This is a genomic window from Micromonospora sp. NPDC048947, assembly GCF_040649495.1.
Lineage (GTDB): Bacteria > Actinomycetota > Actinomycetes > Mycobacteriales > Micromonosporaceae > Micromonospora > Micromonospora alfalfae.
This window is the reverse complement of sequence record NZ_JBEZFO010000014.1, coordinates 112821-168484: the sequence shown is the minus strand read 5'-3', so window position 1 is coordinate 168484 and position 55664 is coordinate 112821. Positions and strand designations below refer to the sequence as shown.

The 55664-nt window shown below is 71.2% G+C and carries 58 protein-coding genes, 2 tRNA genes and 1 pseudogene (2 of these 61 cut by a window edge); 23 read left to right on the top strand and 38 right to left on the bottom strand.

All coding sequences use genetic code 11. From position 1 onward, the window contains the following. The 4 genes from AB0B98_RS21145 to AB0B98_RS21130 form a co-directional block, all read right to left on the bottom strand. Positions 1-489 carry the 5' portion of a 50S ribosomal protein L25/general stress protein Ctc gene (locus tag AB0B98_RS21145; protein WP_357364667.1) on the bottom strand. 207 nt of this gene lie to the left of the window's left edge, so only the first 489 of its 696 coding nucleotides appear in the window; the start codon lies at positions 487-489; its stop codon lies beyond the left edge, outside the window. A 333-nt stretch (positions 490-822) separates the two neighbouring features. Further along, positions 823-1803 carry a ribose-phosphate diphosphokinase gene (locus tag AB0B98_RS21140; RefSeq protein WP_030329105.1) on the bottom strand — a complete coding sequence of 327 codons (981 nt, stop codon included), beginning with the start codon at positions 1801-1803 and terminating at the stop codon, positions 823-825. Between the two features lie 58 nt (positions 1804-1861). Next, the gene (gene glmU / locus AB0B98_RS21135) at positions 1862-3394 is read right to left on the bottom strand and encodes a bifunctional UDP-N-acetylglucosamine diphosphorylase/glucosamine-1-phosphate N-acetyltransferase GlmU (RefSeq protein ID WP_357364665.1); all 1533 of its coding nucleotides are present in this window, start codon (positions 3392-3394) and stop codon (positions 1862-1864) included. 110 nt (positions 3395-3504) lie between these two features. Beyond that, positions 3505-3576: transfer RNA gene (locus AB0B98_RS21130), tRNA-Gln, on the bottom strand. Between the two features lie 312 nt (positions 3577-3888). Between AB0B98_RS21130 and AB0B98_RS21125 the strand changes: the two genes are divergently transcribed. Together AB0B98_RS21125 and AB0B98_RS21120 are read left to right on the top strand one after the other, a co-directional pair. Beyond that, positions 3889-4854, top strand: coding sequence for an acyl-CoA desaturase (locus AB0B98_RS21125; RefSeq protein ID WP_357364664.1), 966 nt, complete (start codon positions 3889-3891; stop codon positions 4852-4854). 225 nt (positions 4855-5079) lie between these two features. Then, positions 5080-5778 (top strand): TetR/AcrR family transcriptional regulator, encoded by a 699-nt coding sequence (locus AB0B98_RS21120; RefSeq protein ID WP_357364662.1) that lies wholly within the window; start codon positions 5080-5082, stop codon positions 5776-5778. A gap of 6 nt (positions 5779-5784) precedes the next feature. Here AB0B98_RS21120 and AB0B98_RS21115 read toward each other — a convergent pair whose 3' ends face one another. From AB0B98_RS21115 to AB0B98_RS21090, 6 genes are all read right to left on the bottom strand, one after another. Continuing rightward, a complete protein-coding gene (locus AB0B98_RS21115) occupies positions 5785-6261 on the bottom strand; it encodes a DUF4383 domain-containing protein (protein ID WP_238671165.1) in 477 nt (158 codons plus the stop codon). Between the two features lie 209 nt (positions 6262-6470). Then, the gene (locus AB0B98_RS21110) at positions 6471-6926 is read right to left on the bottom strand and encodes a DUF4383 domain-containing protein (RefSeq protein ID WP_238671166.1); all 456 of its coding nucleotides are present in this window, start codon (positions 6924-6926) and stop codon (positions 6471-6473) included. A gap of 100 nt (positions 6927-7026) precedes the next feature. Continuing rightward, positions 7027-8832, bottom strand: coding sequence for an ABC-F family ATP-binding cassette domain-containing protein (locus AB0B98_RS21105; RefSeq protein WP_357364660.1), 1806 nt, complete (start codon positions 8830-8832; stop codon positions 7027-7029). A 120-nt stretch (positions 8833-8952) separates the two neighbouring features. After that, positions 8953-9900 carry a 4-(cytidine 5'-diphospho)-2-C-methyl-D-erythritol kinase gene (locus tag AB0B98_RS21100; protein WP_357364658.1) on the bottom strand — a complete coding sequence of 316 codons (948 nt, stop codon included), beginning with the start codon at positions 9898-9900 and terminating at the stop codon, positions 8953-8955. A gap of 86 nt (positions 9901-9986) precedes the next feature. Further along, positions 9987-10856, bottom strand: a complete 870-nt coding sequence (rsmA, locus tag AB0B98_RS21095; RefSeq protein ID WP_357364656.1) for a 16S rRNA (adenine(1518)-N(6)/adenine(1519)-N(6))-dimethyltransferase RsmA — start codon at positions 10854-10856, stop codon at positions 9987-9989. Between the two features lie 45 nt (positions 10857-10901). Beyond that, positions 10902-11801, bottom strand: a complete 900-nt coding sequence (locus AB0B98_RS21090; protein WP_357364654.1) for a TatD family hydrolase — start codon at positions 11799-11801, stop codon at positions 10902-10904. A 128-nt stretch (positions 11802-11929) separates the two neighbouring features. Here AB0B98_RS21090 and AB0B98_RS21085 point away from each other — a divergent pair, with 128 nt between their 5' ends. After that, complete coding sequence (locus tag AB0B98_RS21085; protein ID WP_357364652.1) at positions 11930-13177, top strand: hypothetical protein; 1248 nt, start codon at positions 11930-11932, stop codon at positions 13175-13177. A 43-nt stretch (positions 13178-13220) separates the two neighbouring features. Here the strand turns inward: AB0B98_RS21085 and metG are convergent, their stop codons facing one another. Continuing rightward, a complete protein-coding gene (metG, locus tag AB0B98_RS21080; protein WP_357364650.1) occupies positions 13221-15023 on the bottom strand; it encodes a methionine--tRNA ligase in 1803 nt (600 codons plus the stop codon). Positions 15024-15172: 149 nt separating this feature from the next. On the opposite strand from metG, the gene AB0B98_RS21075 reads away from it, so the two are divergent. Continuing rightward, entirely contained in the window at positions 15173-16231 is a 1059-nt protein-coding gene (locus tag AB0B98_RS21075) for a hypothetical protein (protein WP_238671174.1), read from the top strand. A gap of 24 nt (positions 16232-16255) precedes the next feature. Here the strand turns inward: AB0B98_RS21075 and rsmI are convergent, their stop codons facing one another. After that, entirely contained in the window at positions 16256-17104 is an 849-nt protein-coding gene (rsmI, locus tag AB0B98_RS21070) for a 16S rRNA (cytidine(1402)-2'-O)-methyltransferase (protein ID WP_112581647.1), read from the bottom strand. Between the two features lie 83 nt (positions 17105-17187). On the opposite strand from rsmI, the gene AB0B98_RS21065 reads away from it, so the two are divergent. From AB0B98_RS21065 to AB0B98_RS21055, 3 genes are all read left to right on the top strand, one after another. Next, entirely contained in the window at positions 17188-18897 is a 1710-nt protein-coding gene (locus AB0B98_RS21065; protein ID WP_357364648.1) for a phospholipid carrier-dependent glycosyltransferase, read from the top strand. A gap of 365 nt (positions 18898-19262) precedes the next feature. Further along, positions 19263-20540, top strand: coding sequence for a VWA domain-containing protein (locus AB0B98_RS21060; RefSeq protein ID WP_357364646.1), 1278 nt, complete (start codon positions 19263-19265; stop codon positions 20538-20540). Next, positions 20540-21322: a peptidase gene (locus AB0B98_RS21055; protein WP_357364644.1), complete on the top strand. Its 783-nt coding sequence runs from the start codon at positions 20540-20542 to the stop codon at positions 21320-21322. Before AB0B98_RS21060 ends, AB0B98_RS21055 begins: the two co-directional genes overlap by 1 nt. A 46-nt stretch (positions 21323-21368) precedes the next feature. Here AB0B98_RS21055 and AB0B98_RS21050 read toward each other — a convergent pair whose 3' ends face one another. After that, complete coding sequence (locus AB0B98_RS21050; RefSeq protein ID WP_238671179.1) at positions 21369-21638, bottom strand: hypothetical protein; 270 nt, start codon at positions 21636-21638, stop codon at positions 21369-21371. A gap of 198 nt (positions 21639-21836) precedes the next feature. Here AB0B98_RS21050 and AB0B98_RS21045 point away from each other — a divergent pair, with 198 nt between their 5' ends. After that, on the top strand, positions 21837-22493 hold the full coding sequence (locus tag AB0B98_RS21045) for a 4'-phosphopantetheinyl transferase superfamily protein (RefSeq protein WP_357364642.1): 657 nt from the start codon (positions 21837-21839) through the stop codon (positions 22491-22493). Positions 22494-22695: 202 nt separating this feature from the next. Continuing rightward, positions 22696-23466, top strand: coding sequence for a DUF4352 domain-containing protein (locus tag AB0B98_RS21040; protein ID WP_357364640.1), 771 nt, complete (start codon positions 22696-22698; stop codon positions 23464-23466). Between the two features lie 65 nt (positions 23467-23531). Here AB0B98_RS21040 and AB0B98_RS21035 read toward each other — a convergent pair whose 3' ends face one another. Beyond that, positions 23532-24548: a hypothetical protein gene (locus tag AB0B98_RS21035; RefSeq protein ID WP_357364638.1), complete on the bottom strand. Its 1017-nt coding sequence runs from the start codon at positions 24546-24548 to the stop codon at positions 23532-23534. A gap of 120 nt (positions 24549-24668) precedes the next feature. After that, positions 24669-25754: a Gfo/Idh/MocA family oxidoreductase gene (locus AB0B98_RS21030; protein ID WP_357364636.1), complete on the bottom strand. Its 1086-nt coding sequence runs from the start codon at positions 25752-25754 to the stop codon at positions 24669-24671. Between the two features lie 59 nt (positions 25755-25813). Between AB0B98_RS21030 and AB0B98_RS21025 the strand changes: the two genes are divergently transcribed. Beyond that, complete coding sequence (locus AB0B98_RS21025; protein ID WP_357364634.1) at positions 25814-26548, top strand: hypothetical protein; 735 nt, start codon at positions 25814-25816, stop codon at positions 26546-26548. A 148-nt stretch (positions 26549-26696) separates the two neighbouring features. Here the strand turns inward: AB0B98_RS21025 and AB0B98_RS21020 are convergent, their stop codons facing one another. Beyond that, on the bottom strand, positions 26697-28361 hold the full coding sequence (locus AB0B98_RS21020; RefSeq protein ID WP_357364633.1) for a DUF885 domain-containing protein: 1665 nt from the start codon (positions 28359-28361) through the stop codon (positions 26697-26699). A 273-nt stretch (positions 28362-28634) separates the two neighbouring features. On the opposite strand from AB0B98_RS21020, the gene AB0B98_RS21015 reads away from it, so the two are divergent. Together AB0B98_RS21015 and AB0B98_RS21010 are read left to right on the top strand one after the other, a co-directional pair. Further along, a complete protein-coding gene (locus AB0B98_RS21015; RefSeq protein WP_357364631.1) occupies positions 28635-28841 on the top strand; it encodes a hypothetical protein in 207 nt (68 codons plus the stop codon). Between the two features lie 10 nt (positions 28842-28851). Further along, a complete protein-coding gene (locus AB0B98_RS21010) occupies positions 28852-29028 on the top strand; it encodes a hypothetical protein (RefSeq protein WP_357364629.1) in 177 nt (58 codons plus the stop codon). A gap of 43 nt (positions 29029-29071) precedes the next feature. On the opposite strand, the gene AB0B98_RS21005 is transcribed toward AB0B98_RS21010, so the two are convergent. The 7 genes from AB0B98_RS21005 to AB0B98_RS20975 form a co-directional block, all read right to left on the bottom strand. Next, positions 29072-30334, bottom strand: a complete 1263-nt coding sequence (locus tag AB0B98_RS21005) for an ATP-binding protein (RefSeq protein ID WP_357364627.1) — start codon at positions 30332-30334, stop codon at positions 29072-29074. A gap of 325 nt (positions 30335-30659) precedes the next feature. Beyond that, positions 30660-30736: transfer RNA gene (locus AB0B98_RS21000), tRNA-Ala, on the bottom strand. A 225-nt stretch (positions 30737-30961) separates the two neighbouring features. Further along, entirely contained in the window at positions 30962-31744 is a 783-nt protein-coding gene (locus AB0B98_RS20995) for a hypothetical protein (RefSeq protein WP_357266516.1), read from the bottom strand. Positions 31745-31944: 200 nt separating this feature from the next. Beyond that, the gene (locus tag AB0B98_RS20990; protein ID WP_357266519.1) at positions 31945-32595 is read right to left on the bottom strand and encodes a GNAT family protein; all 651 of its coding nucleotides are present in this window, start codon (positions 32593-32595) and stop codon (positions 31945-31947) included. Positions 32596-32706: 111 nt separating this feature from the next. Then, positions 32707-34020: a gephyrin-like molybdotransferase Glp gene (gene glp / locus AB0B98_RS20985; RefSeq protein WP_091394702.1), complete on the bottom strand. Its 1314-nt coding sequence runs from the start codon at positions 34018-34020 to the stop codon at positions 32707-32709. Then, a complete protein-coding gene (locus AB0B98_RS20980) occupies positions 34017-34979 on the bottom strand; it encodes a UTP--glucose-1-phosphate uridylyltransferase (protein ID WP_357364625.1) in 963 nt (320 codons plus the stop codon). Before AB0B98_RS20980 ends, glp begins: the two co-directional genes overlap by 4 nt. A 9-nt stretch (positions 34980-34988) precedes the next feature. Then, a complete protein-coding gene (locus AB0B98_RS20975) occupies positions 34989-37343 on the bottom strand; it encodes a diguanylate cyclase (protein ID WP_357364624.1) in 2355 nt (784 codons plus the stop codon). A gap of 85 nt (positions 37344-37428) precedes the next feature. Between AB0B98_RS20975 and AB0B98_RS20970 the strand changes: the two genes are divergently transcribed. Together AB0B98_RS20970 and AB0B98_RS20965 are read left to right on the top strand one after the other, a co-directional pair. Further along, complete coding sequence (locus AB0B98_RS20970; protein ID WP_357364622.1) at positions 37429-38106, top strand: 5-formyltetrahydrofolate cyclo-ligase; 678 nt, start codon at positions 37429-37431, stop codon at positions 38104-38106. Next, positions 38103-38309 (top strand): annotated as a pseudogene (locus AB0B98_RS20965) (FmdB family zinc ribbon protein); the annotation flags it as partial. The gene AB0B98_RS20970 and the pseudogene AB0B98_RS20965, both read left to right, overlap by 4 nt. Before the next feature lie 14 nt (positions 38310-38323). Here the strand turns inward: AB0B98_RS20965 and AB0B98_RS20960 are convergent. Continuing rightward, on the bottom strand, positions 38324-38611 hold the full coding sequence (locus tag AB0B98_RS20960) for a hypothetical protein (RefSeq protein ID WP_357364691.1): 288 nt from the start codon (positions 38609-38611) through the stop codon (positions 38324-38326). Between the two features lie 338 nt (positions 38612-38949). On the opposite strand from AB0B98_RS20960, the gene AB0B98_RS20955 reads away from it, so the two are divergent. After that, on the top strand, positions 38950-39261 hold the full coding sequence (locus AB0B98_RS20955; RefSeq protein WP_357364620.1) for a hypothetical protein: 312 nt from the start codon (positions 38950-38952) through the stop codon (positions 39259-39261). Between the two features lie 26 nt (positions 39262-39287). Here AB0B98_RS20955 and AB0B98_RS20950 read toward each other — a convergent pair whose 3' ends face one another. Next, on the bottom strand, positions 39288-39470 hold the full coding sequence (locus AB0B98_RS20950; protein ID WP_357364618.1) for a hypothetical protein: 183 nt from the start codon (positions 39468-39470) through the stop codon (positions 39288-39290). 143 nt (positions 39471-39613) lie between these two features. Here AB0B98_RS20950 and AB0B98_RS20945 point away from each other — a divergent pair, with 143 nt between their 5' ends. Further along, on the top strand, positions 39614-40117 hold the full coding sequence (locus AB0B98_RS20945) for a hypothetical protein (RefSeq protein WP_357364617.1): 504 nt from the start codon (positions 39614-39616) through the stop codon (positions 40115-40117). A gap of 33 nt (positions 40118-40150) precedes the next feature. On the opposite strand, the gene AB0B98_RS20940 is transcribed toward AB0B98_RS20945, so the two are convergent. Beyond that, a complete protein-coding gene (locus AB0B98_RS20940) occupies positions 40151-40633 on the bottom strand; it encodes a DUF2231 domain-containing protein (RefSeq protein WP_357364687.1) in 483 nt (160 codons plus the stop codon). A gap of 201 nt (positions 40634-40834) precedes the next feature. Here AB0B98_RS20940 and AB0B98_RS20935 point away from each other — a divergent pair, with 201 nt between their 5' ends. Then, positions 40835-41263 carry a Fur family transcriptional regulator gene (locus AB0B98_RS20935; protein ID WP_238671193.1) on the top strand — a complete coding sequence of 143 codons (429 nt, stop codon included), beginning with the start codon at positions 40835-40837 and terminating at the stop codon, positions 41261-41263. Positions 41264-41322: 59 nt separating this feature from the next. Then, positions 41323-42186 carry an oxygenase MpaB family protein gene (locus AB0B98_RS20930; RefSeq protein WP_238671194.1) on the top strand — a complete coding sequence of 288 codons (864 nt, stop codon included), beginning with the start codon at positions 41323-41325 and terminating at the stop codon, positions 42184-42186. A 20-nt stretch (positions 42187-42206) separates the two neighbouring features. On the opposite strand, the gene AB0B98_RS20925 is transcribed toward AB0B98_RS20930, so the two are convergent. The 11 genes from AB0B98_RS20925 to AB0B98_RS20875 all read right to left on the bottom strand — a co-directional run bounded on the left by AB0B98_RS20925 (position 42207) and on the right by AB0B98_RS20875 (position 50629). Continuing rightward, entirely contained in the window at positions 42207-43127 is a 921-nt protein-coding gene (locus AB0B98_RS20925) for a PD-(D/E)XK nuclease family protein (RefSeq protein WP_357364615.1), read from the bottom strand. Positions 43128-43170: 43 nt separating this feature from the next. Then, on the bottom strand, positions 43171-43785 hold the full coding sequence (locus tag AB0B98_RS20920; protein ID WP_091394729.1) for a MarC family protein: 615 nt from the start codon (positions 43783-43785) through the stop codon (positions 43171-43173). A 41-nt stretch (positions 43786-43826) separates the two neighbouring features. Next, complete coding sequence (locus AB0B98_RS20915) at positions 43827-44699, bottom strand: PHP domain-containing protein (RefSeq protein WP_357364613.1); 873 nt, start codon at positions 44697-44699, stop codon at positions 43827-43829. A gap of 53 nt (positions 44700-44752) precedes the next feature. After that, positions 44753-46015 carry a hypothetical protein gene (locus AB0B98_RS20910; protein ID WP_357364611.1) on the bottom strand — a complete coding sequence of 421 codons (1263 nt, stop codon included), beginning with the start codon at positions 46013-46015 and terminating at the stop codon, positions 44753-44755. Next, positions 46012-46791 carry a SigE family RNA polymerase sigma factor gene (locus AB0B98_RS20905; protein WP_357364609.1) on the bottom strand — a complete coding sequence of 260 codons (780 nt, stop codon included), beginning with the start codon at positions 46789-46791 and terminating at the stop codon, positions 46012-46014. Before AB0B98_RS20905 ends, AB0B98_RS20910 begins: the two co-directional genes overlap by 4 nt. Before the next feature lie 103 nt (positions 46792-46894). Then, the gene (locus AB0B98_RS20900; RefSeq protein ID WP_238646470.1) at positions 46895-47770 is read right to left on the bottom strand and encodes a PH domain-containing protein; all 876 of its coding nucleotides are present in this window, start codon (positions 47768-47770) and stop codon (positions 46895-46897) included. Between the two features lie 6 nt (positions 47771-47776). Further along, positions 47777-47935 carry a hypothetical protein gene (locus tag AB0B98_RS20895; RefSeq protein ID WP_007455302.1) on the bottom strand — a complete coding sequence of 53 codons (159 nt, stop codon included), beginning with the start codon at positions 47933-47935 and terminating at the stop codon, positions 47777-47779. A 116-nt stretch (positions 47936-48051) separates the two neighbouring features. Continuing rightward, complete coding sequence (locus AB0B98_RS20890; protein WP_341866340.1) at positions 48052-48729, bottom strand: DUF6758 family protein; 678 nt, start codon at positions 48727-48729, stop codon at positions 48052-48054. Between the two features lie 79 nt (positions 48730-48808). Further along, entirely contained in the window at positions 48809-49432 is a 624-nt protein-coding gene (locus AB0B98_RS20885) for an RNA methyltransferase (protein WP_238671367.1), read from the bottom strand. A 51-nt stretch (positions 49433-49483) separates the two neighbouring features. Further along, positions 49484-50020, bottom strand: a complete 537-nt coding sequence (locus AB0B98_RS20880; RefSeq protein WP_357364608.1) for a hypothetical protein — start codon at positions 50018-50020, stop codon at positions 49484-49486. Positions 50021-50113: 93 nt separating this feature from the next. Beyond that, positions 50114-50629, bottom strand: a complete 516-nt coding sequence (locus tag AB0B98_RS20875) for a MaoC family dehydratase (protein ID WP_030486570.1) — start codon at positions 50627-50629, stop codon at positions 50114-50116. Positions 50630-51178: 549 nt separating this feature from the next. Here AB0B98_RS20875 and trxA point away from each other — a divergent pair. The 3 genes from trxA (at position 51179) to AB0B98_RS20860 (ending at position 53101) form a co-directional block, all read left to right on the top strand. Next, positions 51179-51541: a thioredoxin gene (gene trxA / locus AB0B98_RS20870; protein WP_007455291.1), complete on the top strand. Its 363-nt coding sequence runs from the start codon at positions 51179-51181 to the stop codon at positions 51539-51541. Positions 51542-51692: 151 nt separating this feature from the next. Beyond that, positions 51693-52133: a hypothetical protein gene (locus AB0B98_RS20865; protein ID WP_238671200.1), complete on the top strand. Its 441-nt coding sequence runs from the start codon at positions 51693-51695 to the stop codon at positions 52131-52133. Beyond that, on the top strand, positions 52130-53101 hold the full coding sequence (locus tag AB0B98_RS20860) for an HTTM domain-containing protein (RefSeq protein ID WP_357364606.1): 972 nt from the start codon (positions 52130-52132) through the stop codon (positions 53099-53101). Before AB0B98_RS20865 ends, AB0B98_RS20860 begins: the two co-directional genes overlap by 4 nt. On the opposite strand, the gene AB0B98_RS20855 is transcribed toward AB0B98_RS20860, so the two are convergent. Further along, positions 53065-53484: a DUF393 domain-containing protein gene (locus AB0B98_RS20855; protein ID WP_109819716.1), complete on the bottom strand. Its 420-nt coding sequence runs from the start codon at positions 53482-53484 to the stop codon at positions 53065-53067. The two genes, AB0B98_RS20860 and AB0B98_RS20855, sit on opposite strands and share 37 nt — an antisense overlap. Positions 53485-53577: 93 nt before the next feature. Here AB0B98_RS20855 and AB0B98_RS20850 point away from each other — a divergent pair, with 93 nt between their 5' ends. Together AB0B98_RS20850 and AB0B98_RS20845 are read left to right on the top strand one after the other, a co-directional pair. Beyond that, positions 53578-55641 (top strand): intein-containing Rv2578c family radical SAM protein, encoded by a 2064-nt coding sequence (locus AB0B98_RS20850; RefSeq protein WP_357364604.1) that lies wholly within the window; start codon positions 53578-53580, stop codon positions 55639-55641. 19 nt (positions 55642-55660) lie between these two features. Continuing rightward, positions 55661-55664 carry the beginning of a CoA-binding protein gene (locus AB0B98_RS20845; protein ID WP_151489547.1) on the top strand. The gene runs 404 nt beyond the window's last position, so the window shows 4 of its 408 coding nt (coding positions 1-4); its start codon is at positions 55661-55663; the stop codon falls past the right edge of the window.

Here is a 55664-nt window from a genome sequence, read left to right as displayed (position 1 = left end):
GCCGGTCGGCAGCGCGACATCGCCGGCGGTCACCAGGGTGCCCGCCTCCAGGCCCTCGATCGAGGCCTCGAGGTGGTCCGGAACCTTGGTGGCGTCAGCGGTCACCGAGAGGGTGTCGTGGTCGTGCACGATCAGGGTGTCCCGGGCGGCCTCGCCGGTCAGCTGGACCGGGACCTCGACGGTGACCTTCTCGCCCCGGCGGACCAGGATCAGGTCGACGTGCTCGAAGGTGTCGCGGATCGGGTCACGCTGGATCGCCTTCGGCAGCGCCAGCACCTGGGTGCCGTCGGCGATGTCGATCGCGAAGAGCTGGTTGGCACCGCCCTTACGGATCGCGGCGGCGAACTCCCGCGACGGCAGCGCGATGTGCTTGGGCTTCTCGCCGTGGCCGTACAGCACGGCGGGCACCTTGCCGGCCCGGCGGGTACGGCGGGCACCACCCTTGCCGAACTCGGTACGGGGCTCGGCGCTGATCTTTACCTCGGACACGGGGAAACTCCTGATGCTTTTCGCTGCGGCGGCTTGTCGTCTAACGGTGCTGGGGCGAGGGGCTCGCTGGGGCTCATGCGTCATGAACGACTGCCCGGAGCACCGCGTCGATGACGGTGCCTCCGTGCGGCGCTTTTCAGCGGCCCGCCGGGCACCCTCGCCGTGGCAACCGCACCAGTCTACCCGAGCTGTTTCCAGGGTTTCCGGCAGTCCCCGATCACGGCTCAGGACCGGCGCGTCGGTGGCGCTCCCACCAGCGTGCCGGCCCTGTTTCCGTCAGTTTGCCAGCCCCGCCCCCACCGGCGTGCCAAGTGGTGGGAACGGGGCTCAGGCTCAGCTCAGGCCACCGAAGAGGGTGGTCACCGAGCCGTCGTCGAACACCTCGCGAATCGCCCGCGCCAGCAGCGGCGCGATCGACAGCACTGTCAGCTTGTCCAGCTGCTTCTCCGGCGGGAGCGGCAGGGTGTTCGTCACCACGATCTCGCTGATCGAGCTGTTCTTCAGCCGCTCGGTGGCCGGGTCGGACAGCAGCGCGTGGGTCGACGCGACAACGATCTCCGCAGCGCCCGACTCCTTGAGGATGTCGGCGGCCTTGGCGATGGTGCCCCCGGTGTCGATCATGTCGTCGACGATCAGGCAGACCCGACCCTCCACCTCGCCGACGACCCTGTTCGCGACTACCTGGTTCGGTTTCATCGGGTCACGGGTCTTGTGGATGAACGCCAGCGGGCACCCGCCCAACCGGTCGGTCCACCGCTCGGCCACCCGCACCCGGCCCGAATCCGGTGCCACCACCGTCATCGGCCGGCCGGCGTACTTGTGCTCCACGTACTCGGCGAGGATGTCCATCGCGAAGAGGTGGTCCACGGGGCCGTCGAAGAAGCCCTGGATCTGCGCGGTGTGCAGGTCGACGGTGAGGATGCGGTTGGCGCCGGCGGTCTTCAGCAGGTCCGCCACCAGGCGGGCCGAGATCGGCTCCCGACCACGGTGCTTCTTGTCCTGGCGGGCGTACGGGTAGAACGGCAGGACCACTGTGATCCGCTTGGCCGACCCCCGCTTCAGCGCGTCCACCATGATCAGGGTCTCCATGACCCAGGTGTTCACCCCGTGCGTGACGGACTGCACCACGAAGGCGTCCGAACCACGTACCGAGTCCTTGAACCGTACGAAGATCTCGCCGTTGGCGAACTCGTACGCGTCGGCCGGCGTCGGCGCGACGCCGAGCACCTCGCCGATCTCCTTGGCCAACTCCGGAAAGCCACGTCCGGAAAAGAGCATCAGGCTTTTGCGGTTTTCGGCGACGATGCTGCCCATGGGCCCGTCTGCTCCCGTTATGTCGGCGGTACCCGACCCGGTGGTGGTGGGTCAGGGACTATTCGGTTGCAGTATCTCCCGCGCCGGATGCGCCGCCCACCGTCTCGGTCGCCCCGTGGATTGCCTCACTGTGGCTTGCGGCACCAGTAGTACCGGACGCACCCTTCGCGTCGTGGGCCCGCTGCGCCGCCTCCGCCGCGGCGGTGCCGGCGCGACGCTTGACCACCCAGCCCTCGATGTTGCGCTGACGCGCCCGGGCGACACCCATCGCCCCCGGCGGCACGTCGTCGATGATCACGGAACCAGCCGCCGTGTACGCTCCGTCGCCCACCTCGACCGGCGCCACGAACATGTTGTCCGCGCCGGTCCGCGCGTGGCTGCCGATCACCGTGCGGTGCTTGTTGACCCCGTCGTAGTTCACGAAGACCGACGCGGCGCCGATGTTGGTCTGCTCGCCGATCGTCGCGTCGCCGACGTACGTCAGGTGCGGCACCTTCGCGCCGGCGCCGATCTGCGAGTTCTTCACCTCGACGAACGTGCCGACCTTCGCCTTCTCGGCCAGTTGGGCGGCCGGCCGCAGGTACGCGTACGGCCCGACTGTTGCGCCCGCGCCCACCTCGGCACCCACGGCGTGGCTGCGGATCACCGACGCGGCGGGGCCGACGATCGTGTCGATCAGGGTGACGTCCGGCCCGATCAGCGCGCCCGCGCCGACCACAGTGCCGCCGCGCAACTGGGTGTTCTGGTCGACCACCGCGTCCCGGTCCAGCGCGACAGTCACGTCGATCCAGGTGGTGGCGGGGTCGAGCAGGCTCACCCCGGTGCGCATCCACGCCTCGTTGATCCGGTCGCGCAGCAACCGGCGCAGCGTGGCCAGCTCCACCCGGTCGTTGCAGCCCAACGTCTCGACGTGGTCCACGGCGACGTGCACCGCCACCGGCTCGCCGGCGGAACGAAGCAGACCGAAGACGTCGGTCAGGTACTCCTCGCCCTGGTCATTGTCGGTGGAGAGCTTGCCCAGCGCCTCGCGCAGCCGCACCGCGTCGAACGCGTAGATACCGGCGTTGATCTCCCGAATCGCGCGCTGCGTCGGGTCGGCGTCGCGCTCCTCGACGATCTGCTCCAGGCGCCCGTCGGCGTCCCGGACGATCCGCCCGAGGCCGGTCGGGTCGGGCACCTCGGCGGCCAGCACGGTGGCCGCCGCGGCGGCCTCCTCGTGCGCGGTCACCAGCGCGCCCACCGTCTCGGGTCGCAGCAGGGGCACGTCACCGTTGATCACCACGACGGTGCCGGCACCGTCCGGTACGGCCTCCAGCGCGATCCGTACCGCATGCCCGGTGCCGAGTTGCTCGGCCTGGAGCACCGGGGTGGCGTCCGGGGCGACCTCGGACAGGTGCGCCCGCACCTGGTCGGCGCCGTGCCCCACCACGACAACGGTGCGGTCCGCGCCCAACGGGGCGGCGGCGCTCAGCACGTGACCGAGGAGCGTCCGACCGAGAAGGGGGTGCAGCACCTTGGGCAGTGTCGACTTCATCCGCTTGCCCTCACCGGCGGCAAGTACGACGACGGTACGGGGGTGGGGCTGGGGCACGACGTGGCTCCCGTCGGGACGGCGGACACTCTCGCGGCCATGCTAACCGCGAGGCCCGGCACGTTTCCCTCTTACCCCCACCCGACCCTAAAACGGACGTAGATGGGCAGCTCGGCCGCCAGGGTTCGAACCTGAAATACGGGTACCAAAGACCCGGGTGTTGCCAATTACACCACGGCCGATCAGCGACGTGAGCACGTCGCACGAGGGATGGACATCCCGCCGCTACACCTTAGCGCCCCGGCCGTCGGATGCCAGCGCTCATCCCTCCGCACGGCGACCGATCGATGTCGTCGGCCTTCCGGGGGTGGTCGGCTCGCGCCTCAGCCGCCCTCTTCCCGGATCGGTCAGGCACCCGCCATCGGGCCGGCTGACCTGCGACTTCGAGCAGTTACGCGAAGTCGATTCGAAACTTCCCCGTGCGATCTACGGTGCCGTAAGTTACGGTGACGTAGGCGTAGCTTCGTGATCGTTACCTTCCCCTGCGAGGTCCCATGTCCACTGCTCTGCTCGATTCCAACACCGCCGGACCCGGCCCCAAACCACTCACCGACGGCAGCCAGTCCCCCGGCATCCTGGCCGCCCTCTGGGCCTTCGTGGTGATCCCCTTCGTCGCCCTGCTGGTCGCCGTGCCGGTGGCCTGGGGCGGCTGGCTGGGCTGGACCGACGTGATCATCGGCCTGGTCTGGTACGTCGTCTCCGGGCTCGGCATCACCGTCGGCTTCCACCGCTACTTCACGCACGGCTCGTTCAAGGCCAAGCGGTGGCTACGTGTGACTCTGGCGGTCGCGGGTTCGCTGGCGGTGCAGGGCGAGATCATCCAGTGGGTCGCCGACCACCGGCGTCACCACGCGTTCTCCGACCTGGAGGGCGACCCGCACTCGCCGTGGCGGTTCGGCACCAGCTTCTGGGCGTTGACCCGGGGCCTGTTCCACGCACACGTGGGCTGGCTGTTCCGCCGGGAGCTGTCCAACCGTGAGCGTTTCGCCCCGGACCTCATCGCCGACCGGGACATCAGCCGGGTCGACCGGCTCTTCCCCGCGCTGGTGGCCATCTCGCTGCTCGGCCCGGCGCTGATCGGCGGCCTGGTGACCTGGTCCTGGCAGGGCGCGCTGACCGCGTTCTTCTGGGCCGGGCTGGTCCGGATCGGCCTCCTGCACCACGTCACCTGGGCGATCAACTCGGTGTGCCACGTCTACGGTGAGCGTCCGTTCGCGATGCGCCAGGGTGACCGCGCGTCGAACTTCTGGCCGCTGGCGATCCTGTCGTTCGGCGAGAGCTGGCACAACCTGCACCACGCCGACCCGACCAGCGCCCGGCACGGCGTGTTGCGCGGTCAGGTGGACATCTCCGCCCGGGTGATCTGGTTGTTCGAGAAGACCGGCGCGGCAACGCAGGTGCGCTGGCCAAAGCCCGAGCGCCTCGCCGCCAAGCTGGTGAAGCCTGTCGCACCCCACTGAAACCGGGCGGTGCTCGACGATGCCGCCTGGCAGGATGGCCGGATGACCCGAGCCATGCGGGGGGACCAGGCGGCTCGGCGGACGGGAGGCCGAGCCCGTTCCGGGTACTGTCGAACGGCGCGTCAGGGCGGTCGGACCGCCCGACAGTGAGGCGACGACGTGAACGGGCACAGCGGAGGAACCATTCCACGGCAGGGCGTCACCGAGCGCCAGCGAGGCGGCGACATGCCTGAGGTCAGCGACGACGCGGCGGCAGCTGTCAGCGGCCGACGGGCGACGCCGACGGCGGCACCGAAAGCCAAAGCTCCCTCCCGGGTCCGCATGTCGGCGGCCCAACGCCGGGAGCAGTTGATAGCGACCGGCCGGCAACTCTTCGCCGAGCGCGGTTTCGACGCCACCTCCATCGAGGAGGTGGCGGCCCGTGCCAAGGTCTCCAAGCCGGTGGTGTACGAGCACTTCGGTGGCAAGGAAGGGCTCTACGCGGTGGTGGTGGACCGGGAGGTCCGGGCCCTGTTGGACCGGATCACCACGGCGTTGACCGCCGGGCATCCGCGGGAGCTTCTGGAACAGGCGGCGCTCGCCCTGCTGACCTACATCGAGGAGGAGACCAGCGGTTTCCGGGTGTTGGTCCGCGAGTCGCCGCTGATGTCCGGCACCGCCAACTTCAGCAGCGTGATGAACGACGTGGCGCACCAGGTCGAGCACATCCTGGGCGCCGAGTACAAGAGCCGAGGGTACGACCCGAAGCTCGCCGAGCTGTACTCGCAGGCACTGGTCGGCATGGTGGCGTTGACCGGTCGCTGGTGGTTGGAGGTGCGTAAGCCGCGCAAGGAGACGGTGGCGGCGCACCTCGTCAACCTGGCCTGGAACGGGTTGTCACACCTGGAGGCCAAGCCGACGCTGATCACCGCACGGCGCAGCTGACCCCGATCAGCGGCGGTGCACGTCGGCCACCGGGTGTTTGCGGTGCTCCAACTCCGCCTCGGCGGACTCCGGTGGGCCGACCTTGTCGTAGAGGCCGGTGCCGAGCAGGATCAGGCCGAACAGCATCGACACGACCACTGTCGACATCGAGAAGTTGAGAAAGTTCGCACCGGTCTGCAGCACCGACATCATCAGGATGCTGGTCACCAGGAACACCACGCCCGCTGTGAGGTTCATGTAGTGGCCGAGGTTGCTGCGCCGTGAGGCCCCGATGATCAGGACGACCCCGAAGACCACCGAGGCGAGCGAGAAGGCCAGGTTGGTCCGGAGCCCGAGGGCCCAGGTGCTGTTGCGGGCGAAGAGCGGATCCCCGATCGTCTCGGCGACGCCCCAGACGCCGAAGACCAGGATGTAGACGCCGATCAGCCCGGAGAGGATCCGGTAGAGCGGCCGTGCCGGATGGTTGACCGGAAAGTGCGGCATGCCCAGACCCCCTGATGTGACCGTTTCAGGGGGAATTGTCGCCCAAGGCAGCGCTAACTGTCCGCAGAACCCCAAAGCCCAAGGGGTCCGCCGAATGGCTGGACCAGGTCAGGTTTTCGCCGGAGCCCGAGCTGCGCAGGGATCAAGCCTGACCGCCCGGAGCAGCTCGGGCTCCGGCGAAAACCCACGGCCGCAACCACGAAGAAAGCTCAGAGAACGAGACGAGCCTTCTGGAACGCCTCCGCCTCATCCTCGGTGCCGACCTTGCCGTACATGCCGACCATCAGCAGCACCAGGGCGGCCGCCATCACCACGACCACTGTGGTGATGCTGAAGTTGAAGAAGTTGGCGTCGGTCCGGATGAACGCGAGACCGGCCAGGCTGACCACCATGAGGCCGTACGCCAGCCACTGGTTGATCGCCACGTCGATGTTACGGCCGAGCGCGGTGCCGACCAGCACGATGATCCCGAGCAGCACGCTGAGCAGCGAGAAGCCGAGGTTGGTGCCCTGACCGAGGACCCGGGTGTCGTCCTGGGCGAGGATCTCGTTGCCGGTGCTCGCGATGATGCCGAGCACACCGAAGACGACCAGGTACAGACCGGTCAGCCCGCCGATCGCCCGGTAGATCGGCCGCGCGGGGTGGTTGACGGGGGTGTGTGCCATGTCTGTGTCTCCAACGCCGTGGGGTAGGTGTCGCCGACGATTGTCTCGCATGTGGTGGTGTGACGCCGCACACGGGGCCCGGGCCGGCGCGCCCGGCCGGTCAGCTCTCGGGCAGGTCCTCGGCGAGGGTCATCCAGCTCTCCTCGATCCGCTCCCGTTCGGCGCGCAGATCCTTGAGCTGGGTGTCCAACTCGGCGACCCGGGCGTAGTCGGTGGCGTCCGCCGCGAGCTGGTCGAGCAGCGTGGTCTCGCGCTGGTCGAGCTTGCTGAGCTGCCGCTCCAGCCGGGTCAGCTCCTTGCGGGCCTGACGGACCTCGGCGGCGGACATACCGCCTCCGGAGGGGGTACCGGGCGCGGAGGTCGAGGTGACGCCCACCCGGGGCGAGCCGGCCCGCTCGGCGGTCCGTGCGAGGTATTCGTCCACGCCGCCGGGCAGGTGCACCAGCCGACCGTCGCCGAACATCCCGTACGCCGTGTCGGTGACCCGTTCGATCAGGTACCGGTCGTGGCTGGCCACGATGATCGTGCCGGGCCACGAGTCGAGCAGGTCCTCCAGCGAGGCGAGGGTGTCGGTGTCAAGGTCGTTGGTGGGCTCGTCGAAGAGCAGCACGTTGGGCTCGCCGGCCAGCAGCCGCAGCATCTGCAACCGGCGGCGTTCCCCACCGGAGAGGTCACTGACCGGGGTCCAGAGGCGGCGGTCGTCGAAGCCGAACACCTCGGCGAGCTGCGCGGCGGAGACCTCCCGGTCGCCGAGCTGAACCCGGCGGGCGACCTCCTCGACCGCCTCCAGGACCCGCAGGTGCCCGGGCAGCTCGGTGAGCTCCTGGGAGAGAAACGCGGGCCGCACTGTGGAGCCGGTGCCGAGGCGGCCACCATCGGGGCGGGTGATGCCGGCGAGCATCCGCAGCAGCGTGGTCTTGCCGGCGCCGTTGGCGCCGAGGATGGCGATCCGGTCGCCGGGGCCGACCAGCCAGGTGACGTCGCGAAGGATCTCCTTCGGGCCGGCGTGCAGCTCGACGTTCTCCAGGTCGTACACCTGCTTGCCGAGCCGCGAGGTGGCCATGCGCTGCAACGACATGGTGTCGCGTGCCGGCGGCACGTCGGCGATCAACGCGTTGGCGGCGTCGATGCGGAACTGCGGCTTGGAGGTCCGGGCGGGCGGGCCACGGCGCAGCCAGGCGATCTCCTTGCGGAGCAGGTTCTGCCGGCGGGCCTCGGTGGCGGCGGCGACCCGCTCGCGCTCGGCGCGGGCGAGGGTCCAGGCGGCGAAGCCACCCTCGTAGGCGCGGACGGTCTGGTCGGCGACCTCCCAGGTGTTGGTGCAGACCGCGTCCAGGAACCACCGGTCGTGGGTGACCACGACCAGGGCGCCCTTGCGGCCGACCAGGTGCCGGGCCAGCCAGTCGACCCCGCCGACGTCCAGGTGGTTGGTGGGCTCGTCGAGGATGAGCAGGTCGGAGTCGCGTACGAGCAGCGCGGCGAGCGCCACCCGGCGGCGTTCGCCACCGGACATCGGGCCGACCGGCTGGTCGAGGCCGAGGTGCGGCATGCCGAGGCCGTCGAGGATGGCCCGCACACCGGAGTCACCGGCCCACTCGTGCTCGGCGCCCATGCCCTCGGCGAGCCAGGCGGTGCCGAGCACCACGTCCCGGACGGTGGCCTCGGGAGCGAGGGCGAGCTGCTGCGGCAGCCAGAGCACACGCAGGTCACGGCGGTGGGTCACCCGACCGTCGTCGGGGTCCTCCTGCTTGGTGAGCAACCGCAGCAGGGTGGACTTGCCGGCGCCGTTGAGGCCGACCACGCCGATCCGGTCGGCGTCGTCCAGGCCGAGCGAGACGTCCGTGAGCAGCCGCCCGGCGGCGCCGTACCCCTTGGACACCCGGTCCAGATTGACGATGTTCGCCACGTTCCACCCTTCATGATCAAAGCGTCCGGGTGCCGGCGGGCACCTGGACGCCTGTCCCAAGGGTACGCGGAAGCCCCGAACGCCCGCGCCGCGCGCCAGCAGCTCCGGTGGAACGCCTCGTCAGCCGACGCGGGCGCCGGCTACCGGACCGTGCGCGACCCGCGCCTCCCGGCAGACGCCGGCGGCGGTCAACTCGGCGGCGATCCGCTCCGCGTCGGCCGCGTTGGCGGCGAGGAACACGCAGGTCGGGCCGGAGCCGGAGACGATGCCGGTGAGCGCGCCGGCCGCCTCGCCAGCCTTCAGGGTGTCGGCCAGCGCCGGGCGCATGGCCAGCGCGGCGTCCTGGAGGTCGTTGCCGAGCGTGCGGGCGAGCACCCGGGGGTCACGCTGGCGCAGCGCGCCCAGCAGGGCGTCGGTGCTGCCCAGCGGGGCGCCGGCGGCACCGGAGTCGCGGAGCCGATCCAGCTCCCGGTACGCGGTCGGGGTGGACAGGCCGCCGTCGGCGATCGCCACCACCCAGTGCCAGGAGGTGGGGCGGGCCAGCACGGGGCTGATCGCCTCACCCCGGCCGGTGCCCAGCGCGGTGCCACCGTAGATCAAGAACGGCACGTCGGAGCCGAGGTCGGCGGCGATGCCGGCCAGCTCGTCGCGGGACAGCCCGGTGCCCCAGAGCGCGTCGCAGGCCACCAGCGCGGCGGCAGCGTCGGCGCTGCCACCGGCCAACCCACCGGCGAGCGGGATCTGCTTGCGCAGGTGCAGTCGGGCGTGCGGCAGCACCCCCGCGTACCCGGCGAGGGCGTGCGCGGCGCGGATCACCAGGTTGGTGTCGTCCAGGGCCAGCTCGCCGGTGCCCTCACCCTCCATGGTCAGGGCGAGGGTGTCGCCCCGGCGGGCCGTCAGCTCGTCGTAGATCGAGATGGCGTGGTAGATCGTGTTCAGCTCGTGGTAGCCGTCCCGGCGCAGCGGGCCCACCCCGAGGTGCAGGTTGACCTTCGCGGGCACCCGCACCCGCACCGGGCCGAGGGCCCCGCGTCGCTCGTCGTCGTCCGGTCGCCAGGCCTCGGTCACGGGGTGCTGTCCCGCAGGCGCAGGCGGATGTCGAACGGCTTGGCCACTTTCAGCTCCTCAGCGTCCTGGGCGGGCACGGCGTCAGCCTACTTCCCGGCCGGCGTACCGACCGGAGCCGACGCGGCGATGGCGGCGAACTGCTCGACTGTCAGTGACTCCCCACGGGCGCCGGGGTCGACGCCGGCGGCGGTGAGCGCCGCGGCGGCCCGGTCCGCGCCACCGGCCCAACCGGCCAACGCGGCGCGCAGTGTCTTGCGCCGCTGCGCGAACGCCGCGTCCACCACGGCGAAGACCCGCTCCCGCGGTACGTCGGTGCGGGGCGGCTCGTGGCAGGTGAAGGAGACCAGGCCGGAGTCGACGTTGGGCACCGGCCAGAACACGTTCGGCGGCACCTTGCCGGCGCCCCGAGCCTGGGCGTACCAGGCGAGCTTCACCGACGGAATGCCGTACACCTTGGAGCCGGGACCGGCGACGAGCCGGTCGGCGACCTCCTTCTGCACCATCACCAGGCCGTGTCGCAGGGTGGGCAGCACGGCGAGCAGGTGCAGCACCACTGGCACGGCGACGTTGTAGGGCAGGTTCGCCACCAGCGCTGTCGGTGCCGGGTCGGCCAGTTCGGCGGCGGCGATGCGCAACGCGTCCGCGCGGTGCACGGTGAGCCGGGCGGCGTCGGCCCCGGCGTGCCGCGCGACCGTCTCCGGGAGCGCCCCGGCGAGCACCGGGTCGATCTCCACGGCGTGCACGTGCCCGGCGACCGGCAGCAGCCCCACTGTCAGCGAGCCGAGCCCGGGCCCCACCTCCAGGGCCACGTCGTCGGGTGTGAGGCCGGCGGCGGTCACGATCCGGCGCACAGTGTTCGGGTCGTGCACGAAGTTCTGGCCCAGCTTCTTGGTGGGCGCGACGCCCAACCGGGCGGCGAGTTCCCGGATCTCCGCCGGGCCGAGGAGACCGGTCATGGCTGGCAGCGTAGCGACGGGTCGGCGCCGACCGTCGGGCCGGGCTCACCACGGGCCGAACGCCCGGTCGCCGGTCGCGGAAATGGCCGCGCACAGCTCGTCCAGGTCGCTGCCGGTGGTCGCGGCGAGCGCGCGGACGGTGAGCGGAATCAGGTACGACGCGTTCGGCCGGCCGCGGTACGGCATCGGGGTGAGGTACGGGGCGTCGGTCTCCACCAGCATCTGATCCAGCGGGGTGAGCGCGGCGGCCTCGCGCAGCGCCGTCGCGCTGCCGAAGGTGACGGTGCCGGCGAAGCTCAGCAGGTAACCGCGGCGGACGCACTCGCTGGCGAACTCGGCGTCGCCGGAGAAGCAGTGCAGCACCACCCGGTCGGGAGCGCCCTCGTCGTCGAGGATCCGCAGCACGTCGGCGTGCGCGTCGCGATCGTGGATGACAAGCGTCTTGCCGTACCGCTTGGCGATGGCGATGTGCGCCCGGAAACTCTGCTCCTGCGCGGCACGCCCCTCGTCGCCGGTCCGGAAGAAGTCCATCCCGGTCTCGCCGATCCCCCGGACCCGGTCGCGGGCCGCGAGTGACTCGATCTCCCGCAACGCCTCGTCGAGGTCGCTGAGCCGAGGCGCCTCGTTCGGGTGCAGCGCCACAGTGGCCAGCACGGCGGGGTACTCATCGGCGGTGTCCGCGCCCCACCGGGAGGAGGCGACGTCCACGCCCACCTGGACCAGCCGGTCCACGCCGACCTTCGCGGCCAACGCGATCGCCACGGCAACCGGGTCGTCGGCCGGGCCGCCGCCGGGCACACCGGCCTCGCTGACCGTGATGTCCAGGTGGGTGTGGCTGTCCAGCACCGCCCGGGGCAACGGCTCGGGGGCGGGCGGAAACTCTCCGGCCCGCCGGGCGGCGCGCTCGCGGCGGGATTCAGTGGGCTCGCTCATCAGCGACAGCATCACACACCGGGCCTGTCCATCTGCCCGCCACCCGACGTTCACCCCGACTACGCCGCGCGACTCTACGGTCGCTCACGAGCGGACGCGACAGCGTGCGGACCCATCCCACCGAGCAGCGAGGCGACGGCATGAGCGTCACCCCCCAGGCCGGTGGCAGCGCCGGCGAACGGACCGGACTGCACGTGGCGTTCGGCGGCGGCGTGTACCCGGCCGAGGAGATCGCCCGGGGCGCCGCGTACGAGTTGTTCAGCGCCGACGAGGTGGCCGGCTTCGAGTGGGCACCCCGCCCGGGTAGCGCCCTGCCGTGGCACCGGTTCGTGCACGTCACCGAGGTGACCGCCGTGCACGGGGCCACCGAGCCGGCCGACGAGCCGGAGACGCCGCTGCTGATGCCCGCTCACCGCGAGCGGGGTTGGGCGTACCTGCACCAGCTCAGCCAGCAGCCGGCGGCAGCGGGCGACCCGATGCTGGCGGCGGCGCGCGCGTCGGCGGTGGTCCGGCGGGGCACCCGGATGGTGAAGGTGCTCTCGGCCCAGCAGCTCGCCGGCTACGTACGGGGTTGGCTGCCGCACGGCTTCTGCTACCGCGAGCACGATGTGGCGCACCTGCGTACGCCGGCGACGACGACGGTGCTGCGTACGGATGGTGACGCTGGCCGGGACGGCCCGGACGTCGCGTACGCGCTGCGCTGGCGCGCGTCCGACCCGGGCGACTACGACGTGCCGGTGGGCTCGGCACACCGCGGTCTGACCGCGCTGGCCTCCCGGGACCGGCTCGGCGCCCCGGTGCTCGGCACCGGCTTCGTGCCCAGCAACGGTCAGCTCATCCCGGAGTTCATCACCCGGGACTTCGCCGACCTGCCGATGCCGGCGAACGCCGCCCTCATCGCCTACCCGGCGGACGGGGTGGAGGTGGTGCTGTACACCTACCAGGCCGAGCAGCGCGGGTGGCTGCGGATGGTGGGCCCCCAGTGGCGGCACCTGCTGGCCGCGGTGCCGGACCTCTCCCCGGACCAGGAGTACGTGCCGAACGCCGACGCTCCCCGCTCCACCCAGTTGGTCGGCATGTACGGCGACAGCGAGTACGAGGCGGTCGCCGACCTGCCCGGTGGGTTCCGGGTGCTGGCGATGACCCGGGCGGCCCGTTACCCGGTGGACGCGGTGGCCCGCCGGCTCCGGTTCGCCCAGTGGCGGGGGGTGCCGTGCCTGGTGCTGCGGGAGGAGGCCGGCTGGCTGCGGGTGCGCCTGCGCTACCCGAACCCGGACACCGTGGTGACGACCGGCGCGCAGTGTCAGGAACGCGGCGTCTACGAGGCCTGGGCACCGGGCGCCGAGGTGACCGACGACCAGGTGATGGACACCCGGTACGTGATGTGACGGCGCGCGGCGGCAGGGCGACCCGCCGCCGCGCGTCGTGCGGTCAGTCGGCCAGCCGGGCCAGTTCCTCGTCGACGATCGACGGGTCGAGCTTGCGGAACACCGGCTTCGGCGCGGCCAGCGGGCGACCCGCCTCGATCGACACCGACTCCCAGCGCGCGCCGACTGTGTAGTCCCCGGTGAGCACCGGGTACGCCGGGCCGCCGTCCAGGTCGTCGACCTGCTCGATCACCGGCATCGGCGCGTGCACGCCGGTGCCCCCGAGCAGCTCGTGCACCTGCTGCGCGGAGTGCGGCAGGAACGGGGTGAGCAGTGTGTTGGCATCGCTGATCACCTGAAGGGCGACGTGCAGGATGGTGCCCATCCGGGGCTTGTCCGCCTCGTCCTTGAGCTTCCAGGGCGCCTGCTCGGAGAGGTACCTGTTGGCCTCGGCGACCACCTTCATGGCCTCACCGATCGCCTGCTTCTGCCGGTGCCGGCCGATCAGGTCGCCGACTGTGGTGAACCCGGTCCGGGCGACGGCGAGCAGCGCCTCGTCGGCCTCGGTGAGCCCGGCCGGGTCGACCGGCGGGATCGCACCGAAGTTCTTCGCGGCCATCGAGACGCACCGGTTGACCAGGTTGCCCCAACCGGCGACCAACTCGTCGTTGTTGCGGCGCAGGAACTCCGCCCAGGTGAAGTCGGTGTCGTTGCTCTCCGGGCCGGCGGCGGCGATGAAGTAGCGCAGCGCGTCGGCGTCGTAGCGCTCCAGGAAGTCGCGAACGTAGATGACCACCTTGCGGGACGAGGAGAACTTGCGCCCCTCCATGGTCAGGTACTCGCTCGAGACCACCTCGGTGGGCAGGTTGAGCCGACCCAGTTCGCCCGGCTCACCGTCGCGGGAGCCCTCGCCGGAGTAGCCGGAGAGCAGCGCCGGCCAGATCACCGAGTGGAAGACGATGTTGTCCTTGCCCATGAAGTAGTAGGACTGGGCGTCCTTCCCCGCGCCGTCGGCGGACCAGTACCTGCGCCACGCGTCCGGGTCGCCGGAGCGACGGGCCCATTCGATCGAGGCGGACAGGTAGCCGATCACGGCGTCGAACCACACGTAGATCCGCTTGTCCGACCGGTCGCGCCAGCCGTCGAGCGGGATCGGTACGCCCCACTCCAGGTCACGGGTGATCGCCCGGGGCTGGAGGTCGTCGAGCAGGTTGCGGGAGAACCGCAGCACGTTGGGCCGCCACCCCTCGCGGGTGTCCAGCCACTGCCGCAGCACCTCGGCCAGGGCCGGCAGGTCCAGGAAGAAGTGCTCGGTCTCGACGAACTTCGGAGTCTCTCCGTTGATCCGCGACTTGGGGTTGATCAGGTCGATCGGGTCGAGTTGGTTGCCGCAGTTGTCGCACTGGTCGCCGCGGGCGCTGTCGTACCCGCAGATCGGGCAGGTGCCCTCGATGTAACGGTCGGGCAGGGTGCGCCCGGTGGACGGGGAGATCGCGCCCATGGTGGTCTTCGGCACGATGTAGCCGTTGCGGTACATCCCCTCGAACAACTCCTGCACCACCGCGTAGTGGTTGCGGGTGGTGGTGCGGGTGAACAGGTCGTAGGAGAGACCGAGGCCGTGCAGGTCCTCGACGATCACCCTGTTGTACCGGTCGGCCAGCTCGCGCGGGGTCACCCCGTCGGCGTCGGCCTGCACCTGGATCGGGGTGCCGTGCTCGTCGGTGCCGGAGACCATGAGCACGTCGTGGCCGGCCATCCGCATGTACCGGGCGAAGACGTCGGAGGGAACGCCAAAACCGGAGACGTGGCCGATGTGGCGGGGGCCGTTGGCGTACGGCCAGGCCACTGCCGCGAGAACGTGACTCATGAGCAGTGAGCCTAGTGACCCGTCCGGGGCCTTCGCGAACCAATGGGGGGTGCCCGACCGTCGGACCGGGCCGACCACCTCGCCCGTTGGTCCGATTTGTCGTCGACACGCGGCTCACCTGCCGGTTTCACCTCCTGGCGCGGTGTGCAATGAACGTCGTGACGGGCAGAGGAGCGGCGCGGGACCACGAGGACCGTCCCACCGGGTCGGCGGTCGGCGACGACCCGGGGCCTGAGCCCGCCGCGTCACGGCTCGCCGGGGTCGCGCCGCAGCCCCGGGTCGTGCCCAGCGCCGACCCGGGTTCGCAGCGGCCCACCCCGGCGGGAAGGTCCGCTGCCCCGGCCCGCCCCGCGCCGGCGGCGCCGTCACCCACACCGACTCGTCCGACCCCGGGGGCACCCGTTCCCAGCCCGGTCCGACCCGGCTCGTCGGGCCCGCCGGCCGGCGCGGCACCGGTCGGCGCGGAGCCCGTCGAGGTGGAGCCGACCACCGGCGCTCCGGTGGACGCGGTGCCACGTCGGGTGCCGGTCCGGCAGCAGGGTCGCCGACAGCGCGACAATGGGCCCGACGGCGACCCGCCGGACGACGGCGGCGCTTTCTGGGCGCCCATCGAGCAGGTGCACTGGGACGGCACCCCGGTCCGCAAGGACCCGGCACCGGCGCGGCTTCGCGGCTTCCGGCTGGCGCTGCGCCGGGCACCCAGCCGCACGCCCCCACCGCCGGATCCGCTGCCCGGGCTCGCCGCGCTGGTGGTGCTGAGCCTGGTCGCGGCCTTTTTCGCCTGGGTCAGCGCCGGCCCGTTCTGGCTCGCGGTCGGGCACGCCCGGACTGGCACCGTGGTGATCGACGACTGCTCCGGCGGCGGGCTCACCCTGCGATGCCGGGGGATCTTCACTGCCGAGGACGGGCGGTTCATCGCCCATGGTGTCCGGGTCAGCGGCGTGCCCGTCGAAGGGAGCACGGCCGGCACCGCGCTGCCGGCGCGGATGACCGGCCCGGACAGCGGCACCGCGTACGCGGACGTCGGTGTGGGCCGGCACCTGCGGTGGCTGCCCGGTCTGTTGGTGGTGCTGGCCTGCGCCGCCGGCATCGTTCGATGGACCGGGTCGGCCCGGCTGCCCGGTCGCCGGCACCGCCGCTGGGCAGTGGCCGCCGCCATCGCCGGCCCCACGCTGATCACAGTCGGCTTCCTGGCCGCCGCGTGGTGAACCCGGCGGACCCTGCCACAGCGGTCAGCTGTGCACGATCGTGTAGACGTCCCGGCGGCGCAGCGCGTACTCGGTGGCGACGTCGGTGATGGCGTCCCGGCGGGACCGGCCGGCGGCCTCCCGCTCGGCGACGGCGGCGCGCAGGGTGTCGTCGTCGGGGCGTTCGGCAGCGGTCACCGGAGCGCCGGCCACCACAAGGGTGATCTCTCCGCGCGGGTCCCCCTCGGTGGCCCACCGGGCCAGCTCGCCGAGGGGGCGACGGAGCACCTCCTCGTAGGTCTTCGTGAGTTCACGGCAGAGCGCGGCCGGCCGGTCGGCCCCGAACGTGTCGGCCAGGTCGGTGAGCGTCGCTCCGATCCGGTGCGGGGCCTCGAAGAAGACCAGGGTGCGCTCCTCGGCGGCGAGGGCGCGCAGCCGGGATCGGCGGCCGCCGGGGGTACGGGGCAGAAAGCCCTCGAAGCAGAACCGGTCGCAGGGCAGCCCGGAGACGGCCAGCGCGGTGGTGACAGCGCTGGGCCCGGGGGCGACGGTGACCGGCGCCCCGACATCCAACGTGGCACGGACCAGTCGGTAGCCGGGGTCGGAGACGCTGGGCATCCCACCGTCGGTGACGAGCGCCACCACGTACCCGCCGAGGATGGCCTCGACCAGCTCGGGGGTGCGCCGCTCCTCGTTGCCCTCGAAGTAGGAGACGATTCGACCGCCGACGGTGAGGTCGAGATCACGGGCCAGCCGGGTGAGCCGGCGGGTGTCCTCGGCGGCGACCACGTCGGCGCTGATCAGCACCTCCCGGAGTCGGGCCGAGGCGTCGGCGGGGTTGCCGAGCGGGGCACCGAGCAGAATCAGGCGCCCAACTTCGGACATTTCACCCACGAATTCGTCTCCTTCATTGCTGGGAATACCGGTATCAGGGACGACGGACGCCACCGGACACCTTGGCAGCCTACGATCGCCGGGTGACGAGTGCGTCGACAGCGCAGAGCCCGAGCGCCGATCCGGACAAGATGATCCAGGCGACGGGCGAGCCCGGTGCCAACCAGGAGCCGACGGCACCGAGCGCCGAGGGCGGCGGGGTGGCCGCGACGGTCCGGCGACGGTTCGCCACCGTCGACACCCAGGTGGATCGGTTCTCCTGGCTGGCCACGGCAGTGGTGGTGTCCATCGCGGCGATAGTGCGCTTCGTCGGGCTGTCCAGCCCGAAGGGCAAGATCTTCGACGAGACGTACTACGCCAAGGACGCCTACGGGCTGATCTCCCGTGGCGTGGAGTGGAACTACAAGGACAACGTCCCGTCGTACGTGGTGCACCCGCCGCTGGGCAAGTGGTTGATCGGCATCGGCGAGTGGGCGTTCGGCTATCAGGACGCCGATTCGAAGGTCTCCGTCCCCGGGCACCTGATGACCACCGCACCGGAGTTCGGCTGGCGATTCTCGGCGGCGGTGATCGGCACGCTGTCGGTGCTGCTGCTGGTCCGCATCGGTCGGCGGATGTTCCGCTCGACGGTGCTCGGCTGCGCTGCCGGCCTGCTGCTCGCCCTGGACGGCTTCCACCTGGTGCTGTCCCGCGCGGCCCTGCTCGACATCTTCCTGCTCTTCTTCGTGCTGGCGGCGTTCGGCGCGCTGGTGCTCGATCGGGACGCCCGCCGTCGACGCTGGGCTCGGGCCCTGGACGACGGGCTCGATCCGAGCCAGCCGGGCCGGGCCGGCCGCCCACCGACCGGTTGGCGCACCTGGCCGTGGTGGCGGCTGGCGGCCGGGGTGCTGATCGGCTGCGCCTGTGCGGTGAAGTGGAGCGCCCTGTACTTCGTGCCTGCCTTCGCGCTGCTGGTGCTCTTCTGGGAGGTCGGCGTCCGCCGCTCGGCCGGCGTCCGCAGGCCCTGGCGGGACACGCTCGTCGACGAGCTGCCCTGGCTGGTGCTCGCCGGCGTGCTCATGGTGGGCACCTACCTCGCCACCTGGTCCGGCTGGCTGTTCACCGACGACGGTTACTACCGACTCGCGTCGGCCTACCCGGGCTCCCGGCTCAGCGACCGCCCGGTGATCGGTCCGCTGATCAACCTCTTCGAATACCACCGCGCGGCATACGGGTTCCACGCCCAGCTTGACGACGCACACAAGTACCAGTCGTGGCCGTGGCAGTGGCTGCTGTTGGGCCGGCCGGTGGCGTTCCACTACGCCGGTGACGGCGTCTGCGGCGCGGCGAGCTGCGCCTCGGAGATTCTGCTGCTCGGCACCCCGCTGCTCTGGTGGTCGTTCCTGCCCGCTCTGGTGGCGCTGGTCTGGCTTGGTGTGGCCCGTCGGGACTGGCGGGCCGGCGCGATCCTGCTCACCGTGGCCGCCGGCCTGCTGCCGTGGTTCTGGTTCGCCCTCGACGGCCGGACGATGTTCTCGTTCTACGCCGCGCCGGCGGTGCCGTTCCTGGTGCTGGCCGTGGTGTACGTGCTGGGCACGATGATCGCCCCCGCCGGGGGTGACGTGGGTGCGGTGGCGCCACTGGTGCCCGGTGACCCGAGTTATGAGCGTCGACTGGTGGGCAGCATCGCGGCGGGGGCGTACGTGCTGCTGGTGGCGCTCTGCTTCGCGTACTTCTATCCGATCTTCGTGGGTCGGGTGATTCCGTACTCGGACTGGCTGTCCCGGATGTGGCTCGACGGTCGGTGGATATAAGCATCGACAGGCGACGCGCCGCACAGCGCGACGGAAGAAGGGCCCGCACGCCGAAGCGTGCGGGCCCTTCTTGACAAAGACGCGCGCCCCGATCGCCTGCCACGGGGGAAGCGGGCGATTGGGGCGCGCAAGAAGAGCTTAACCACCGCGCACCACCGGCACAACGGGTCGACTTGGGTCAGATTTCCGACGGATGCTGGCCGAACCGACACCTTCCCTCGTGCAGTTGACCGAGGGTGACCCGGCGTGGACCCTGAGCGCGGGCGCGGCCGGTCAGAGGCGATCCCCGGCTCGATCAGAGTCGCCGGTTCCGCATGTCTCCACCCAAACGATCATCCAAAGTGGATCTCACTACACTGCGAGTCGTGATCAACTTCAGACGATCGACGGCGGTCCTTCTCGGACTGTTGGCGACCACCGCGCTGACCGGGCCGGCGCAGGCCGACGAGGAGCCGGTGCCCGAGCCGCCCCGGGTCGAGCTGGTGCTCGACGTCAGCGGGTCGATGCGCGCGGCCGACATCGACGGACGCACCCGGATCTCGGTCGCCCAGCAGGCCTTCAACGAGGTGGTCGACGCGCTGCCCGAGGAGACACAGCTCGGCATCCGGGTGCTCGGCGCGACCTACCGCGGCAAGGACAAGAAGGTCGGTTGCCAGGACACCCAGCAGATCGTGCCGGTCGGGCCGGTGGACCGGTCCGCCGCCAAGGCGGCGGTGGCGACACTTCGGCCGACCGGGTTCACTCCGGTCGGGCTGGCGCTGCGCTCCGCCGCGCAGGACCTGGGCACCGGGGCCACCACCCGGCGGATCGTCCTGATCACCGACGGCGAGGACACCTGTGCTCCGCCGGACCCGTGCGAGGTGGCCCGGGAACTGGCCGCCCAGGGCACCAGCCTGGTCGTCGACACCCTCGGCCTGGCCCCCGACGACAAGGTTCGCCGGCAACTGCTCTGCATCGCCAGCGCGACCGGCGGGACCTACACCGCCGCGCAGAGCGCCGAGGAGCTGACCGACCGGATCAAACAGCTCGTCGAGCGGGCCGGAGACACGCACACCCGGGCCCCCACAGTGGTCGGCGGCACCAGCGCGTGCGACTCGGCGCCACTGCTCGCCCCCGGCGTCTACGCCGACCGGGAGGCGTTCTCCGAGCATCGCTACTACCGGGTGCCGGTCCGGCCCGGGCAGGAACTGCGGGCTTCGGTGAGCATGGCGCTGGACCGGGCCGTCAACCGGGACTACGGGGTGCTGCTGCGGGCCACCGCGGCCGACGGCCGGGAACTCGTCCGCGGCGCTGACGCCGGCAGCGGGCGGGCCGACGTGCTCTCCGCCGGGCTGCGCTGGTCGGCCAGCGCCGACGACGAGGATGCCGCCGAGACCGAGCAGAGCTCCGCGCCGGTCATCGAACCCACCACCGTCTGCCTGGTGGTCAGCAACTCGTTCGCCCCGCGTCCCGGCACCGCGGCCACCCCGGGCATGCCGGTGGAGTTGACGATCGACGTGGTCGCCGCCGCACCCGCACCGGACGGACCGGACCTCGGCCGGGGCTGGGTGCTGCTCGCGCTGCTCACCATCGCCGGTCTGCTCACCGGTCTGCTCGCCGGTCTGCTCACCCGCTGGTGGGTAGCCACCTGGAGGGAGAACTGATGCGTACCGCACTGTTCCGGTCGATGGTGGCGCTGCTCGCCGCCGGCGTGGCCGCTCTGCTTCCCACCGCGGCCACCGCCGCACCGACCCCCTCCCCGGGTGCCACGCCGGTGAACCGTGCCGGCACGTCGTTCCTCACCGCCACCCCGATCACCGCCGGCCAACCGGTACGGGTGGACGCCTCGATCGGCGACCACCTCTACTGGTCGTTCCCGGCGACGGCCGGCCAGGTGCACGAGATCACCGCCACCGTCACCTTCCCGAAGGGACGCAGCGGCGCCTCCACCTGGACGGTGGACGTCTTCGACGGGTTGCGCCGACGCCAGGCGTGCACGGCGGGGGCCCAGACCCCGACAGTGGACGCGAAGGCATCGAACGTGGTGTTGGGTTGCACGCTGCGCGAGGTGCGGTCGTGGGCGGAGCCCTGGTCGGCCGACCCACTGCCCGGCACGTACGTCGTCCGGCTCTCGGTGATCGAGCTGCCGGAGCCGGACCTGGGTGCGCCGATCGACGTCGACCTGCTGGTGGGCACCGTCGCCGACCGGGGCGCCTCGGCCGACGACGGCGAGTTGGCCGCCCCGCTGGTGCCGAACACCAAGGCCGGAACGGTGCTCAACGCCGTACCCCCGGTGGACGCGGAGGCCGACGACGAGAGCGGCTCGCTGGCGGACTGGTTGCCGGATCTCGGCTCGCGCTGGGTCTGGACCGGCATCGGCGGCGTGCTCGCCGCAGTGGCCGGCGTGTTCGGCTTCGCGGTGACCCGACGGCCTCGACGTCGCTGAAACGCCACCTCTGGTGGCCCCGCCCGGCGGCGGGGCCACCAGAGGATCAGCTACGCCGGGAGCCGCGCGGCAACCAGCCGATGAACCTGTCCTGGAGCGACATCACCGGGGCGGTGCGCAGATCCTCGGTGGCGGCGGCGAGGCAGGAGCCCAGATAGACGCTGAGCATGGCGCGGTCACCCCCATACTCCGCCAGCAGCCGGGTGCGCTTCGTCGCGCACGGCCACTCGTCACCGCAGGAGCCGCAGCTCCAGCAGGGGGTCTTCGGGGCGTGTTCGTCAGCCCGCACCCCCGGCCGTTCCAGGCCATCGGTCATCGCACGTCCTTCCAGATGTCCACGGGACTGGCGGCTGCCGTGCCGGCCAGCATTGATGGTGGTCCCCCCGGAGCCATCAGGGAGGGCGCTGCGCGTCCCTCCGGTGTTACATCTTTGCGGTACCTTCATCGGTCGTGGGAGTCGGAAATTTGACGGTTAACTTGATGCGTCATTCCTACCGACCAGTAGGCCACCGGAATGCGTGACCTGCTGCCGTCGACGGTCGCCGTCGCCGTCGCCGGGCCGGAGGACTGGACCGGCGAATTGCTCCCCGCTGAGCAGGCATGCCTCGGCGAGCGGGCGGTGCAGACCCGTCGGCGGGACTTTGCCGCGGGAAGGATGTGCGCCCGCAGGGCATTGCGCGACCTCGGCCTGCCGACGACCGCCGTGCCGGCCGCCGCCGACCGCGCGCCGGTCTGGCCGGCCGGGGTGGTCGGCAGCATCACCCACACCGCCGGCTACTGCGCCGCTGCGGCGGCGCACACCACCGACGTCAGGTCCGTCGGAATGGATGCCGAGCAGCACCGCGAGGTCGATCCGGGAGTACGCCGACTCGTGCTGCTGCCCGAGGAGGAGGCCATCTGCGCACGGCTGCCCAACGGCACCTACTGGCCGGTCGTGCTGTTCAGTGCGAAGGAGACCGTCTACAAGGTGTGGCATCCGATCGTCCGCGGCTGGTTGGGCTTCCACGACGCCCAACTCGATATTGACCCGGATGCGGGCACGTTCACTGCCCGGATCGCACCGGCCCGGGTGGACACGGCGGGGGTCGACAACCCGCCGGCATCGATCAGCGGCCGCTTCGTGATCGCCGACGGGCTGGTCCGCACCGCCGCCGCACTTCCGGCACGTTGACCTCGTCTGGTTACTCATAGCGATGAATGGAATACCGATAAATATTGGCGTTCGGTGACCGATCGAACACTGTCCACGCTGGCCAGAGGGGTTCCGGATTGTTGCGGTGGGAAGCCCTCTGGAGTGGCGACTGGACGCTCCACCACCCACGGTAACGTCGAAGAGTTCCCGCACCGCACGTACCGAAGCGTCAAGGAGTACGGTGACCCACCCCCAGCCCCGCGTCAGGCCGCACGACCCCCGACAGCCGAACCCGCAGCCGCCGACCCGCTCGTTCGCGGCGACACCGCAGCCGCCGTTCTCGGGGGCTGCGTACCCGGCGGCCGGCGGGCACACGGGCGATGGCGGCGGATACCGGGCACCAGGTGGCTCCGGCTACCCGATCATCGCACCACCACCGGTGCAGACGGACCGCGCCAAGAAGTCCGTCGTGGTCGTCGCGGTCACCGCGGCCGTACTCACCCTGCTCACCTGCGCCGGCGGCATCGTGGCGGTCGTCATCGGCACCAAGGGCACCTCGACCACTGTGAGCGAGGCACAGGCCACCCCGCCGACCCCGTCGCCGGCGAACGGCGACACCCGCGGGATGTCGCCGGGTGACACCCTGGTCGTCAACCGCGAGGCCGGCACCGTCGAGATCACCGTGACGAAGTTCAGTAGCGCCACCAAACCCTGCAAGTCCCACGGACTGAAGCCCGGCGAGGGCATGTACGTGATCGCCGACGTGACTGTGGCCGTCACCAAGGGCACCGCGTCGACGAACCCGCTCTACTTCCAGTGGGTCGCCGCCGACGGCACCAAGACCACAGCCATCGGTGGAGCCTTCTCCGGCTGTGGCAAACCGATGCCGGCCGTCGACGACCTGACCGCTGGCACCAGAAGCACCGGCAGCGTGGTGTTCGACGTGCACGACACCTCGGGCGCGCTGGAATACCAGGACCAGTTCCAGACCGCCGGTTCCTGGAAACCGTGACGCGCTGACGCGACGTGGGGCCGACCCTGTCCGGGCCGGCCCCACGCGGTGGGAGAGTTGGTGGGTCAGCAGCCCGTCCAGCGCACCGGGGTCACCCGGTCGGCGAGGACGTTGCGGAACCCGACGATGGTGCCCGAGTCGGAGATGGACCGCGCACCGACGACCACCCCTTGGCCGCCGCCCGGCAGGACCCGGGAGGTGGAGCCCCTGGCAACGCGGTCACCGCCCACCACGACACCCTTGGTGTTGATGCCGGTCAGTGCCGGCATCTCCTGGTCGAGCAACGTGTGCGAGCCATTCCGGAGGTCCCACCGCACCCTTGTCGAGGTGGTGCCGCCCAGCCATGCCTGGCCGATCGCCCAGCGACCCGCCGCCGCGCCGGCAGTGCTCCACTCGGCGCCCGGGATCGTGAGCGCGTCGATCCGGCCGTTCGGCCGGCGGACCCAGCTGTTCCAGTCTCCGAAGGGTCCGGCGCTACCGACGATTGTCCCGTTGTCAGTGATCCCACCCGCCTGGGCGTCGACGGGGGCGTCGAGCACCTCCACAGTGCCCGGACGGGCGGCCGGCCAGCGCAGCGCGACCAGTTCCCCGGGGATGATGTCGGAGCCGTAGCCGACGATGTCGCCGGCATCGTTGATGGCGCTGACGAAGATGCCGGTGGACGGCAGCACCGGCAACCGCTCAAGCTTGCCGTCGCGGTACCTCCACGGCTGCGCGTAGCCGGTCTCCGCCGATCCGTTGCCGATCACGACGCCGTCGGCGTTGATGTCGACGGGGGTGGACGTGGCCTCCGACTCCAACTCGGTGACCCGCTGCCCGTCCCAGAACAGCAACAGATACTGGTTGTCGGTCTCACCGACCCGCAGCGCGGTGCCCGCGACGTAACGACCCGTCGGGTCGACAGCGTTCGCGTCGGCGCGATAGGTGCCGGTCGGGTACGGCAGCGTACTGATCTTGCAGTTGCGGGGGGTCGCGCCGGCGGGCGCGGCGGTCGCCGGCGCGGAGACAGCGACACCGAGAGAGGTGGCCAGCAGACCGGTCGCGGTGGCTGCGAGCATCCTGCGTCGAGTGCTTCGATTCATCCTTGCTCCCCGTGTGGGGCCCGGGTGCTCCCGGGCATTGGGTTGATACCCGGCTTCACAGGTGAGCTGGCTGCGCGGTTGCGCACTGTCAGCCAAGAGACAGAAGTGGATCCGCTGGAGCTACCGCCCCCACGCCTCGGTGTCCGTGACGACCGGCCGGCCGGTGCGTACCGATTCGTCGATGGCGAGGCTGATCAGGTGGTCCTGGCATGCCTCGGCGAGGGGATACGGCGCCGGGCCTTCCTCCCGAGCCCACGCCCCGGCACGGGCGACGATGTCGGCGACAGCGATGTCGTCGTCGGACATCCCGCTGCCGACGAACGGATTGCGGTAGACCACGTCGCCGTCGAAGCTGATGTGCTTGAGGTCGAGACCTTCCAGATTGAGATCGAGACCGGTCTGCCGTCGGGTCAGGAACGACTCCACAGGTGTGCTCGGGTCGACCAGGCGGACCACCCTGTCGTCCACCAGCTCACCGCGCGAGCCCCGGACCACCAACCGACGGGTGCGCAGCGGGTTCCACCACTGGTTGTCGGTGAAGTCGTACAACCCCATCCGCCCGCCGAAGTCGATGGTCGCGAGGGTGGTGGAGAGCTGCTGCGGGGTGTCGTCGCCACTCCAGCCGGCCGGCGAGAGCGGGTTGGCAAGCGGCGCGACGAAGGCGCGCGCGCTCACCTCGGCGCTCCCGTGACCGACGCCGAGCAGACCCCGGATCAGTGAGACCGCGTGGTACAGGTGGGTCGAGGAGATCTGGACCGAAGTCGGCTCACCGAGCACTCCGGCGCGGACCAACGCCAGCCGCGCCGCGTGCCCGGGCATCAGCAGGTACTGCTCGGCGACCTGCACCAGGCCGCTGCCTCCGACGTCGGCCCAGAGCGAACGCAGACCCGCCAGGTCGGCGGCGGGCGGCGTCTCGGCGAGCACCGGTACGCCGGCCGCCACCAGCTCCCGGGTCGCCTCTGGAGTCACCGGCCACGGCACCGACACGATGACGAAGTCCGGCCGCTCGTGGGCGAGCATCTCCGCCGCCGTGCGGAAGGTCGGCACGCCCCAGTCGGCCGTCACGGCCGCTCCCCGGGACTCGGTACGCGTCACCACCCCGGTCACCCGGAACCGCTCGGGGAGCAGCCGGGCCAGGCGGAGGAGGAACTCACCTCGCCAGCCGCTGCCGATGATGCCGAACCGGGTCTGGGCCACCGAAGTCATCTGGGCTCCTCACGTAGAGATCCGGATGCTAGCCGCTCTCCTTCGCTACGGTTGCGCTGATGACCACCGAGCCGATGCGGGCCGTACCCGTGCCAGTGCCCGACCCGGGCCCGTCCCTGGACTACTACCTGGTCCTACCTCGACTCGACGCCCGCGGTCCAGCCACCACTGTGGAAGGGATCGTCGTCGAGGACTTCACCCGCCACCACGACCTCACCACGACAGGGCTGGACAGCGCCGGGTGGACGCCGGACGCCGGCTGGTGGAGTTCCCCCGCGCTGAGCCTCGGCATGCGCACCGACCCCGAGGTGCTGGCGCGGATCGTCCCCACCTCCCGCCGGGAGGCCGAGGACGTCTACCGCGCGCTCGGTGGTGGGCAACTGCCGGACGAACCGCTGCTTCGTACGCACTTCCTCGACCATCAACCGATCGCCACCGCCCCGCCACTGCGGCTCGGCCCGGCGCAGCCACCAGCCGGCTTCCACGAACGGCGGGTGTACCGCGTCCTCTTCGCCAAGGATCTCCGCGCCGAGCAGGTGGCGAACCTCCGGACGACCTGGCGGACACCGACGGACGGCACCGTCACGTCCGCCGCGAGCGGTCGCCTCGACGCGCACGGCGACCAGCTCACCTGGGATCTGCGCCGCGTCGGCCACTCCCTCGCCTGGTGCCTCGACGTCACCGCGCTGCTGCGGACCGACGCCACCGCGGCGCTCGGCTCGACACTGTCCGAGCTGACGAACGTCCTGCGCCAACACGGCCTGATACCCGTGACGACCGAACGCTTCTCCTAGGGTCTGGCACCGCCATCGGACGACACTGGGGGCTCGAATCTCAGTCGACCTTGAGCCCATCCCGCTCGCCGAGCTGGTGACCGCCGCGCGGGCCGATGTCTGGGCTCAGGCGTGCGTGGTCCCCCAACCCGCCGCCTACGCCCTAGAGCTACAGGTGCTGTCCCCGGCTTGTTTCTCCGCCGTGCACGAGTGGTGCGCGGTCACCATCGAGGGCAACCGTCAACTGATCCAACCCCAGCGAACCCAACTCCAGGGCCTGACGATGGAATGCACGCCGGTCGCCGGGGAAGGACGAGCGGCCTGCCAGCCAGGCGCGCTCACCCACCTTGTACGCCAGCGCCTGCCCGGGCCGGCCCAGGTAACGCCCGAGTTCGGCGGACGCGTACGGCCCCTGATGACAGCGGTCCCGCAGCAGCTTCAGCGCAGCGTCCGGCGTCCACATTGCTCCGTCGCCAAACGGCATCGGCAGTCGCAGGTGCAGGCCGATGTCGAGCACGACCCGTGCCGCCCGCAGGAGCTGCATGTACAGATACCCCAGTCGAGCACCCGGCTGTCCGTAGAGCCCGAGTTCGTCCATGAACCGCTCGGCGTACAGTGCCCAGCCCTCCTGGCTGCCGGAGAGGCCGCCGAGCAGGTTCAGCCGCTGCCCGAGGCCCGCCCGGCAGACCTCGGAGCCGAGGTGGAGGTGGTGGCCGGGAACGCCCTCGTGATAGGCGGTGCTGTAGGCGTACCAGGTGGGGAAGCTCGCTGCGTCCTCGGGAACTGACCACCAGACCCGGCCCGGCCGCGCCAGATCCCGCGACGGCCCGATGTAGGCAATGCTGGACGACGTGGTCAACCGCGACTCGATGCGCCGCAGCGGGGCGGGGATGTCGAAGTACACGCCATCCAGTTGCTCGGTGGCGCTCTCCAACAGCTCCTGCAGCCACGCGGCGAACGCCTCGCTGCTGTGCAGCGTGCCGGGCGCGTCGGGGCTGGCGAGCCAGGCGAGCACCTCTGGCACGCTTCCGCCCAGGGCCTTCGCTTCCGCGATCAGCTCTGCCTCTGTCGCTCGGAACTCGTCCCAGCCCCAGTCGTACAGCTCGCGCAGGTCAGGCTGGGCAGCGAGGAAGGTGCGCACCCAGAGTGCGTACCGCTGCTGGCCGAACGCTTCATCCTCAACGGCCCGCGGTGCCAGGTCCGCGGTCAGCACCTCGGCCAGTTTCTGGTACGCCTCTCGCGAGCCTGTCGCCGCGGCCTGCAACGACGTCCGCTGACGCCCCGCGCCGTAGCGATCCACCAGGGCGGCATCGTCGTCGATCCAGTTGCGGCAGCGCTGCGTGACAAGCTCCACCTGACGCCGCGCCGGCACATTGCCGCGCTCCGCGGCAAGTAAGAGGCTGCGGGCGTACCCGTCCAGGGCCGCAGGGACCGCGGCCAGACGTGCGCCGACACGAGCCCAGCCCTGCTCGAATTCCGCGCCCTCGGCGCCCCGGGCGGGTACCGCGGCCTCGACGGCCTGGCGGATGAGCTGGAGCGGACCGGTGGCCGCCGCGTGCAGTTCGCGCAGGTCCTCCCCGGCGTCGTGGAAGGCGATGCGCGTATGCAGCCGTTCGGCGAGGTGGGCGTGCAACGGGATCGCGGCCGGCAGTGCGTCACCGGAGATCTCAAGCTCGCGCAGGGAGCGGGCTGCGAGGTCGGCGCGGGCCTGGTGGCCCTCCGGGCTGTAGTCGGTAAGCCCGTCGACATCCTGCTCGCCAGCCTCGACGACCGCTGTGCAGGGGTCGAGGCCGGCCATGTCGTACAGGAGGCGATCCGCGAAGTCCTCAAGCATTGGGGCAATGCTAGGGCCTACGTGCACCGGTGGCCCGAGAAAGACCGCCGCCCCAACATCATCAGCGGCGCGCTACGCGACGAGCACGCCAAACGAAAACAGGGCCCGGAGGCGTCTCCCCAGGTCGTACGTGTTGCTGGTGGAGCTGAGGGGATTTGAGCCCTGACCCCCTCGATGCGAACGAGAGGGCCACTTGTCATCGACGCGAGCAAGATCGCTAGCACGCGTCGCTCCGAGGTAAGAACGGATTGGGACACGCTGCGCCACTACCGCGTGGCCCTCTTCCTACTCACCAAGGACGGCGTCCGCCAGGTCACGGTCACTCTCGACTTCGAGACCACGGAATTCGGCGATCAGCAGCGCCTCACCTACCAGTACAACTCGGTCGTGGCGGCGCACGTCGTTGATGCCCGCAACGGCGAGAAAGCTCTCCCTGACCCTGACGAACAATCCCCGGGACGAGCTGACGATCACTGGTGAGTGGCCAGGCATGCCGGAGCTCGGCGACGACGACCGCATCGCCTCCCAGGTCTCCCTCGACGCCTCGGGCCTCGAGCGCACCCTGCATGTGCTGGAAGGCATCGCCGCCGAAGGCAAGGAGTGGATCACCCACGAAAACCGTCGGGAACGCGCTGGCCTCCGGCTCGTCTCGGCGATGGAGGACTGATTGATTCCAGGCGAGATGCGACCATTCACGGCGAGCGCCCCGGTCAGCCTGTCCGTGGGCCGGCAACCTGCCACAAGGCACTGACCGGCAATGCGCGGAGCCTGTCGCCAAACGGCAGTGTCGAGGTCCCGGTGTAGAGGACGATGCCGGCGATGAAGTCGTCGCCGAGGCGGTCGGCGAGTCGGCGTAATCCGCGGAAGTCGTCGAATCCGACGGTTGTGGCTGCCTTGACCTCGATCCCGACCACGTGCCCGGATCTGTTCTCGAGCACCGCGTCGACCTCGTACCTGCTCTGGTCGCGGTAGTGAGAGAGGTCGGCAGACTGCTCCGACCAGGTGAGCTGGCGGGACAGCTCGGACAAGACAAATGATTCGAGCAGTGCGCCGAACGGTGCGCCGGGCCGGAGCAGTGCGCGGGCGTCGGTCGCGATCTCGTTGGCGGCGATGCCCGAGTCGACAAAGATCAGTTTCGGCGCGGCAGTTGAACGGGTGCCAAGATTTCGGGACCAACCGGGGATCCGCTTGATGAGGAAGATCTCTTCCAGTGCCTGGAAGTATCGTGCGATCGTCGGGCGGCTCAGTCCGAGGGCGGATTCGAGGGCATTGGCGGCGATGATGGTCGCGGATCTGGCGGCGAGTAGGCGCACCAGCTTGCGCAGCTCGCCCTTGTGCTGGATGTCGGACAGTTGTCGCACATCGCGATCGATGAGCGCTTGGACATACGCGTCAAAGAACCGTTGGCGGCGCCGCGGGTCGACGCGGTTCGTGGCCTCGGGCAGGCCTCCTCGCACGATCCTGGCCGCGTAGTCGGCGCGGGTCACGTCCGACTCGTGTCGCAGTTCGGGGCCGAGCGCGAAGACGGCGTCGACGAACCCGTCCGGCTCGCCGTCGAGTTCACCTTGTGAGAACGGCCAGAGCTCGACGGTTTCCATCCGGCCGGGCAGCGCGTCCGGGGCAGCCACCATGCCGAACAGCCGCGATGAGCCGGTGAGCAGATAGCGGCCGGGACGAACGTCCTCGTCGACGGCCGCCTTGATGGCCAGCAGCAGTTCCGGAGCGCGCTGGATCTCGTCGATCACCAGCAGTTCGGCGGAGTCCACGAAACCAACCGGGTCGGCGATCGCCGCGGCCCGGTCCTGCGCCCGGTCGAGATCGCGGCGCTCGGCGAGCCGGTCGCCAGCGACGATGCGAACCAGGGTGCTCTTGCCTGCTTGGCGTGCTCCACTGATCAGCACGACGCGGGTGTCAGCGAGTGCAGCGTCGACCTGCACGGCGGCGTGGCGGGGGATCAAGTGCGGTGTGGGCACGAGTCATGATAACCGGCGGGGTTACGATCTGCGGGCAGGTCCGCTTTCGATCTGCGGCTCGACGATGTTCGGTTTGCGGGCCTGTGGCGTTCAATATGCGGCGGCACACTGATCGGCGAGGAACATCGTCGACCGCCACGTGGCTCGGCCGCACTGACTTGCCGCAGTCTTGGTCAACGGGCGGTGAGCGTCGAACTCGCCGTTCGGCTCGAGTTCTGCCGCCCTGTGCCGCGGTCTGTGGCTCTGTCCGGCGGTCAAACGACGGCCAAACGATCAAGGGCGGGTTCTCCGTCATCCGGAAACCCGCCCTTGACCTGCTATTTCTTGGTGGAGCTGAGGGGATTTGAACCCCTGACCCCCTCGATGCGAACGAGGTGCGCTACCAGTCTGCGCCACAGCCCCCCACCGGCGAACCGGCTTCGGTCCCACCCGGCTTACACCGGGCGGGCCGGCAGCAAGGCTAACAGGTCGCCGGCCTCCACCGCGAATCCGCCCCCTGCCCGGCGCTCCGGCCCACCGGAAGATCGACTCGGGTTCCTGGAAACCGGGGCATCCCGGACGCCACAACCACCCGACTTTCCGGAAGCCGAGTCGATCAAGCCGGCCGGGGCGCGACCGAGACCGGCGTCAGGCGCCTCGGCCGGCCTCGTAGGGGCGACCGCGCAGCCCACCCGACCGCCGGTACGAGACCGATCCACCGTTGACCGCCGCCGGCAGGTCTCCCGGCCGGTCCAGGCCCATGGCAGCTCGGCGTACCCCTTCGCGCTGGGCGGCGAGGCGGCGCTGCGCCTCCCGACGGGCCGTGGCCCGCCGGGCCTGCTCCCGGCGCACCTCGGCCTGCCGGGCGGCCAACCAGGCGGCCTCCCGGGCTCGGGCGCGGCGGCGGCGACGCCCGGCGAGGGCCTGCCCCCGCAGGTGCACGACGTACAGGGCCAGGAGCAGGAAGGTGACCCCGAAGCCGACCCAGAAGCCGGGGCTGACGAACAGCACGCCGATCAACTCGACGACGTTGAGGAGCAGCAGTGCGGCGAGCACCCGGCGACGCCGGTACACGGCGGGGGTGTGCTGTCGGCGCGGCGGCGGGCGGCGACGGGACCGCTTGGGCGCGGCGGGCACTGCGCGCAGTCGACCGGAGCGGCGACCGGCCGGTGGCGCGGAGACCGGCGCACTCAACGCGCCCGTAGTCGCATCTTCACTGAGGGTGACAACCAGTGAGCGCGGAGGATGGACGGGTCGCCGTCCCGGCACAGTGCGGCGCCGTCGGCGGCGCTGGAGCACCCGCGCCGTCGACTGCGCCCGCTCCGCCACCAGCCGCTCGGTGGCGTCGTACCGGCGAACCAACGCCGGGGCCAGGGCGAGCAGGCCGGCGGCGGCGAGGACGGCGAGGAGCACCGAGGTCGGCACCCTCACCCCTCCCGTCACCGAATTCGAAGCAAGCGCCATCCGACCGCAGGATCTTCCATCGATCACGCCTGAGCGCGTGGATCGTCCGGCCGGGGAGCGCTTGCCGCAGCTTGCAGTTACTTGAGGTTACGGCGCACCGACCGGGATGCCACCGCGCCGCGCCGATCCCGTCCGTGGGACGAGTGGGCGGATGTCGGGAAATCCTCCTACCGCGCGTTGGCGCGAACCCGGTGCCAGCGGGCCAGCAGGCCACCCTCGGCGGCGATCTCCTCACTCGTCATCGCGTATCCGATGTGGTCCCGCCACGCGCCGTCGATGTGCATGTAGCGCACGTGGTACGACTCCTCGCGGAAGCCCAGCTTCTCCACCACCCGCCGGGACGGCCGGTTCTCCGGACGGATGTTCACCTCGACCCGGTGCAGCCCGCCCGGCCCGAACGCGTGGTCCACGGCGAGCGCCAGGGCCGTCGGGATCACACCCTGGCCGGCGACCCGCGCGTCCACCCAGTAGCCGACGTAGCCGGAGCAGAGCGCCCGCCGCACGATGCTGCCCACGTTGATGTGCCCGACCAGCCGGTCCCGATCGGCCTCGCGCAGGCAGACCGCGAACGGCATGCCCTCACCCTCGCGGGCCGAGCGCCGCTGGTCACGGTGCACCCAGCGGAACGCCGCCGGCGAGTTCATCTCGTCCCAACCGCCGGGCAGTGACGACTCCCAGGGTGCCAGCCAGGCCCGGTTGGCCCGCCGCACCTCCGACCACGCCGCCGCGTCGGAGCGCCGATAGGGCCGCAGCAGCACCGGGCCGTCGGCCAGCTCCACCGGCCAGCCCGGTGCCCGCGCGGGTCCGAAGAGACTCACCCGCACAGTCTCCCGCGCGGGACCGTGTCGCGCGCAAGTGGCTCCACCGCGTTCACCACACAGATCCGACGATCATCCGACGCGGGCCGCGAGCGGACCGGCCGGGACGCGTCACCGGCGGCGGTCCAGCAACAGGACGTCCACTGTCGAGCCGGCCGCGGCCGTGGTGACCCGCTCGCCGAGCACCAGCAGCCCGTTGGCCTCGGCCAACCCGGAGAGGGTGAACGGTCCGCCGCTGAGCGGCTGGACCGTGTACCCACCGCCGCGTCGCTCGGCGACATGCGCCGGCCGGAACTCGCGCAACCCGGTCGGCGACGACACGGTCTCCAGCAGGTGTGCCCGCACACTGGGTCGGAACACCGGCTCGGCGCCGGCGAGCAGTTGGATGGCGGGGCGGGCCAGCACCTCGAAGCCGATCAACGCAGCACCCGGGTCGCCGGGCAGGCAGACCACCGGCACCTCCTCGGCGCCGACAGTGCCGAACCCGAGCGCGGTGCCGGGATAGAGCGCCACGTCGGTGAAGGTGACCGGCCCGGCGCGACCGCCCTCACGGCGGGAGAGGATCCGACGCACCATGTCTCCGGGGCCGGTGCCGGTGCCCCCGGTCGTGATGATCAGATCGGCACGCAGCGTCTGGTCCTCCAGCAGCCCGCGCAACCCCTCCGGGTCGTCGTCGCAGATTCCCACCCGGTACGCCAGTGCGCCCACCTCGGCCGCCGCTGCGGTCAGCGCGTGCGAGTTCGCGTCCACCACCTGGCCGGGCTGGCTGCCCCGGCCCACGTCGACGAGTTCGTCCCCGGTGGCCACGATGACCACCCGTGGACTGGGCCGGACCACCACGTGCCCGATGCCGGTCGCCGCGAAGACGGCGACCAGGGCCGGGGACACGTAGGTGCCGGCCCGAGCGAGCAGGGTGCCGGCGGGCAGCTCCTCACCCGCTCGGCGTACCCCGTACCCCCGTTTGGGGGTGCGGAAGATCTCCACGGCGGCCATGCCCTGGTCGGTCCACTCCACCGGGACCACGACGTCAGCGGCGACCGGCAGCGGAGCCCCGGCGGCCACCGAGAAGCACGAGCCGGGGGTGAGCCGGACCGGCCGCCAGCTCGCGGCGCCGAGGTCGCCGACCACGTTGAGCCGGATGGTGCGGCCGCCGGGCGTGCCGGAGGGGGCCGGGACGTAGCTCGGCCCCCGACCCCCTCCGGAAATGTCCTCCCAGCGCGCGGCGTAGCCATCCACTGCGGCCTGGTCGAAGGCCGGGAAGGCGTGCGGCGCGACGACGTCCTCGGCGAGGACGTTGCCGTGCGCCTGGGTGAGGTCGAGGTCGAGTGGCGGCAGCGCGCGCAACCTGCGCAGCACGCTGCCCAGGTAGTCGGCGAGCGGCGTCAACTCGTTCGCGGCCGCCTCGGCGTCGGCCGTCGCGGTCATGTACCAGATCCGCCTGCCGCGTCGGCCTTGACGAAGTCGGCGAGCCAGGACCGGAACTCGGTGCCCAGGTCCTCGCGCTCGGCGGCGATCTGCACCACCGTCTGGAGGTACCCCAGCGGCATGCCGGTGTCGTAGCGGGTGCCCCGGTAGACGATCGCGTGCACCGGGACGCCCTCGGTACGCAGCAGCTCCATCGCGTCGGTCAGCTGGATCTCGCCGCCGCTGCCCGGCTTGGTCCGCCGGATCGCGTCGAAGATCCTGCCCGGCAACACGTAGCGGCCGAGCACCGCGAGGTTGCTCGGGGCGTCCTCGGGCTGCGGCTTCTCCACCATCCCGGTCACCTTGACCACCTCGCCGATGTCGGTCAGCTCCGACTCGGCCGGCTCGACGGAGGCGATCCCGTACCGCTTGGTCTCGGACGGGTCGACCTCGAAGAAGGCGAGCACCACACCGCCGGTGCGGGCCTGCAACTCCAGCATCGCCGGCAGCAGCGGCTCCGACGGCTTGACGAACTCGTCGCCGAGCAGCACCGCGAAGGGCTGGTCCCCGACGTGCGACTCGGCGTACCCGATGGCGTGGCCGAGCCCGAGCTGCTCGGGCTGCCGCACTGTGTAGATCTCGGCCAGCTCGCTGGGCCGCCGCACGGCGGCCAACCGCTCGGAGTCGCCCTTCTCCTCCAACCTGGCCTCCAGGTCCGGGCGACGGTCGAAGTGGTCCACCATCGACGTCTTACCCCGCCCGGTGATCAGCAACACGTCACCGATGCCAGCCTGCGTGGCCTCCTCGACGATGTACTGCAACACCGGCCGATCCACCACCGGCAGCAGTTCCTTGGGCACCGCCTTGGTGGCCGGCAGGAACCGGGTGGCCAGTCCGGCGGCCGGGATGACGGCCTTGACCGCCAGGGGACGGCCAGTTGCGGCGACCGTCGATGAGGGGTTCGCTGAGTGCTCCGACATGCCGCGAGACTATCGGCCACGGCTCTGCCGCGGCGGGTGTGGCCCAGAAGACGCGCCGCCACCCGGCCCCGGCCGCGCCGCGTCCGGGCCGGCCCGCGCCGCGCCCGTCGCGCTGTCCGGCGTGTCGTCGGCCGAATCCGGTTGGGCGTGCGCCGGGCCCGCCAGCGATGATTCCGGTACGCCCACCGCCGGGTCGGACCGGGCGGGCCCGCCCGGCTCCCGGTTGGCCTGCACCGGCTGGCCGGCGCGCGGCAGCCCATCGGTTGGGCTCACCGCACACGCGAGCACCGGAATCTCCCGGGTCGGCAGATCCGAGCGAACCTCGGCGACCCGGTACGTGTCGCGGCCCGCCGCCTTGGCCGCGTAGAGCGCGTCGTCGGCGGCCTCCAGCACCTCCCGCCCGGTGCTGCCGTGGTCCGGGAAGACGGCGATGCCCACCGACACGGTCACCAGGACCGGCCCGGCGTACGCCTCGATCGCGATGGGCGTGTCGCGCACCGCCGCGCCGAGCCGCTCGGCCACGATCGCCGCGCCCCGCGCGTCGGTCTCCGGCAGCAGCAGCACGAACTCCTCACCACCCTGGCGGAAGGCCAGATCGACCTCGCGGATCTCCCCGCGCACCCGACGGGCGAACTCGGCCAGGACGGTGTCCCCGGCGGCGTGCCCGTAGGTGTCGTTGACGTCCTTGAACCGGTCCAGGTCCAACGCGAGGACGCTGAGCATCCGCCCGAAGCGGCTGGCCCGTTCCACCTCCCGCCGGATCGACTCGCGCAGGTAGCGGTAGTTCCACAGCCCGGTGAGCGGGTCGGTGAGGGACAGCCGCTGCGCCTCCTCGTGCACCCGGACGTTGTCCACCGCCACTGCCGCGTGACCGGCGAAGGTGCGCAGGGTGGCCAGGTCGTCGTCGTCGAACTCGTCGGCGCCCAGCCGGTCGTAGAGGGCCAGCACGCCGAGCGCGACCGCCGCGCCCGTCTCGTCGACAGGGCCGGAGGGTCCGGTGAGGGTGGCCGTGGCACCGCCGGCGGGCGCGGCGAACGGAACCGCGACGTAGGTGCGACAGCGTGGCTCACCTGTTGTCGCCTCGGTCGGCTCCGCCCTGCCCCGCTGCGGTTCCCCGGTGGCGGCGACCTCACCGATCACGCCGACGCCGACCGGCACCCGCAGCGTCTGCGACCCGTCCGCCTCCTCGGCCGGCCAGCGCCCGTCCAACCCCTCGGTGCACTGCGCGACGAGCACCCCGCCGGTCTCCGCGAGCAGCACCGCGCCGGCCCGCGCGCCGGTGGCCCCGATGGCACTGCGCAGGATCACCCGCAGGATGCGTTGCAGGTCGTGCGTGCTGGCCAGGGTGTCGCCGAGCACCGCGAGGTGCCCACGCAGCTGATCCCGGTTGCTGGTCAACGCCGCCACGTAGGCGCCGGTCTCCCGGGTCATCCGGTTGAACGCGGCGGCCAACCGCCCCAGCTCGTCGCTGCTGCGTACCGGCACCCGGGCGGTCAGGTCGCCCTGGGCCACCCGGTCGACAGCACCGGCCAGCTCCGCCAACGGCCGGGTGGTGACCCGGGCCAGCCGCCAGGCGGTCAGCACCGCGAGCAGCCCGGCCAGCACTACCACCCCGAGCAGCGTGGCGTGCAGTCCCGGTGGCCGTTCACTGGGCACGGAGAGCACCAGTGGCAGCGGCTGCGCGTCAGAGGGCCCGAGCCTGCGCACGTACCGGCCCTCGTTGGTCTCGGTGACCTGCTCGCCCCGTACGCCGACGGCGGCGGCCAGCACCGCGTCGCGGACGTCACGGGACTCGGTCGTGTGGGTGACCCGCGCGGCGCTCGCCCCACTGTCGAGCAGTGTGACCGCCACCCCGGTCACCGCCGCCAGTCGGGCCACGAAGGCCGGGTCGACCAGTTGCGCGGCGGTCACAGTGCCCAGCCGGGCGCCAGCGCGATCGTGCAGGTCGACCTGGGCGGCCAACGCACGGACCGGGCCGGTCGAGCCTGGGTTCGAGCTCCCGTTCGTGCCCTCGGCCGAGCCGGCGCAGTCCTGCCACGGGGTCGACGGAGCACCTGGCGACAGGTAGGTGATCTGGCCGGCCACGTCGGTGACCAGCACCGCGGCGGCCAGACCCCGACCGACCAGTTGCGCGGCGGCGACGGCCGGATCGGCGGTGAGCGCCACCGCGTCGGCGGTGGCGCGTAGCTGCTGGCAGAGCGCGTCGACCGAGGTACGAACGGTGGACGCCGCCACCGCCAGGCGCTCGGTGGAGCGGCTGCGGTCGACCGTTGCGACGGTGGAGGCGACGAAGAGCGCGCCGAGCAGAACCGGCCCGAGCACCACCACGAGGAAGGCTGCCGTCAACCGCCCGCGTAGCGTCACTCGGTCCCCCCGGAAGTTCCGCCTCCGTTGCTTGCGATGCTGACACAGTGCAACCGTGGGAGAGGCGTTGCGTCAGGAGTGTTGCGTGCCGGAATTTTCTGATGAAGCGGAAGTGACCCGGCTGGCGAAGCGGGAGACCCGCGTCGAGCTGCTCGCTCGCCGCCGGTCACTGCCCGCCGGGACCCGGGCAGCCGCCGCCGGGCGCGTGCAGGCCGAGCTGGTCGCCCTGGTACGCCGGCTGCGCCCACACCGGATGACGGCGTACGTGCCGGTCGGCTCCGAACCGGGCGGCGCCGATCTGCCCGAGGTGCTGCGGGCGGCCCTGCCGGCGGACGCCGAGTTGCTGCTGCCGGTGCTCCTCGCCGACCTGGATCTGGACTGGGCGGCGTATACCGGTCCCGAGGACTTGATCGCGGCGGGACGGGGTATCCGAGAACCAGTCAGTGCCCGTCTCGGGGTGGCCGCCGTGGCGCACGCGGAACTGGTGGTCGTACCGGCTCTCGCTGTCGACCACCACGGTCGGCGGCTCGGGCGCGGCGGCGGCTCGTACGACCGCGCACTCGCCCGGGTACCCGCGGCGACAGTGACGGTGGTGCCACTGCACGACGGTGAGCTGGTGGAGGTGCTGCCGGCAGAGCCCCACGACCGTCGGGTGCGCGCGGTGGTCACTCCCGCCGACGGGGTGCGTACGCTTGACGACGGCCCGGGTGCGGCGCACGGTGTCGCGCCCCACACGTCTGCTGGACGAACCCGGGGCGCATGACGCACCATTGGCACTCGAATAGGTCGAGTGCCAACTGGCTGAGCCCAGATCCGGAGGAGAACGTGCCCACGTACCAGTACGCCTGCACCACGTGCGGTCAGCAGCTCGAGGCGGTGCAGTCCTTCTCTGACGAGCCGTTGACCGAGTGCCCGGCGTGTCAGGGGCGGCTGCGCAAGGTCTTCAACTCGGTCGGCATCGTCTTCAAGGGTTCGGGCTTCTACCGCACCGACTCCCGGGCGTCCGGTTCCGAGACGACAGCCGGCGGCACTGCCACCAAGCCGGCGAAGTCCGAGTCGTCCTCCGGTGACAGCTCGTCGTCCTCCTCGGGGTCCTCGTCCTCCTCGGGGTCGTCCTCGTCCGGGTCGTCCTCGGGCTCGTCGTCCTCCTCGGGCTCGTCTTCCGGGTCGTCCTCGGGTGGATCGGGCGGCGGCAAGGCACCGGCGGCAAGCTCCGCGTCCTGATCGTCGAAGGCCCGACACCCACGGGTCGGGCCCCCGGCACCCACGGGGTCGGGCCTCGATCACCACGGGTCGGGCCCCCGGCACCCACGGGGTCGGGCCTCGATCACCACGGGTCGGGCCGCCGACACCACCGGGTCGGGCCTCGATCAACTCGGGTTTCAGGAAGTCGGCCCATCCCGGTCGCCTCGTTAGGCCGATTTCCTTGACCGCGAGTCGATCAGGGTTGGCGCCATAACAAATCGACCCGCCGGATGGGCGTTTTCCACAGGCCGGGCGGTTGTCCACAGGCGTCGGCCGTGGGTCGGCCGAGGCGGCGGGAACTGCCTAGTCTGCCGTCCATGGGTGCCACTGCGGCGCTCGGGGACGGGAGGCGGCAGACGTAATGGTCGATCCGGATTCGTCGCGGGCGTTGCGCCCGCTGCGCAAGTTCACCCTGCCCCGCGGGCGCACCCTGCTCCGGGCCGGCCTGGTCGCCGCGCTGCTCTGCCTGGCCGCCGCAGTCCTGCACACCCCGGCCGGATGCCCGTCGACAGTCGTGCCCGCCGACGCACCGTCGGTGGCAGACGACACGGCCCGACCGGTCGAGTCGGTGGCAGACGACACGGCCTGGCCTTTCGACGAGGGTCGATCGACCGACTCCAACGGGGCAGGCCCTCCCGGCACCGCACGGACGGCTGCCGGACCGACGTCATGAGGGTCTGGTCGAGCCGCCGGGGTCAGTCAGTCCCAGTGCGGGGGGCGTTCGGCGAGCAGCCAGTCGTCGTTGCCGCCCGGCCGCTCTCCCCAACCACTGTCGGTGTCGTCGGAGGTCTGCTCGGGCAGCACCACGAAGTCTTCGCTCAGGTCGACGGCGCGGTCGTCGTCTCCACGTACGCCGTGCGTGCCGGGGTCCTCGGTGCTCACGAGCGGCAAGACTAGCGCAGCCGACGACCCTGGACCGGACCGCAAACCGAGGGCACGCCGACCAGAACCGACCGGGCCGCCGACCGAGGGCACGCCGGGCAGAACCGACCGGGCCGCCGGTGGCGTTGGTAGCGTCGGACGGCGTGACGACCCCCAGCGGTGGCAGCACCCCGGACGACTACTGGCGACGGCCCGACACCGGTGACGATGCGGCGGCGGACCAGCCTCCCGCCGCGCCCCCGACCACACCACCGACCGGGCCCACCAACCCGCAGCGGAGCGAGCAGGCCGGCGCAGCATCGACGGGGCACACTCCCACCGGAGAAGCAGGCCTGCTGCCGCCTGGGCCAACGCCCACGGGGGGCACTGCCAGCGGAGAAGCAGGCCTGCTGCCGCCCGGGCCAACGCCGACGGGGGGCACTGCCAGCGGATACTCCGGCCCGCCGCCGAGCGTGCCGCCGCCGGCGGGTTGGCGTCCACCCGTACACCTGCAGCCGGCGCCGCCGCGACAGCTGCCACCGCAGGACATGGCCGACCTGGACGCGGCCGAACAGCGATCGCAGCGGGTCACCTACGGTTTCGGCGCTGCGGCCGGCGTGGTGTTGCTGGTACTGCTCTGTCTGCTCTGCTCGCGAGTCATCTTCTGATGCCGCCCCCGGGCCTCAGCAGTGAGCAGCAGCTCAGAGGGTGGTGCCCCACACCGTCTCGGCACCGGAGTGGCCGGTCAGGTAGACGTAGATCAGGGCGGCGATGGCAAGCCCCACTGCCGCTACCGCCAGCACCGGGGTGACCAGCGCGGGCAGCTGCGGCACCCGGGGGTGCCCACTTGTCGCCACGAGCAGCAGGATGGCCACGATCCCGAGCGGCACCACGACGCGTAACAGGATGTCACCGTAGCGGGAGTGCTCGAAGATCTGGTCGAGGATCGGCCCCTGGAACCCCCGGGCCACCAGCGCGTCGGTGAGTGCCTCACCCGACTTGACCGCGACGTAGGCGGTCACCGGTGCGGCCACGGCGAGGAGGCCCAGGGCCCAGTCCAGCCGGTGCCGCCAGCGCGGTAGCCCCACGTACGCGATGGCCAGCACCGCCAGCAGCGGCACGAACACGACGACCGCGTGGATTACCAGGACGTGCACCGGTAGACCCAGGATCTCCTCGAACATCGAACCCTCCAGGTGGATCATGGTCAAGGGTGGTCAGCCTATGGTCCGCCGATCGTCCCCAGGCTCTCGACCGGTGACACGCGCGCCGCGTCGATCGGGTTCATCCGCTGGGCCGTAATCCCGATCTTGCCTGGCTGTGTCGGTGGCCACCCGGAGCGGGCGACGGTTGTCGATGCGGTTCGGGCGTGTTGTCATTGGCCAATGTCCGGTGCCGAGGAGCTGCTGCGGTCGAGGGGTCTGCGTGTCACGCGCCCCCGCCTCGCGGTGCTCGACGTGCTGGCCGACGGCGGCCACCTGGAGGTCGACGAGATCACCCGGCGGGTGCGCGAACGCCTCGACTCGGTCTCCACCCAGGCGGTGTACGACGTGCTGGGCGCGCTGTCCCGGGCCGGGCTGTCACGCCGGATCGAGCCAGCGGGCAGCCCCGCCCGCTACGAGGCGCGGGTGGGCGACAACCACCACCACGTGGTCTGCCGGGGCTGCGGCGAGATCGCCGACATCGACTGCGCGGTGGGCAGCGCACCGTGCCTGGAGCCGAACAGCGCGCACGGGTTCGAGGTCGACGAGGCCGAAGTGACCTTCTGGGGCCTCTGCCCGGGCTGCCGGGCCCGCCGCTCCGCCGACGTCTGATCATCGGCACCGGCGGCACGTGACCGGCGAGGTCGGCCCGACCGTGGCACTCTTGTGCGGTGGACTCCGATGACCTCGGCCTTTTCGGTCCGGGTTCGGTCACGTGGAAGGTGCACGAGGAGCCGATCCTGATCGTCGCCGGCCTGCGCTCGCTCTACCTCCAGGCGTTGCACCCCCGGGCCATGGCCGGGGTCGCGCAGAACAGCAACTACCGCACCGACGCCTGGGGTCGACTGGTCCGCACAGCGACCTACGTGGCGACCACCGTCTACGGGACCACCGCCGAGGCTGAGGCCGCCGGGGCCCGGCTGCGCCGCCTGCACGACCGGCTGCGGGCCACCGACACTCTCACCGGTGAACAGTTCCGGATCGACGAACCGGACCTGCTGCGCTGGGTGCACGTGACCGAGGTCGAGTCGTTCCTGAGCACGGCCCGACGCGCCGGACTGCCGCTGAGCGACGACGAGGTGGACGGCTACTACACCGAGCAGCGCCGCGCCGCCGCCCTGGTCGGCCTGGACCCGGCCACCGTCCCTGGGACCGCCGCCGAGGTCGCGGACTATTACGAGACCGTACGGCCACAGTTGCGGATGACCCGGGAGGCCGCCGAGACGGCGGTGTTCCTCACCGCCCCGCCGCTGCCGTGGAAGCTCAGCCTGCCGGTCCGGTTGGGGCTCACGCTGGGCCCGCCACGCTGGGCGTACCTGGGGATCGCCAGCACCGCGTTCGCGCTGCTTCCGGCGTGGGCACACCGGATGTACGGAGGTCTCGGTCTACCGACCACAGCGCTGTCGGCGGATCTGACCGTGCGCGCGCTGCGGCTCGCCTTCGCCGCCGTCCCCCGCCGGTACCTGGAGGGGCCGTTGATCCAGGCGGCCAAGGAGCGGGCCGCGCGGCACGCCGCCGCCTCGTTGGCCGGCTGACCCGACCCTCGGCAGGGGAATCAGCCGTCGGCGGGCCGGTCCATGGCCGCCCACGGTTCCTTGCCCGGGACCTGGGCGCCCGTCGGGCAGTGCCGCCGGAAGTCGCACCAGCCACAGCGCGGGCTGGGTGCCACCGGGAAGGCCTCGTCCGCGTCGGCGCCGTCGGCGACTGCCCGCTCGGCGGCCATGATGTCGCGGGCCGTCTCTTCCGCGCGGGTCAGTTGTCGGGCCAGCGACTCGACCGTGTGGTCGTGGCCGGCGACAGTGCCGGTCGGCAGGTGGTGCAACTCCACCCGACGGCACGGCCGACGGAACACCCGCTCGGCCGCGTACGCGTAGAGCGCCAGCGCCTGTGAGCCCCGGGCATCGTCCGTGTCCAGCCCGGTGCGGCCGGTCTTGTAGTCGACGATGACCAGCTCCGGGCCCTCCGGGCCGGGCCGCGAGTCGATCCGGTCGGTACGACCGTTGAACGCCAGCACGGCGGTCTTGACCGCCACCACCCGCTCCACGCCGAGCGGGTCGGAATCAGGCTCCAACGTCTCGACGTACGCCTCCAGCCATCCCAACGCCCGCCGGTAGGCGGAACGCTCCTGCTCGTCGTCGCGGTAGCCCTCGCGGACCCAGGTGCCCTTGAGCAGGGTGGCCAGCGCTTCGGGACGCCGCCGGTCGGCGGGCAGCGCATACCAGTTTTTCAGTGCGGTGTGGACGCTGGCGCCGAGCGAGTTGTGCGCCCACGGCGGGCCCTTGGGTGGGGCGGGCCTGTCGACGTAGGAGTAGCGGTAGCGACGCGGGCAGTCCGCGTACGCGCCGAGCTTGCTCGGGGTGCAGACGAACAGCCGCTCCGGCATTCCCTCGAAGCCGAGTTGCTCGGCGTCGCCGGCGCGCTGCCGCGGGGCCCGGCCGCCGGCGGCGGGCCGCCCCGCTGATGAGGATCGTCGCACGCCTGAGATCCTGCCATCCACCTCCGACATCGTGCGCGTGCCGTCAGGCCATGTTCACGTACTGCGTGACGAAGGCGGCCACCGCGTCGGCGATGAGCTGCACGGCGATCGCGGCCAGCAGCAGGCCGGCGATCCGGGTCAGCACCTCGATCCCGCCCGGCCGGAGGATCTTCACGATGCCGCCGGAGAAGCGCAGGACGATCCAGACGGCGACCATCACGGCGAGGATCGCCACGGCGATGGCACTGAACTCTCCCAGCCCGTCGGCCTGCTGGACGAAGAGCATGGTGGCCACGATGGCGCCCGGGCCGGCCAGCAACGGCGTGCCCAGCGGCACCAGCGCGATGTTGGAGGTGACCTGCTGGCTCGGGTCGTCGGCCTTGCCGGTCAGCAACTCCAGTGCGACGAGCACGAGCAGCAGGCCACCGGCCGCCTGCAACGCCGGCAGGTCCACGTGCAGGTAGTCGAGCAGGGTCTGCCCCGCCACCGCGAAGATCACGATGACGCCGAGCGCCAACGCGACGGCCTGCCAGGCTGCCCGGTTGCGGTCGCGGGCGGGCAGCGGGCCGGTCAGCGCCAGGAAGATCGGCATCATGCCCGGCGGGTCGGTGATCACCAGCAGGGTCACGAAAACCTCGCCGAACAGCTTCAGATCCACGTGATCAACCTAGCCGCGCCGGGATGGGCGAAATACCCGGATCAGCCCGAAGCGACCTCGGTCACCCCCTCGGCGACGATCCGCTCGTACGCCTCGACGCTGGTGCTGAACGCGCCGAGTTGGACCGTCTTGTGGGTGCCGTGAAAATCCGAGGAGCCGGTGACGAGCAGACCCAGCTCGGCGGCGAGCGCCCACACGTGTTCCCGCTCGGCCGGGCTGTGGTCCTCGTGGTCGGCTTCGAGCCCGGCGAGTCCGACGGCGGCCAGCTCGGCGATCAGCTCGTCGGGCACCACCCGGCCGCGTCGGGTGGCTCGCGGGTGGGCGAAGACCGGCACGCCTCCGGCCGCCCGGACCAGCCGAACGGCCCGGAACACGTCGATGTCCTCCTTGGGCAGCCGGTACCGCTCGCCCAGCCAGTCCGGGCCGAACGCCTCCCGGACGCTGCCGACCAGGCCGGCGCGGATGAGCGCCTGCGCGATGTGCGGGCGTCCCACCGTGCCGCCACCCGCGCCGGCCAGGATGTCCGGCCAGTTCACGTCGATGCCGTCGGCCCGCAGGAGGCCGACCATTCGTTCGCCACGCTCTTCCCGGGCGGCCCGGACCCGCGCCAGCTCGGCCACCAGCTCCGGGTGGTCCGGATCGAACAGGTACGCGAGCAGGTGCAGCGGCACCGCCGGCTGCGAACCGGACCAGCGGCACGACAGCTCCGCACCCCGGATCAGACGCAGACCTGGCGGCAGCGCGCCCAGTGCCGGCGCCCAGCCGGCGGTGGTGTCGTGGTCGGTGATCGCCAGCACGTCCAGCCCGGCGTCGAAGGCCGCGCCGACCAGCTCGGCCGGGGTCAGGGTGCCGTCGCTGGCCGTCGAGTGGGCGTGCAGGTCGATCCGGGGGGCGGGGCCGGTACGCGAGGTCACCGCCCGACGTTACCGAGGAAATGGTGAGTCCGGTTCACATGGGTCACCAGGAGTCAGAAGCCGTCCACCAGGATCGGCCGCTCTCCGGCTGGCACGTCGGGCACCGCAGCGGGGTTGGCGGGCTTTCCCGCCCGCACCTGAGCGACGTCGACCCGGACCAGCTCGCCGGTGCCGTCGAGGTAGGATGCCTTGGTCTCGTCGCTCCACACGATCGCCCCGGTCATCGGCGGCCCGGCCGCAACGGCTGTCGCACCCGGCCCGAGCCGGTGAAGGTCGACCAGCAGGGACCGACCGGCAGCGCCGCTCCCCTCGTTGACCAGCAGCCACCGCCCGTCCGGCGAAACCGCGCCGACGCCGTCGGGGCTCAGGTCCGGGCCGCAGCCGGTGCGTACCGGGTCCAGGTGACGTGTCGGGGTGAGGATGGCGAGGCAGGTCCGGCCCGGATCGGTTGTGGTGACCTGGCCGACGAGCCGCCCGTCGGGCAGCCGCCCGTAGACGTTGAGGCTCTTGTGGTCGAGGGCGTCGGGCAACGGCCCCGCACCGGGCCGCCAGAGCGTGTGCCCGGCGCTGGCCCTGTCGAGCCGGACCAGCACGCTGTCACCGACGAACCGGACGGGTTCCGCCGCCGCCGGCACCGGGGTGCGCACCGACCCGATGAGTTGGGTGCCGACCACGCCCGCCATCAGGAGATCGCCTCCGTCGCGCCAGGCGACCTGGAGGCTGTCCGGGGCCAGGACGATCGCGCCGGCACCGGCGAGCAGCACCTGCACCAGCCCGTCGTCCTGCACCACCCACAGGGAGCGTCCTGCGGTGCTCGGCGCGCCGACCACCAGCCAACCGCCGCCGCTGGGCAGCCGCTGGACGCGTTCGGCCGGCCCTACGTCGGGCAGCGCCAGCCGCCGCCCGTCGGCGCTGACCAGCGTCTCGCCGACGAGAGGAGAGGTCGACGTCGTGGGCGAGGGGGCGGGGCCGGGAATGCTGGCCGTCGGGAGCGGTCGGTTGGTCGGGTCGGGGTCGCCGATCACGACGATGGGTGAGCCGTCCCGCCTGGTCTCGGCACCGAGCTGGGCCATGCCGGCGCTGAGCAGCACAGTGGTGACCGCCGCGAGGGCGAGGCCGGCGGCGGTGCGTCGACGCCGGATCCGGTTCGCCCGACGGATGGCCTGGCCGGCCGGATCGACGCTCAGTGGGCGGGCAAGGGCGACCTGGTGCGAGAGTATCTCCCGCACCGCACCTTCCAACTCGTCAGGCCGCACCTGGTATGAACGCTGCGGGCCGTCCGTCAGGTTGTCGCGCCGGCCTGGGAACTGACTCACTGCTGTTCCCCGGAGCCCGTGCCGACGGGCACGGCCGCCGGGGCGGTGGGCAGGACGACCTGCGGGTTGATGGCCCGCGGCACGGCGGGGCGCGGAGCGGTCGGTCGGGGCACGGGTGAGGCGGCCGCCCGTCCGGGACGGGGTGTGGCAGCGGCACCGGTGGCCGGGACTCGCCCGGTCCGGGAACCCGAGCCCGTCGTCCGGCCGGTGGCACCGGTCGTGGCCCCTGCACCGGCTGCGGCAGGCCGGCCGGCGATGCCGGCGGCGGCTGCCAGCTCCGGTGCGTCCGCGCCCAGTCGCCGACGCAGCGTGGCGAGCGCCCGGGATGCCTGGCTCTTCACGGTGCCCGGTGAAATGTCCAGCATCGCGGCGGTCTGCGCCTCCGACATGTCCTCGTAGTAGCGCAGCACCAGCACTGCCCGCTGCCGGTTGGGCAACTCCCGGAGATGCCGCCAGAGCAGGTCACGGTCAAGTTGCTGCTCGATCTCGTCGACGCCGGCCCGCTCGGGCAGGACCTCGGTCGGGCGTTCGCCGTGCCAGCGCCGCCGCCACCAACTTGTCGACGTGTTGACCATCACACGCCGGGCGTACGGCTCGACCGCCTCGATTCCGCCGAGCCGCTTCCACGCGAGGTAGGTCTTGGTCAGCGCCGTCTGGAGCAGGTCCTCGGCCGTGGCCCAGTCGCCGGTGAGCAGATAAGCGGTGCGTAGGAGCGCGGCGGAGCGGGCCGCGACGAACTCGCGGAACTGCTCCTCCAACGAGTCCTTGCTCGTCACCGCCCACCTCCACACCCCTGCCGTCCTGGCAGAGTGCCACGTCAGGGGCGCTCTGGTCCATGACGAAAGGTGCGCACTTGCTCCGATGTTCGGTCGAAAACCTTCACGCCCCGTCGTCGGCCTTGGCCTCGTCGGCCTCCTTGCCGAGCCGCGCCTCGACGGCCTGCGGCTCGTACATCTCCTCGACGACGCGCAGGTAGAGCTCGTTCGGGTTGGGCAGGTTCTTGATCTCGCGAAGCGCCTGCTCCTGGCCGGCGGACTCCAGCACGAAGGTGCCGTAGTTGAGCGCTCGACCGGTCGGGGTCTGCTCGTACTTCATGTCGGTGACCCGGACCAGCGGCATCATCGCCACCTTGCGGGTGACGATGCCGTTGACCACCATGACCCGCTTGTTGGTCAGGATGAACCGGTCATACCACCAGTCGGCGACCTTCCACGCCACCCAGCCCATCACCGCGAACCACAGCAGTACGGCGATGGTGGTCAACGCGCCGACGTCCTGGCCGGCGAGGAAGCCGGAGAGGTAGCCGAGCACGAAGGTCGCCGCGACGCCGATCAACAGTGGGTTGGTGAGGTGGATCCAGTGTCGCTTCCACTCGCCCCGGTAGCGCTCGGTGGGGAAGAGGTAGCGAGCCACCAGCGAACTGGGCTCGTCTTCCAGTGGCAGCACCCGCCGAGGGGTCGCGCCGGTCGCGTCGGCGCGCAACCCGGCCAGCTCGTCCTCGGAGATCTGCGGCGGCTGGTAGCTGGCCTCCGGATCACGGATCCACCCCCGACCGGAACGACCCTGGCCGGCATAGCCGGGCCCGTCGCCATAGCCGACGTCGTCCGAAAGGGACGGACCGTCGGACAGGCCGGGACCGGCCCCGTAGCCCGGGCCGTCATCAGGCCCGATCCGCGGGATCGGCTCGGTGTCGCGCTCGCGGCGCTCCCGGTCGGGGTCGTCCGGGTCGAAGGGTGGACCGGAGGGGCTGCCCATCGGCGGCTAGGCGACGAGGCTTGTGAAGAAGTCGCCAAACCCCTGGGCGATATCCATGATCCCGCCGCCGAGCGACTTGAACACGTCCGCCGCAGAGTTTGGCCGATAGGCGACGAAGAAGATCAAGAATGCGATTCCGGCCCAGGTGAGGACCTTCTTGACCATGGCGGGCCATCCTCTCGCGCGGCGCCGGGTCCCATTACCGCAGCGGCACCCAGAGTATCAGTGTGGTGTCGTACAGTGAATATCTGCGTCCGTTCTCCGTCAATCCGGAAGAGTTGTCAAGCTCTACCGGGTAGATACGGGGACGGTGCGCCGTACACGAGCTCGGGCGGAGTCCACTCGGTCAGGTCGTGTAGCACGACATCTTCCGCGAGCAGGTGACCCGCACTCGCCGGCCAGGCTATCGCATGGAGCCACATTCCCCGAGCTTCGCCGGCGTACGCGCTTCGATCCGTTGGTGAATTCACCAACCACAGTGGAGTGGGGTGCCCGCCGACCTTGATTTTCGCCTGTCCGACGTGGTCAGGGTGACCCGATCCCGGGTCGGTCAACGCGTCCACCAACTCCGGTCCCGGATCCGGGCCGGTCAGACCGGCGAGCCGGGTGCCCAGGCCGACACCGGGTTCCTCGGCCACGAAGACCAGATCGGCTGGACCGCCACCGAGGGGCGCGGGACCCGCGCAGGCCACCACAGTCGCCCGCACGCCCGTGCGGTCGTCCCCGGCGTACGCCACGCCGGTGAGTGTCCAACCGGGTGGCAGCGGCCACGGGCACCACAACGGTGTCACCGGTGGATCGCCGGTCGCGGTGATCCGTTCCACCACGCTCGCCACGATGTCCGCTCCGATGTGCTCGGGCACGTGCAACGGCGGCACCGGGCCACAGCGCACACACCTCGAGTCGGTGTTCATCAGATCCGGCGCCCGTACCGGGCCCCCGCATCTCGGACAACTCACCGCGACACTCACATCCCCACCGTCTCCCCGGACCGGCGGCACGTCAAGCCGGAACGTCCGATTCGGCACCGTACGTGGGTCAGTCCGGCGGCGTACCGGCGTGCGCGCGGATCCAGGCGTGCATGGCGATCCCGCTGGCCACGCCCGCGTTGATCGACCTCGTCGAGCCGTACTGGGCGATGGAGTAGAGCTGGTCGCAGGCGGCACGGGCCGGCGCGGAGAGGCCGGGGCCCTCCTGGCCGAACAGCAGCACACATTCCCGCGGCAGGGTGCCGGTCTCCAGCGGACGCGACCCGGGCAGGTTGTCGATGCCGAACACCGGCAACTGCCGCTCGACCGCCCAGGCGACGAACTCCTCGATCGTCTCGTGGTGCCGTACGTGCTGGTACCGATCGGTCACCATCGCGCCGCGCCGGTTCCACCGTCGCCGTCCGACGATGTGCACCTCGGCGGCGTTGAACGCGTTGGCGTTGCGCACGACAGTGCCGATGTTGAAGTCGTGCTGCCAGTTCTCGATCGCGACGTGGAAGCCGTGCCGGTGCCGGTCCAGGTCGGCGACGATCGCCTCGTGCCGCCAGTAGCGGTAGCGATCGACGACGTTGCGCCGGTCCCCCTCCGCCAACAGCTGCGGGTCGTAACGGCTGTCGTCGGGTGGGTCCCCCGGCCAGGGGCCCACGCCCACCTCAAGCTGGTCGTCGGTCACGGTCATCAGAGGGTACGGACCGCGTCGGCGCCCGTCGCGGAGACCTGCCGGTCAGCCCAGGTCGAGGGCGGCACCGAGCCGGTCCAGGAAGCGCCGGTCCGCCGGGCTGGCCGGTGGGTCGACCCGGCCCGCGCCGGTGCCGGGCACCGCGCGACAGACCCGGGCCGCCACCGACTGCACCCACTGGCGGTACGCGGCCGAGTCGGCGGGGTCGGCCCGCCGCCGGAGGACCCGGCTCGCTGCACGGCAGGCGGCCAGCAGGTCCACCAGGTCGGTGAGCCGCTCGGCGGGTTGCGGGGTGCCGTCGTGGCGGGCGTAGATCGTGGCGACCACAGCGCGGACCAGATCGCTGTCGGAGGCTCGGCCTGCGGCCACGGCATCAAGGCCGGCCAGGCCGGCCATCACTCCACGCTCCGTCCGGCCAGGACCGGGCGCTGCGGCGGCCACGAGAACCCGACCGGGCAGGCCGGTGAGCAGATCCCACTCGGCGGCGGAGTAGACGGCGGTGGTCAACGGTGCGGCTCGGCGGCCGGCAGAGGACGGCTCTCCCGCTACGGAGTGGCTCATCGAAACCTCCGGCGTCAGCATATGCCCCGCGACGGGAACAGGGCCCCTTCCCCAGCAGACCCGCTGTGGGGAAGGAGCCCCGGTGTTCGTCGACGGTCGAGCCCGCCGCGACCGTCAGCGCGGCTCGGGGAAGCTGGGCCGCTCCGGATCCACTCCGTCGGGCACCGCGGCGGCCGCGTACTCCCGCTTGGGGACCATGACCTTGCGCCGGAAGACGCAGACCATCGTGCCGTCCTGGTTGTAGCCGCGGGTCTCCACCGACACCACGCCCCGGTCGGGTTTCGAGCCGGACTCACGCTTGTCCAGCACAGTGGTCTCGCCGTAGATGGTGTCGCCGTGGAAGGTCGGCGCGACGTGCCGCAGCGACTCGACCTCCAGGTTGGCGATCGCCTTGCCACTCACATCGGGCACCGACATGCCGAGCAGCAGCGAGTAGATGTAGTTGCCGACCACGACGTTGCGCTTGAACTGGCTGGCCGTCGCGGCGTAGTGCGCGTCCATGTGCAGCGGGTGGTGGTTCATGGTGAGCAGGCAGAAGAGGTGGTCGTCGTACTCGGTGACGGTCTTGCCCGGCCAGTGCCGGTAGACCGCGCCGACCTCGAACTCCTCGTAGTAGCGACCGAACTGCATGCTGGTCCCTTCGACGGGCGGCGATGGAGTTCGGCACAGCATGCCTTACCGATGGTTAAGGCGACCGGCGGGGCGCGACGGCGGCGGAAATGTCACACCGGTCACTCTGCCTGGGGGGAGACGCAATGAGCGGCGGGGCCCTCCCCGGCACCCGCCGCCCACGCTCTGATGTGAGGAATTCTGCCCTACGCCTGCGTAGGTTCAACAGAGATCGCGGTCACATTTATCTTTTTGTAACACTACTGTGCGTGACGAAGCGGAGGTTGATCAGCGATCTCCGCAGGCCGGATACCTCCTCGTCAAGGCCCAAGTTACCGATTCGTAGAGCTCAATCGCGTGGATCTCCCTGGAAACGCTCCCATTACCGCAGGTCACGCAAGTGCGTCATGCACTTGCGTTCCGCAGGTCGGGTGTGAACAGATGCCTGTCGATGGTCCCCGGCACCCCCCGGCAGCCCGATGCACGTTTCGTGCCCCACCACCCGGGAATTCGATACGGTCAGCCCTGGTTCTACGGGACGTAGATAAACCGCGGTGATCGGAGAGTGCAATGGCAACCGTTGAGCTGACCTCGACCAACTTCGACGAGGTGACCGGCAACGACGGCATCGTCCTGGTCGACTTCTGGGCCGACTGGTGTGGTCCGTGCAAGCGGTTCGCCCCGGTCTACGAGCGCTCCTCGGAGAAGCACCAGAACATCGTCTTCGGCAAGGTCGACACGGAGGCTCAGCAGGAGCTGGGCGCCAAGTTCGACATTCGCTCGATCCCGACGATCATGGCGATCCGCGACGGCGTCATCGTCTTCGCTCAGCCGGGCGCCCTTCCCGAGTCCGCGCTGGAGAACCTGATCGAGCAGGTCGAGGCGCTGGACATGGACGACGTCCGCAAGCAGCTGGCCGAGCACAACCACTGAGTCGTCCCCACGACGACACGCGAGGCCGGGCCCGATGCGGGCCCGGCCTTCGTCGTACCCTTAACTCCCGCATGATCACCTGCCTGGTCAGGCCGAACTGGCCGTCGGAGGGACCCGAGGCCGTCGGTACATCCCGTATCGTCACGACCCGATGGAGAACCTGACCACCCGCGGGCGCGTGACCCGGCTGGGCGCTACCGCACTGGGCCTCGCCCTGCTCGTCGTCGGCACCTTCTGGGGCGGCGACGACGACTTCCCGTTCGGCCCGTTCCGGATGTACTCCACCTCCAACCCGCCGAACGCACCTGCGCCCGACACCCGCGTCGAGGGGGTGAACAGCTCCGGGGCGGTGATCGACCTCGACCAGAACGCGACAGGCATCCGGCGCGCCGAGATCGAGGGTCAGCAGGCCCGATACGCCGCCGACCCGACGCTGCTCACCGAGGTCGCCGACGCGTACGCCGAACGCCACCCGGACGCCCCCGCGCTGGTGGAGGTCCGCATCGTCATCCGCTGGCACGGGATCCGCGCCGGCCGACCGACCGGCAGCCACACCGACCAGACCGTCGTCCGCTGGCAGGCCACCCGATGACCCGCTGGCTGACCGAGGCCGTACCTCGGGGGCGGGTGGCCGCCTTCCGCACCGTGGTCTACCTGTTCGTCGCCGCCGATCTGGTGATCTTCACCCCCTGGGTACGCACCCGGGTCAGCGTGCCCGGCGACCTCTACCAGCCACTCCTGATCGGCCGCCTGCTCCCACTGCCGACGCCAACCGAGACGCTGGTGACGGTGATCTTCTGGGCGTTGCTGCTGCTCGCCCTCCTCGCCGCCACCGGACGAGCGCCCCGGCTGCTCGGCTGGGCGGTGTGCGCGCTCTACCTGGAGTGGATGATCATCGCGATGAGCTACGGAAAGGTCGACCACGACCGGTTCGGGCTGCTCGTCGCACTGGCAGTGCTGCCCACCGCCGGTCGCGCCCGACACGGCGACACCACCCGCACCGAGGCCGGTGGCTGGGCGCTACGCGTCACCCAGATCGCGGTGATCTGCACGTACTTCTTGGCCGCCTTCGCCAAGCTGCGCTTCGGCGGTCTGGACTGGCTGACCGGCTCGGTCCTGGCCCGCGCGATCATCCGGCGCGGCACCGACCTGGCGGACCTCATCGCCCAGGTGCCGTACCTGCTCATCGTCGCCCAGTTCGGCATCGTGGCGTTCGAGCTGCTCAGCCCGGTGGTCTTCTTCCTGCCGCCCCGTTGGCGACACGCCATGGTCGGCTTCTTCTACTCGTTCCACGCGGTCACCATCGCGACCATCACGATCTCGTTCGCGCCGCACCTGGCCGCGATGACCAGCTTCCTACCGCTGGAGCGGGTACGCCCGTTGGTCTGGGGTCGCCGGCTCGTCAGGCGTGGCTCTCCCGAGGCGGCGACGACGGATGCCCCGCAACCGCGCCGCGCCGATGTCGACCCGACGCCGGCCGACCCGGGCCCGGTGGCAGCCGGCGCGGGGCCGGCGCTCGACGATCAGGCGCCGGTGGTCGGGCGACCGGCCGGCCCGTAGAGCCGCTCCCGGGCCTCCTGGGGCAGGGAGCAGGCCGCCGTGCCACCGGGAAGTCGGTGCCGGTTGCGCGCCACCCAGCGGTACAACGGCCAGGCCGCGACGCGTACCGGAGGAATCCGCAGGCCGGCGCCGGCGACCCGCCAGAGCGGACCACTCGCGGCGAGCAGCTTCGCGATGGCGTCCGGGCCGGCCGCGCGTGAGCCGTCCGCGCCGACCCACTGCACTGCCTCCTCGCACTCGGCCACTGTGAGGCCGAGCGCGTCCAGGTCGGCGAACTGCCAGGGCACCACCCGTGCGGCGGTGGGGATGCGGCGCTCGATGAACTCCGCACAGCTCGTGCAGAACGCGCAGTCCCCGTCGTAGACGAAGGTCGACGTCTCCATGGCGTCCATCCTCCCCTCTCCGACCACCCGGACGCCCACCGGTGTACGGCGGGTCACTTGCGCTCATCTCGTACACGTGTTCGAATAGTGCCCATGCGCTGGGACAACCTCACCGCTCCCCCGGTCGAGGGAGACCCCGAGCGGGCAGCGCCAGCGACGCCACCCCTGCCGCTGGCGCTGCCCGGCGCCGTCGCCCGCACCTTCGACACCCCCGAGTTCGCCGGGATGACCTTCTACGAGGTGCAGGCCAAGTCCATCCTCAACCGGGTGCCCGGGCAGTCCCGCGTCCCGTTCGAGTGGACGATCAACCCGTACCGAGGCTGCTCTCATGCATGTGTTTACTGCCTCTCGGGCGACACCCCGATCCTGATGGCGGACGGTCGCACGAAGCCGATCAGCGAACTGGAGCCAGGCGACCGCATCTACGGGACCGAGCGGCGCGGCGCCTACCGTCGATACGTGATCACCACCGTCCGCGACAAATGGTCCACGGTGAAGCCGGCCTACCGGGTCACCTTGGGAGACGGCACGACCCTCATCGCCAGCGGAGACCACCGGTTCCTATCTGAACGTGGGTGGAAGTACGTCACCGGGTCCATGCAAGGCAACGCCCGACGCCCTTATCTGACCACCAACAACCGTCTGATCGGCACCGGTCGTTTCGCCGAAGGGCCCAAGGAGTCACTCGACTACCGCCGAGGCTACCTCTGCGGCATGATCCGCGGAGATGGAAACCTCGGCACCTATTCGTACTCGTACGGGGTGGTGCATCGGTTCCGGCTGGCATTGGCCGATGACGAGGCATTGAGCCGCAGTCAGCGGTACCTCGCCCTCGAAGGGATCACAACGCAGCGTTTCACCTTCACGCGGGCCAGCACCACGCGACGTGCGATGACCGCCATCCGCACCTCGAAGCAGCGGGACACCGAGACGATTGGTGGGCTTATCCGCTGGCCGGTCGAGCCCAGCGACGACTGGCGCCTCGGCTTCCTGGCCGGCATCTTCGACGCGGAGGGCAGTTGCAGCAAAGGCGTCCTGCGCATCAGCAACAGCGACGACGCCATCCTCGACCAGACGACTGCAGCACTGCGCCATTTCGGGTTCGCCTGCGTGCGGGAAGACCGCGGCCGACCCAACCGTGTGCGGGAGATCAGGCTGACCGGGGGCCTCGCCGCCCGGCTCCGGTTCTTTCACCTGACCGACCCTGCCATCACTCGGAAGCGGTCGATCGACGGTGACGCGCTCAAACATCAGGGCGCCCTCCGGGTTGTCGGCATCGAGGCACTCGGGCTTGAACTGCCGCTCTGGGACATCACCACTGGCACCGGGGACTTCATCGCCAACGGAGTGGTCAGCCACAACTGTTTCGCCCGAAACACGCACACCTATCTCGATCTCGATGCTGGCGCGGACTTCGACCGCAAGGTGATCGTCAAGGTCAACGCCGGCGAGCTGGTCCGGCGGGAGCTGGCCGCGCCGCGCTGGCGGGGCGCGCACGTGGCGATGGGCACCAACGTGGACTGCTACCAGCGCGCCGAGGGTCGGTACCAGCTGATGCCGCAGATCATCGGTGCCCTGCGAGACTTCGCCAACCCGTTCTCGATCCTCACCAAGGGCACGCTGATCCTGCGCGACCTGCCGCTGCTGCGCGAGGCCGCCGAGGTGACAACCGTGGGCATCTCCTTCTCGGTGGGGTTCGTCGACGAGCACCTCTGGCGCACCGTCGAGCCCGGCACACCGCACCCACGCCGCCGACTGGACGCCGTCCGGGCACTCGCCGACGCCGGCTTCTCCGTCGGCGTGCTGATGGCCCCGATCCTGCCCGGCCTCAGCGACAGCGACGAGTCGATCGACACCACCGTCTCGGCGATCGCCGCCGCCGGCGCGACGAGCGTGACCGCCCTGCCCCTGCACCTGCGCCCCGGCGCCCGGGAGTGGTACGCGCACTGGCTCGCCCGCGAGCACCCGCACCTCGTCCCCCGCTACCGTGAGCTCTACCGGGCCGGTGCGTACGCGCCGCAGGCGTACCAGCGGGAGTTGACCGCACGGGTGCGGATCGCCGCCCGCCGGCACGGGCTGCACCGCGGGGAGCGGGGCGACAACCGCAGCCTGCCCGAGCCGCCGCCGTCTACGGCCGAGCAGCTGACGCTGCTGTAGTCGGAGCTACAGTCGGCGGGTGC

Coding starts and splice junctions, on each gene's coding strand:
- AB0B98_RS21140 (WP_030329105.1), bottom strand. CDS start 1,803: ATGGGCAGCATCGTCGCCGAAAACCGCAAAAGCCTGATGCTCTTTTCC.
- AB0B98_RS21125 (WP_357364664.1), top strand. CDS start 3,889: ATGTCCACTGCTCTGCTCGATTCCAACACCGCCGGACCCGGCCCCAAA.
- AB0B98_RS21120 (WP_357364662.1), top strand. CDS start 5,080: ATGCCTGAGGTCAGCGACGACGCGGCGGCAGCTGTCAGCGGCCGACGG.
- AB0B98_RS21115 (WP_238671165.1), bottom strand. CDS start 6,261: ATGCCGCACTTTCCGGTCAACCATCCGGCACGGCCGCTCTACCGGATC.
- AB0B98_RS21110 (WP_238671166.1), bottom strand. CDS start 6,926: ATGGCACACACCCCCGTCAACCACCCCGCGCGGCCGATCTACCGGGCG.
- rsmA (WP_357364656.1), bottom strand. CDS start 10,856: ATGACCGGTCTCCTCGGCCCGGCGGAGATCCGGGAACTCGCCGCCCGG.
- AB0B98_RS21090 (WP_357364654.1), bottom strand. CDS start 11,801: ATGCTGTCGCTGATGAGCGAGCCCACTGAATCCCGCCGCGAGCGCGCC.
- AB0B98_RS21085 (WP_357364652.1), top strand. CDS start 11,930: ATGAGCGTCACCCCCCAGGCCGGTGGCAGCGCCGGCGAACGGACCGGA.
- metG (WP_357364650.1), bottom strand. CDS start 15,023: ATGAGTCACGTTCTCGCGGCAGTGGCCTGGCCGTACGCCAACGGCCCC.
- AB0B98_RS21075 (WP_238671174.1), top strand. CDS start 15,173: ATGAACGTCGTGACGGGCAGAGGAGCGGCGCGGGACCACGAGGACCGT.
- AB0B98_RS21055 (WP_357364644.1), top strand. CDS start 20,540: ATGCGTACCGCACTGTTCCGGTCGATGGTGGCGCTGCTCGCCGCCGGC.
- AB0B98_RS21050 (WP_238671179.1), bottom strand. CDS start 21,638: ATGACCGATGGCCTGGAACGGCCGGGGGTGCGGGCTGACGAACACGCC.
- AB0B98_RS21045 (WP_357364642.1), top strand. CDS start 21,837: ATGCGTGACCTGCTGCCGTCGACGGTCGCCGTCGCCGTCGCCGGGCCG.
- AB0B98_RS21035 (WP_357364638.1), bottom strand. CDS start 24,548: ATGAATCGAAGCACTCGACGCAGGATGCTCGCAGCCACCGCGACCGGT.
- AB0B98_RS21030 (WP_357364636.1), bottom strand. CDS start 25,754: ATGACTTCGGTGGCCCAGACCCGGTTCGGCATCATCGGCAGCGGCTGG.
- AB0B98_RS21025 (WP_357364634.1), top strand. CDS start 25,814: ATGACCACCGAGCCGATGCGGGCCGTACCCGTGCCAGTGCCCGACCCG.
- AB0B98_RS21020 (WP_357364633.1), bottom strand. CDS start 28,361: ATGCTTGAGGACTTCGCGGATCGCCTCCTGTACGACATGGCCGGCCTC.
- AB0B98_RS21010 (WP_357364629.1), top strand. CDS start 28,852: ATGCCGGAGCTCGGCGACGACGACCGCATCGCCTCCCAGGTCTCCCTC.
- glp (WP_091394702.1), bottom strand. CDS start 34,020: ATGACCGCGACGGCCGACGCCGAGGCGGCCGCGAACGAGTTGACGCCG.
- AB0B98_RS20980 (WP_357364625.1), bottom strand. CDS start 34,979: ATGTCGGAGCACTCAGCGAACCCCTCATCGACGGTCGCCGCAACTGGC.
- AB0B98_RS20955 (WP_357364620.1), top strand. CDS start 38,950: ATGGTCGATCCGGATTCGTCGCGGGCGTTGCGCCCGCTGCGCAAGTTC.
- AB0B98_RS20940 (WP_357364687.1), bottom strand. CDS start 40,633: ATGTTCGAGGAGATCCTGGGTCTACCGGTGCACGTCCTGGTAATCCAC.
- AB0B98_RS20935 (WP_238671193.1), top strand. CDS start 40,835: ATGTCCGGTGCCGAGGAGCTGCTGCGGTCGAGGGGTCTGCGTGTCACG.
- AB0B98_RS20900 (WP_238646470.1), bottom strand. CDS start 47,770: ATGGGCAGCCCCTCCGGTCCACCCTTCGACCCGGACGACCCCGACCGG.
- AB0B98_RS20895 (WP_007455302.1), bottom strand. CDS start 47,935: ATGGTCAAGAAGGTCCTCACCTGGGCCGGAATCGCATTCTTGATCTTC.
- AB0B98_RS20880 (WP_357364608.1), bottom strand. CDS start 50,020: ATGCTGACGCCGGAGGTTTCGATGAGCCACTCCGTAGCGGGAGAGCCG.
- AB0B98_RS20875 (WP_030486570.1), bottom strand. CDS start 50,629: ATGCAGTTCGGTCGCTACTACGAGGAGTTCGAGGTCGGCGCGGTCTAC.
- trxA (WP_007455291.1), top strand. CDS start 51,179: ATGGCAACCGTTGAGCTGACCTCGACCAACTTCGACGAGGTGACCGGC.
- AB0B98_RS20865 (WP_238671200.1), top strand. CDS start 51,693: ATGGAGAACCTGACCACCCGCGGGCGCGTGACCCGGCTGGGCGCTACC.
- AB0B98_RS20860 (WP_357364606.1), top strand. CDS start 52,130: ATGACCCGCTGGCTGACCGAGGCCGTACCTCGGGGGCGGGTGGCCGCC.
- AB0B98_RS20855 (WP_109819716.1), bottom strand. CDS start 53,484: ATGGAGACGTCGACCTTCGTCTACGACGGGGACTGCGCGTTCTGCACG.
- AB0B98_RS20850 (WP_357364604.1), top strand. CDS start 53,578: ATGCGCTGGGACAACCTCACCGCTCCCCCGGTCGAGGGAGACCCCGAG.